This is a genomic window from Streptomyces sp. NPDC052064 (genome assembly GCF_055585925.1).
This window is the reverse complement of sequence record NZ_JBVJJE010000006.1, coordinates 113,314-170,984: the sequence shown is the minus strand read 5'-3', so window position 1 is coordinate 170,984 and position 57,671 is coordinate 113,314. Positions and strand designations below refer to the sequence as shown.

Here is a 57,671-nt window from a genome sequence, read left to right as displayed (position 1 = left end):
GTCGGCCGGCTGCGCCTTCGCCTACCACGGTGACTTCGACTGGCCCGGCATCGCCCTGGCCAACCGGGTCATGCAGCGGTACGCGGCAGAGCCGTGGCGCATGCGCGCGGCCGACTACGAGTACCTCGCGACCCGCGCACAGGTGAACGGCACACCGTCGATCGCCCTCACCGGACCGTCGGTCGAGGCGGTGTGGGACACGGAACTGGCGCCCACCATGGACGCCCTGGGCATCGCCCTGCACGAGGAGTCGGCGCTCGATCTGCTGCTGGAGGACCTCGGGTGAAGGGTTCGGCCGCACGGCGGCTTGGCGCGGCGGTGCTCACCTACGACCTGCGCCCAACCGGCGACACCCGGCGCGAGGCGGCCGTGCAGGGTGAGCCCACCATCACGTGGAACCCCCCTGATCTTGCGAACTGCGCGGCCTGCATCTGGACGTACCACCTCGCACCCGGGTCCACGTCTGCGAGAACCCCGTGTGACCGAGGCTGCCTTCGATTTCGGCGAGCAACAGGGCGCCCCTGAGCTGTGCCTGGGGTTGCGTGTCGACGGTCGGCCTACCTCTTCTGTACACGGTGACGACGGCCCACTGCAGGTACGCCTCCGACGGCGATTTCGACTGGTCTGGCATCGCACCGGCCACAAGCCGATGGTGTAGCGGTACCACGCCAAATGCGCCCCCCAACAAAGCTGTCAGTCCTGCCAGGTACCCTCGACTCATCGTCAACGCGGCCCGACGGGCTTCCGCTCCGCCCCAGCGGAGTTCCAAAGGACATGCCCCCACCCGCACGAGTCTCTTCGTGCTGCCCGGGGGAAGTCCTTGCTGTTCCGCGCGTCCGCGAAAACGGTCGCCGTCATGGCGCTCGACGGTTCGCTGTTCCTGCACCTCACCGACAATTTCGTCCACATGCACGGCTACCGGCCCGGCCCCTCGGAGGTGCGCTCCTGGGAGCGCAGCATCCCCGTCCTCGCCACCGCGCTCAACGACGCGGGCCTGGGCGACGTGGAGGTCATGCTGGAGTACGCGCTACCGCTCAACAGCAAACGCGCCGACGTCGTTCTCGCCGGAGTCCACCCGGCCACGGGGGAGCCGTCGTACGTCGTGGTGGAACTCAAGCAGTGGAGCCAGGCCCTTCCCCACGAGGACGACACCACCCTCTGCCATGTCGACGCCTACGCCCACCCGGTCCTCAACCCGATCGAGCAGGTGCGCCGCTACTGCGAGTACCTCGTCAACTTCAACGGGGCGCTGGCCGAACACGGCCACCGGGTCAGCGGGGTGGCGTTCCTGCACAACGCCACCGAGTTCGGTGTGACCGGGCTGAGGGAGATCGAGCGCGACGGGCACGGTCTGCTCTTCACCGGAGAGCGCCGAGGCGCCTTCCTCGATCACCTCCGTACCAGGCTGAGCGACAAGCACCCGGGGTCAGGGGCGGCGGACGAACTGTGCGCAGGCGTCACCGTACCGTCGAAGCAGTTGATGTCCGTGGCCGCCGAAGAAGTGCGGGAGCGCACGCAGTTCGTGCTCCTCGACGAGCAGCAGGTCGCGTACCGGATGGTGCTCAACGCGGTGCAGAAGGCGAAGAACGCCGACCGCAAGGAAGTCGTCATCGTCACGGGAGGCCCCGGCACCGGAAAGAGCGTGATCGCCCTCCAACTGCTCGGGGAGCTGTACCGACGCGGCGTACCCGCGCTGCACGCCACCGGCTCCCAGTCCTTCACCAAGACGATGCGCAAGATCGCCGGGGCCCGCAAGCGTGAAGTCCAGGACCTGTTCAAGTACTTCAACAGTTTCATGACCGCCGAGAAGAACATTCTGGGCGCCCTGATCTGCGACGAGGCCCACCGCATCCGGGAGACCTCTGCCAACCGCTACACCCGCGCCGAGCACCGGACCGGCAGGGCCCAGATAGATGAACTACTCGATGTGGCCTACGTGCCCGTCTTCTTCCTCGACGAGCACCAGGTCGTACGCCCCGGCGAGATGGGCACCGTCGCCGACATCAAGGAGGCGGCGGCGAAGCGCGACATCCCGTGCCACGTCGTACCCCTGGACAGCCAGTTCCGCTGCGGCGGCAGCGACGCCTACCTGCGCTGGGTGGTCCGACTCCTCGGACTGGAGCCCGGCGGACCGGTCACCTGGGAGCCCGACGGCCGCATGCAGCTCCTGGTTGCCGAGAGCCCTCAGGAGATGGAGGCGTTCCTGGAGGCCCGGCGAGCCCAGGGCTACGGCGCCCGCATGTCCGCCGGCTACTGCTGGCGCTGGTCCCCGGAGCCCAGGCCCGGCGAGCCGCTGCCGCCCGACGTCGTCATCGGCGACTGGGCCCGCCCCTGGAACCTGCGCGGCGACCGCTCCGTCTCCGGCGCGCCTCCGGCCGCCCTGTGGGCCACCGACCCGGCCGGCTTCGGCCAGGTCGGCTGCGTCTACACAGCCCAAGGCTTCGAGTACGACTGGTCCGGCGTCATCATCGGCCCCGACCTGCTCTGGCGCGGTGACCGCTGGATCACCGACCGCACGGCGTCCAAGGACCCGGTCTTCAAGAGGTCCACCCCGGACGACGACGTCGACCGTCTGATTCGCAATACCTACAAAGTGCTGCTGACGCGCGGCATGGTCGGCACGGTCGTATATGCGACGGACCCGGAGACGCGGGAGAAGCTGCGGGAACTGGCGGGTGGGGTGGCGGCACGGGCCGCCGTGCCGGCCTGACGGACGGGCGGCGCTCGTGCGCCACGGAGTCGTCGCAAGCCCAGCTGGACGGACCCTGCTGGGCTTGGCACGGGAAGTGGCCGACCGGCGCATCCGGCAGCGTTGGCCAAGTCGGCACTCGCGAGGAGTCAGGTCGCGAATGCCGAGCGGCGCCCTCGTACCTGAGCCGCTATTTCCTCGTCAGCATGTTCAGTTCACACAGAGTTCGGTGGTACTGCAGGTATGCCTCGTCGATCTGATGGTCGGCGTGTCGGCGAAGGCTCCCCACGGAGTCGCCCCCATGTGTCCGCTTCACGATGCCGTCCACGTCAATGTAGATCTCGAGACCATCGAAGAGCACGTGGTGGTTGGGACAGAGGCAGAGCAGGTTCGGCAGTTCGTCCGGACCGTCATGCGGGGCCCCCAGTCCACGGATGTGGGCAGCCTCACTGTAGGGCCTGCGCTTGTACTGCAGGCGGGTCTCACAGACCTGGCAAGCATGGCCGTGCAATTCCTTGACCTGGGTGGCGATTGCGGCATTACGCACCAGCCGGGAGGAGGTGGACTCCCGGCGCGCCGTCGGGCCAGTGGCCCCCTCCGCGTCGGCTGCTTCTCGGCCGCCATCGCTCTCGTCTCCGTCGAGCAGACCATCGGCGGTCGTATACCCGGCGAGACCGACACGACTGAGCAACTCGCGCTGGTCGACGCCATCAAGGTAGGTGCTGCACAGCTTGACCACGGCTTTCAGGCGAGTAAGAGGGGTCCGTAGCAGTTCAGCGCTCGCGTGAGTGAGGCCTGCGACGGGTTGGGTCGCGGCGAGAACTCCTTCCTGCGGAATGGGGTCGGCATCGGGTCCTGTCCCGTGCACCTCCCACAGGCCACTGCCCTGCAAGTGCCAGAAGGGACACTCCGGGGTGACCTCGGAACCGGGCAGTTCGAATTCACTGAGGAGAGGGCTGATCTCCGCACGGAAGGTGGACCACGGCGCCAGGCGCGGCTTTCCCGCAGCGACGCGGGAGATCGCCCACAGAAGAGCCAACGGTTGATGGCGGCTGTGACCGTCGTTCCTCGAGCCACGATGAGTGTCGAGAGAGCCGATCCGATCCAGCAAGTCTGTTGCGGTCGGCTGAGGATAGGGGGCTGCAAGTGGTGTCGAAGGTTGCGGACCGGCCAGATGGCTTTTCTCCGGCAGGAGGTGGCCGACGTGGCGGTAGTCCTCGGCCGGCCGCAGGGTGAGGCTTCGCAGAGGTGCTCGAACGTTAAGGCGACGCAGTATGGGCGCGGCGAGAACAGGGGTGGAGAACTCCTCGACTTCTCCCAGGGCCATGATGTGTTCCCAGGTGGCGTTCGCCTCGTCGGTTCCCCAGACTTCCCGCGCCACGGGCGGGCTGTTGAACAGATGGAGGATGCGGGCGCGAGCGAAGAAGTGGTTCTCCGCATAGAAGAGCACGTCGTCGCCGACTCGACGGTCCCGTAGAGCGCGCACTTTCTCGTTGTTGACTTGTGTGGTGGGGGTGGACCCCCACAGTCGAGCGATCCCGTCCGGGTACAGAGCCGTCAGCGCATCCGCCTGTTCGCCGAGCGCGTCCCTGATGTCGGCGATCCGTATGCCCTGCCGTACTGACTTTGCGAAGTTCTGGGGGCCGCGATCCCGGGAACTGCCGCGGGGCTGGAGAACTATCTGCGGCACCACTTGCTGTGGTCCGTCCGTGGCGGCGTTCCCGTCCGTCACCGTGAAACCAAGCACACGCAGACGATGTGCCACTGTGCGCGCACCGCCACTGAATCCATCGGCCGACAGCAGGTCGCCGGTTGAGTAGAGGTGCGCTACCCCGGCGATGGCCTTCGAGTCATAGCAGTGTCCGTCCAGGACCAGCTCATATGTCGTCGCTCGCCCGAAGCCGTACCGGCGGCGAAACGTTTCGCGCCCCAGGTGCTGACACTCGTCGACCGCAGCCAGTACTCCTGCGCGCGTTATATCCCCAAGTCCCATACGCGGGAGCGTAGTAGGAAGGTATGACAATCTTTAAAGCGCTGGCGGCCCTGCGTCCCCGGAGTCGCCGACCAGTGATGCTCCGCTGAGTCCCCATGCTTCTCGCCGGTGCAGTTCTTTCAGGGGTTCGAGGGCGACGGCTGTGCGGGGGCCGCCGCACACGCTTCCGAGGCTGTGCGCGTGCCGGATTCCGAGAAGAGGGAAGGGTCGCAGTTCGAGGTCTCGCCGTGCGCGTGGGTGGTTTCCTAGGCTATGTCTCGTACTGGGTGATCCGAGATGGCCAGGTCCGCTGATGCGGAACATGCGAGTCCCGCCTCTCGGGCCGAATGTCCTGTACTCCCGTCCTTCACGTACTCTTCCCATGTACCAGGCAACCACTAGGATCTGCGACAGGCTCGCTCTCGGGGAACGGCGGGCCTGAGAGGAACGGAACGAGTGGGGTCAGGCATGCGGCAAGGCCGGTGGGTCACGGTCACCGAGTCCGAGTTCGATCACGAACACCGCGGCCTGGAGGCGATTCGGGAGAAGCTGCCGGACTCCGACCCCTGGCGTGCCTGGTCGAACTTCACGTTCACCGCGAACACCGGGCATGTCCGAGAGGTCGACCTGCTGGTCGTCGCGCCCGGCGGAATGTACATGATCGAGCTGAAGGACTGGCACGGCTCGGTCACGTCCGAGAACGGCACCTGGGTGCAGACCACCCCCGGCGGCCGTCGGCGCACCCACGGCAACCCCCTGCACCTGGTCAACAAGAAGGCCAAGGAGCTGGCGAGCCTGCTCGGCCAGGGCCACGGCGCCCGCCGGGTGTGGGTCGGCGAAGCCGTCTGCTTCACGGACGACGCCCTGCGCGTACGCCTGCCCGCCCACGACCAGAACGGCGTGCACACCGTCGCCGAGCTGGTCGACATGCTCAAGCAGCCCCCGCGCGACGAGCGGCGCCGCATCACCGCGATCGACTCCCGCGAGATCAAGACCGCGCTGGACCGCATCGGCATCCGCCGCAGCGAGGCCCAGTACAAGGTCGGCCCCTACGAGCTGGAGCGCACCCCCTTCGACTCCGGCCAGACCTGGGCCGACTACAAGGCGGCCCACACCGAGCTGCCCGAGCGCGCCCGTGTCCGCGTCTACCTCAGTGAGCGCGGCTCCGAGGCCTCCCTGCGCCAGTCCGTGGAGAACGCCGCCCGCCGCGAGGCGGCCGTCCTGCAGCGCTTCCGGCACCCCGGCGTCGTCTCCTACCGGCAGTACTTCCCGACCGGCCACCCCTCCGGCCCCGCCCTCGTCTTCGACTACGACGACCGCACCATGAAGCTGGACGAGTACCTGGTCCAGTACGGGGAGAAGCTCGACATCCTCGGACGGATGGCCCTGGTACGGCAGCTCGCCGAGACCATGCGCTCCGCGCACGCCCGCCGCATCCACCACCGTGCCCTGGCCGCCCGCTCCATCCACGTCCTGCCCCGCCCCGACGGCGGCCCCGGCAAGGCCGTCGGCGAGGAGGCCGCCTGGCTCAGCCCGCGGCTGAAGATCTCCGACTGGCAGATCGCCACCCAGCGCACCGGGGACTCCTCCCAGGGACAGGGCGCGACCCGGCTCGCGCCGACCGCGCTGTCCGCGATGCACCTCGCCGACGACGAGGACCCCTACCTCGCGCCCGAGCTGACCGCCCTGCGCCCCGACCCCGTCTCCCTCGACGTCTATGGCCTCGGCGTCCTCACCTACCTCCTGGCCACCGGCAAGGCTCCGGCGGCCAGCCAGGCCGAACTGCGCGCCCGGCTGGAGGCGGGCGAGGGCCTGCGTCCCAGCTCGCTGGTGGACGGCCTGTCCGAGGACGTCGACGAGCTGGTGCAGGCGGCCACCGCGTACAACCCGGACCAGCGCCTGCACAGCGTCGACGACTTCCTGGAGATGCTGGAGGTCGTCGAGGACTCCCTCACCGCCCCGGCCGCCGAGACCGCCGCCGAGGCGGTCGGCGCCCCGGAGAAGGACCCGCTGGACGCTGTCCCCGGCGACGTGCTCGCCGGCCGCTGGGAGGTCCGCCGCCGCCTTGGCACCGGCTCCACCAGCCGCGCCTTCCTCGTCCGCGACCTGGAGGCGGAGGCGCGCAGGACGCGTCCGCTGGCCGTGCTGAAGGTCGCCCTGTCCGACAACCGCGGCGACATCCTCATCCGCGAGGCCGACGTGATGGGCCGCCTGCGGCCCCACTCGGGCATCATCCGCCTCGTCGAACCGGAGCCGCTGAGCATCGCGGGCCGTACCGTCCTCGCGCTGGAGTACGTCGGTGACGAGCGCGACGACAGCGTGGACGCGGCGGGTGAGCGGAAGGCCCCGCGCCGCCGCGAGGAGACCGTCGCCCGCCAGCTCCGCGACGACGGCCGGCTCCCGGTCGACCAGCTGGAGGCGTACGGCGACTACCTCTTCGGCGCCGTCGACTTCCTGGAGGGCGAGGGCGTCTGGCACCGCGACATCAAGCCGGACAACATCGCCATCCGCATCCGCCCCAACCGCACCCGCGAACTGGTCCTGATCGACTTCTCGCTCGCCGGCTACCCCGCCAAGAGCACCGACGCGGGCACCGAGGGCTACCTCGACCCGTTCGTCGACGTCATCACCCGCGGCTCCTACGACTCCCACGCCGAGCGGTACGCCGTGGCCGTCACCCTGCACCAGATGGCCAGCCGCGAGCTGCCCAAGTGGGGCGACGGCAGCGTGCTGCCCCGGATGACGGACGCGAAGGAGTGGCCGTACCCGACGATCGCCGCCGAGGCGTTCGACCCGGCGGTACGGGACGGGCTCGTCGCCTTCTTCCGGAAGGCACTGCACCGCGACGCGAGCAAGCGGTTCCCCGAGCTGAAGCCCATGCGGGACGCCTGGCGCAAGATCTTCCTCGACGCCTCGCAGACCGTCCCCTCCAGCCACCGCACGCGCCACACGGCGACGTCCTCCGAGGCCGGAGCCGACGGCGAGGCCGTGCAGCGCGGCGTCATCGCGGACGCCGAGCCGGAGACCGCCGAGCAGCAGCGCGACCGCCTCGCCGCAGAGGTCGCCCTCGACACCCCGCTGAGCGTCTCCGGCCTCACGGGCGCCGCCCAGTCCTTCCTCTACGGCCTCGGCATCACCACGGTCGGCGGTCTCCTGGACTACAGCCGCCGCAAGCTCGTCAACGCCCCCGGCCTGGGCGCCAAGACCCGCAACGAGGTGCAGAAGCGCCAGCGGGAGTGGGGCGAGAAGCTGCGCGAGACGCCCGCCTCGCCGCTCACACCGGAGGGCCGGGCGGAGGCCAAGGAGGAGCTGGACCAGCTCACCGCAGCCGAGTCCGCCCTCGCGGACACCCTGGCGACGAGCGACGCGGCCGTCGGTCTGTCGGCGCGCGCCCTGCGCTCGATCAGCCTCGACGCCCTGGCCACGATCTTCGTCCCGGTCGTCAACAACAACGGCTCCAACCGCAACAAGGCCGAGATGGTCCGGCTGCTGCTGCGCCTGCCCGACGAGCACGGACTGCTGCCGGAGATCGGCGTCTGGCCCAAGCAGAAGGACGTCGCCGCGGCACTGAACCTGAGCGCGGGCCGCATTCCGCAGATGCTCAAGGAGGAGCGCAAGCGCTGGAAGGCAGACCGGGCGGTCCAGGCCCTGCGCTCCGAGATCCTCGAACTGCTCGCGGGCATGGGCCGGGTCGCGTCCGCTGTCGAGATCGCGGACGCCCTCGCCGTCCGGCGCGGCAGCCAGCTCGCGGGGCGCGAGCAGCGCCGGGCGCTGGCGCTGGCCGCGGTACGGGCCGTCGTCGAGGTCGAGCAACTCGTGCCGGACGAGGCCGAGTTCCAGCACCAGCCCAACCGCAAGGCGACGGAGGAGTCGCTGGGCGCCGGCCTGCTGGCCCTTGACGTCCGAGAGGACGACGCCCCGGACACCCCGACCGCCCCGGGCCTCTTGGACTACGCGAGTCGTCTCGGCCGTACGGCGGACCGGCTGGCCCGGCTGGACACCCTGCCGACGGCCGCCACCGTTCTGTCGGAGCTGGGCGCGCTGGAGATGCCGCCCGGCACCGTCGACTGGGACGAGCGCCGCATGGTCGAACTGGCCGCCGCGGCCTCGGTGAACGCGGCGGCGACCCCGCGCCTGGAGATCTACCCGCGTGACCTGTCGCTGGTACGGGCACTGCGGCTCACCCAGGCCGGTCTGGTGCGCTGGATCCCGGGCGTCCCGGAGGGCCGCCAACCGGGCCTGACCGGCGAGGACGTGCACGAGCGGCTGCGGGCCCGCTTCCCTGAGCTGACGGTGCCTGACGGTCGCGGCGGGCTGACCCACGACCTGCCGACCGCCGGCCCGCTGACCAAGGCCCTGCGCGAGGCCGGGTTCGAGCTGTCGCTCGGCACGCGGGAGGACACGAAGACGCTGCGCTACCTGCCGACGCGGGTGGACGACGCGTCCAGCTACCTCACGACGGGGGCCTGGCGACAGTCCACGCGCACGGGCGCGGTGACGCGTTACGCCGACGACCCGCTGCTCGCGAGCGCGGTGCGCGCGGAGGAGCGCCTGGTCGCGTCCGCGCGACGGGACGGTTACCGGGTACTGACCGTGAGCCAGCGACTCGTGCGGGACGCCATACGGGAACTGGGCGCCGAACGCCTGGGAGCTGAGGCCGTCTCGGTGACCGAGCTGTTCATCGAGGCCCTGCACGCCCAGGTCACGCCGGGCACCAAACCGACGTGGGAGACGCTGCTCAAGGCGGACGTCGCCAAGCCGGGCTCGACGGGCGCGCTGCGGTTCGCCGACTACGCGCAGACCGCGTGGGGTGCGGTCGCGCCGCGCATCGAGGAACGGCTCGGCGCAGGGAGCGGACCGGTGCTGCTGACGGAGGCCGGGGTGTTCGCCCGGTACGACGCGATGGGCGTCCTGCACCGGCTCGCTTCGGTGGCCCGGCGGGGCGGCCGTGGACTGTGGTTGCTCGTTCCCCAGAGTGACCCGGCGCGCGAGCCCCGGCTCGGGCAGGTGGCTGTGCCTTATCAGGCCGGCCTGGGGGAGTGGATTCAGCTTCCGGACACGTGGGTGGACAACGTCCATCGCGGGTCCGGCAAGGTAGTGGTGCGTAGTGTCGAGGGAGACGCGAAGTGATCGACCGCAAGGCTCTGTTGAACGACCTGAAGCAGCAGGTCAAGGCGGTCGAGACAGACCTCGGCAAGCAGGTGAAGGCGCTGGGTGATGTCGGGGCGCGGTTGCGCGCCGAGTACGACCAGGCGCGCAAGCTGGGGCGTACGGCGGCGACGTGGACCTCGTGGCTGGACGAGCGCGTCACGCAGGTCGCTGTGGCGTGGGTGCTGGGCACGGTGTTCGTCCGCTTCTGCGAGGACAATCGGCTGATCCCGGAGCCGTACCTGACGGGCGCGGACGGGGATCGGCGGGAGCTGGCGGAGGCGCGGTACGACGCGTATGTGGAGGTGGAGGAGGACCCGACCTACCGCGGGTGGCTGGAGAGGGCGTTTGAGGAACTGGGCGCGGGCCAGGCGGGTCGGCTGTTGTTCGACAGGCGGCACAACCCGCTGTACCAGATTCCGCTGTCGCATGATGGTGCGCGGGAGTTGGTGGAGTTTTGGCGGCAGCGTGACGAGGCGGGTGTGCTTGTCCACGACTTCACGGACCCGCTGAACGAGGACGGGACCGAGGGTTGGGACACGCGGTTCTTGGGTGACCTGTACCAGGACTTGAGCGACGCCGCTCGGGAAACGTACGCGCTCCTCCAGACGCCGGAGTTCGTGGAGGAGTTCATTCTCGACCGAACCATGACCCCCGCGGTGCGGGAGTTCGGCTACGAGGGCTTGAACATGATCGACCCTACGTGTGGGTCAGGGCACTTTGTGCTGGGGGCGTTCCGGCGGTTGGTTCGCCTGTGGGCGGAAGGCCAACCGGGGCGGGATGCGCATGAGCGGGTGCGGGAAGCGCTGAAGTCTGTGCATGGGGTGGACGTGAACCCGTTTGCTGTGGCCATCGCTCGGTTTCGGCTGCTGGTTGCGGCCATGGCGGCTGGTGGGGTGCGGACGCTGGCGGAGGCGGCCAAGTATGAGTGGCCGGTCAACCTGGCGGTCGGGGACTCGCTCATCAAGGCGCGGCGCTCCCAACAAGGCAACCTGTTCGGCGGAGTGGACGAGGATCTCGCGGACGAGCTGGCCGACTTCAAATATGCCACGGAGGATTTGAACGAGTACCCGGACATCTTGCGGCCGGGTCGGTATCACGTGGTGGTAGGAAACCCACCCTATATCACGGTGAAGGATAAGAAACTCAACGTTCTTTACCGGGAGCTGTACCCGGCGTGTGCCGGCAAATATGCGCTGTCGGTGCCGTTCGCTCAGCGGTTCTTTGAGCTGTCCAAGCGCGGTGACGCCGAGGGATTCGGCTACGGCAAGGTTGGCCAGATCACCGCGAACTCATTTATGAAGAGAGAGTTCGGAGCCAAGCTCATCGAAGGGTACTTTGGGCACGCTGTAGAACTGACTGAGGTCATCGATACCTCAGGGGCCTACATTCCGGGGCACGGAACGCCAACGGTCATTCTTGTCGGCAGGCAGCGAGGGGGGGAAGCGCGCTCGCCGGTCATCCGGACTGTCCGCAGCGTGCAGGGTGAGCCATCCGCGCCAAAAAACGCCGAAGAGGGTCATGTCTGGCAGGCGATCGTCGAGCAGATCGATAAGCCTGGCTCGGCAAGCCAGTGGGTATCTGTGGACGACTTGGATCGTGAGAGGTACTTTGCTAAGCAACCCTGGGTGCTCGCTGATGGCGGTCAGGAGATGCTGGACCAGATCAACACGGCCCGGCAAGCGGTCCTGAAGCGCGATCTGCACCGGATTGGGTTCTACGGGATCATGGGGTCGGACGACGCCATGAGCGCGGTTCCGCGCACCTTCAAGAGGGTTGCCGCCGAGTCCGAGTACGTCCGGCGGCTCGTCGTAGGTGACGAAGTGCGTGACTTCCAATTTGCGGACGGGGATGACGCCTTCCACCCATATGACAGTCGACGCGAGCTGGTTCGCCCGAATGCCTTCCCCAACCTGGCCAAGTGGCTGTGGCCCTATCGGACCGAACTGGGAAACCGTGCAACTTTTTCGGGCGGGACGTACTTCAGGGACGGCCGGCCTTGGTGGGAGTGGCATCAGCTTCCAAAAGATCAAGGGGCGCACCAGTGGGCCATCTCGTTCGCGTTCGTAGCGACGCACAACCACTTCGTGCTGGATCGAGACGGGAAGATTGCCAAGCAGTCGGCTCCAGTGATCAAGCTGCGAGAGGGTGCGAGCGAGGATGAGCATCTGCGGTTGCTTGGGTTGCTCAATAGCTCCACAGCTGGCTTCTGGCTCAGGCAGGTTAGCCATGACAAGGGGCGCCCTGGCGCGGACATCGCAGGGGCCGATGAACCTTGGGAGCACCGGTTTGAGTTCACCGGAACCAAGCTAGAAGACTTTCCGCTTCCCTCTGATGTCCCCACGACGCTTGCTTCTGCCATGGACCATCTCGCTCAGGAGTTGGTTGCTACTAGCCCATCTGCCATTGCGTCGAACGCTGTCCCTGCATCGGCGGCACTGCGAGAGGGCCGAGAAAAGTGGGAGTCTATCCGTGGCCGGATGATTGCCACTCAGGAGGAACTGGACTGGCAGGTGTACGCACTGTATGGCCTCCTCGATCGGGAGATCGCTGCTTCTGCTGCTGACATCCCCATGATCGCCTCGGCTGAACGTGCCTTCGCCATCGTGCTGGCCCGCAAGCGGGAACGCGGTGAGGTCAAGACCTCGTGGTTCCAGCACCACAACCACAAGTTCACACCTGTTACTGAGATCCCCGCCCACTGGCCCGCTCCCTACCGCGAGGTCGTCCAGAAGCGCATCGATGCCATAGAGTCGAACCGGGCCATTGGCATGGTCGAGCGCCCCGAGTACAAGCGTCGTTGGGCCACCGAAGGTTGGGACGCACTCCAGGAGAAGGCCCTCCGCTCCTGGCTGCTCGACCGCATGGAGAACCGCGACCACTGGTTCGACGAGAACGGTCAGCCGACCATCCTCACCCTCTCTCGCCTCACCGACGCCCTCTCGCGCGACGAGGACTTCGCCTCCGTGGCCAAGCTCTACGCGCCCCGCAAGGACCTCCCCAAGGTCGTCGCAGAGCTGATCACCGACGAGCACGTACCCTTCCTCTCCGCTCTGCGCTACAAGCCCGCCGGGCTGAAGAAGCGCGCCGACTGGGAGGAGGTTTGGGACCTCCAGCGCAAGGAGGACGCCGCGCCCGACGAGCCGGCCAAGCGGAAGATCCGGGACTCCATCCCTGTTCCGCCGAAGTACACCTCGGCCGACTTCCTGCGCGCCTCCTACTGGAAGGCGCGCGGCAAGCTGGACGTGCCCAAGGAGCGGTTCATCTCCTACGGGCAGACCAACGCCGCCACCCCCGAGCTGTACGGCTGGGCCGGCTGGGACCACCGTGAGCAGGCGCAGGCACTGGCCACGTACTTCACCAACACCGCGCTGACCTCCGAGGAGATCACGCCGTTCCTCGCCGGCCTGCTGGAACTGCAGCCGTGGCTGTACCAGTGGCACAACGAGTTCGACCTGCTCTACAGCGGCTCCCCGGCGGACTTCTTCGCCGCTTACCGCCAGCAGTTGCAGGGCGAGCACGGCCTCACCGACGACGACCTGCGCGCCTGGCGCCCCCCGGCCACAACCCGAGGTCGCCGCGCCGCCACGAAGAAGTAGCCCAGGAGGCGGCGGCCACCGAGCCTCGGCCGTCGCCTCCCTCCAACCCGTCCGTCCGCAGCCCCGTCCCGTGCCGCACCCGTAAGGAGAGCGAGACACACCATGGCCCAGCAGCCACTCCTCCGCGATGTCATCGACATCAAGGAGTCCATCTCCACCTCGGACTTCGTGCTGTCCCTCGCCGAGGCCACGACCCCCGAGGGCGCCGAGCACGCGCTCAAGGACTACGTCGTCACGGAGCGGCTGCTGGAGAACTTCGACGAGGCCCTCGACCTCATCAAGGCCGCTCTGGACGGGGACCGCTCGAAGGCCGCCTACCTGCACGGTTCCTTCGGTTCCGGCAAGTCGCACTTCATGGCCGTGCTGTACGCCCTGCTCAGCGGCAACCCGGCCGCCCGCGCCCGCACAGAGTTCGACTCCGTACTCACCAAGCACGAGTGGCTCGGCACGGACGGCAAGAAGTTCCTGCTCGTGCCGTACCACATGCTCGGCGCCAAGGCCCTCGAACAGCGCGTGCTTGGTGGCTATGTGCGTCACGTCAAGCGGCTGCACCCCGATGCGCCCACTCCGCAGGTGTACCGGACGGACGGACTGTTCGACGACATCCGGGCCGACCGCGCCAGCTACGGCGATGCGGCCGTCATCCAGCGCCTCAGCTCCGGAGAGTCCGACGACGGCGATGAGGACGAGTGGGGCGAAAGTTTCACCTGGACGCCGGACCTCCTCGACACGGCGCTGACCGCTGAGGAGGTGCACGAGGCCGGTGAGGTCCTCAATCTGGTCAACCCCTCCACTCCCTCCGAGCTGCGAGCACGTCTCGTTCAGGACGCGATCACGCGCCTCTCGCCCAGCTTCGCCAAGAACGCCGCCGAGGACGAGCACGGGTTCATCTCCCTCGACGCCGGTCTCTCCGTCATCGCCGAGCACGCCAAGTCGCTCGGCTACGACGGCCTGATCCTCTTCATGGACGAGCTGATCCTCTGGCTCGCCACTCTCATCCACGACGAAAAGTTCGTTGCCCGCGAAGCCAGCAAGATCACGAACTTCGTGGAGGGCGGCGACGCCCGCCGCGCGATCCCCGTCGTGTCGTTCATCGCCCGTCAGCGCGACCTGCGCGAGCTGGTCGGCGAGGAGGTCTCCGGCGCGGCCGAGTCCTCCATCCAGGACACCCTTAACCTGGCCTCCGGGCGGTTCGACAAGATCACGCTTGAGGACCGTAACCTCCCGCAGATCGCCCACGCCCGTCTCCTCAAGCCGAAGAACGACGAGGCGGATCGGCTCATCGACGCGGCCTTCGAGCAGACCAAGCGGGTCGGCACCCAGGTGTGGGACACCCTGCTCGGCTCGGACAAGGGCACGACCGGCGCGGACGCGGAGTCGTTCCGGCTGACGTATCCGTTCTCGCCGGCGTTCATGGACACCCTCGTCCACATCTCGTCCGCGCTGCAGCGCTCCCGTACCGGTCTGAAGCTGATGGGCCAGCTCCTCGCCGACCACCGCGACGAGATCCGGCTCGGCCAGCTCATCCCGGTCGGCGACCTGTACCCGGTGATCGCGGAGGGCGGCGACAAGCCGTTCACCGACAGCCTCAAGGTGGTCTTCGAGGCCGCCGACAAGCTGTACAAGACGAAGCTGCGGCCGTACCTGCTCAGCTCGTACGACATCACCGAGGACGACGTCGAGCAGTACTTGAACCGGCCCGGCACCCTCGGCGACCCGCAACTGACCAACCGCTGCCGCCTGTTCGTGGGCGACAACCGCCTCGTGTGCACGCTGCTGCTGTCCGCACTCGCACCCAGCGTGCCCGCCCTGTCCGAGCTGACGATCCGCCGGCTCGGCGCGCTGAACCACGGGTCGGTCATGGCGCCGATCCCGGGCAGCGAGGTCGGCATCATCAAGAACAAGGTCGCCGAATGGGCGGCCCGATTCCCCGAGATCAAGGAGACCGGCACCGACACCAACCCCGGTGTCCGGCTGGAACTGTCCGGCGTCGACGTCGACTCCGTCATCGCCAACGCGCAGGTCAACGACAACCCCGGCAACCGCGTCGCCCTCGCCCGGCGGCTGCTGTCGGAGGAACTCGGCGTCGAACACGGCCCGTTCGTCGACGAGCTGAGCTTCGTCTGGCGCGGCACCGCCCGCACCGCGGAGGTCGTCTTCGGCAACGTCGCCGACGAGGACGAGCTGCCCGACCACGACCTGATGCCGCAGCAGGACGGCTGCTGGCGGATCGCCATAGACCTTCCCTTCGACGAGGGGGAATGGGGGCCCGTCGAGGACGTCAACCGCATGCAGCGGCTGCGTGAACGCCAGCAGGGCGAGCGGTCCCGCAGCATCGCCTGGCTGCCCGCGCACCTGTCCGCGCAGCGCCTCGCCGACTTCCGGCGGCTCGTCGTCATCGACAAGGCCCTCGCCGACGAGCACCGCTTCGACACCCAGTACGCCGGCCACCTCAACGCCGACAACCGCAGCCGTGCCAAGGGCCTGCTGGAGACCCAGCGGGACGCCCTGCTCAAGCAGGTCAAGGGCGCGTTCAAGCAGGCGTACGGGCTCGCGCAGAAGCAGGCCGCCGACGTGGTGGTCGACTTCGACGACCACCTGGTGGCCCTGCCCGACGTCGACGACCTCACCCTGTCCTTCGGGCAGTCCCTGCACGACGGCATCCGGCACGTGGCGGGCAAGCTGCTCGCCCACCAGTACCCGGCCCACCCCAACCTCGACCCCGACGCGGCCGGCACCGCCGTCAAGCCCGTCGACGCGCGCAAGGTGTTCACCCACGTACGGGCCGCCGCCGAGGCGCGCGACGGACGTGTCGAGGTTCCGGCGGGCGACCGCAAGCTGATGCAGCGCGTCGCCGGACCGCTGCGCCTCGGACAGCAGAAGGAGGCGTACTTCGAGCTGTCCCGCTACTGGGCCGAGCACTTCCGGCAGCTCGCCAGCGCCCAGGGCGTCACCGGCGACCTCACGCTGATCACGCTCACCGACTGGACCGACCAGCCCGAGCCGCGCGGCCTGCCCGACTTCCTCGCCCGGCTCGTCGTCGCCTCGTTCGCCGAGATGGACGACCGGGTGTGGGTGCGCGGTGGCACCGTCCTCGACCCCGCGCCGGAACTCTCCGCGATCAAGGATCACGACGCCCTGCGCAGCCAGCCGCTGCCCAACGAGGACGACTGGACCACCGCACGGCAGCGCTACGAGACGATCTTCGGTCAGAAGGCGCCCACCCTGCGCCGGGGGCGCATGGTCAACCAGTTCGCCCGCCAGATCGTCGAGTCCGCCCGCGCCCTCAAGGAGGACGCCGCCGAACTCGTCCGACGACTGGAAGAGCACGCCACCTTCCTCGGCCTCGACGAGACCGACGACACCGGACGCCTCGCCCTCGCCCGACGCTCCCTCCAGTTCCTGGAGACGCTCACCGGCGGCGCGGCGCAGAGCGGAGCCGGGGCCAAGAAGACCGTGGAGGCACTCGCCGCCTTCGACCTGGGCGAGGTCAGCGCCGACCGGTACGGCACCTCCGTCAAGCAGGCCGGCAGCGTCGCCCGCGCCGTGACCGAGGCGTCCTGGCACACCCTCGAACTCGGCATCGGCCTTGGTGCAGAAGGCGCGGCCCTGCTCGACTCGCTGCGCAACGTGGCCCGTGGCGACCAGCGCACCGCAGACCTGCGCGAGGCGCTGAAGCGCACCGAGCGGGAGATCCTGTCCCTGATCAAGCGCAACCAGGCGGCGGCCACCCCGCCGCCCGCCCCCGTCACACCCCCGGTGGCCACGGACCCGGCAAAGGCCGACGACCTGTCCCTGAACACGGTGACGAGCGACCCGCGTATCGACTTCACCCAGCAGCCCACCGCCACCCAAGGCACCGGCACGGCAGGGCAGTCCGCAGGCCGCCGCACCACCACCGCCCGTCAGGCGGTCAAGGCGCTGGAGTCGGAACTGACCGAGCTGGCGAAGAGTAACCCGGAAGCCACCATCGAGATCACCTGGCGGGTGGTCGACTGATGACCACCACCGCTCCCGCCTCCGACTCCGCCGCCGTACCGGGCGCGGTCCGGCTGAACACCGCGACCGTCACCCAGTACCTCTCCTCCCAGCCGCAGCTCGCCGCCTCCCTCCGGCCAGGAGGGGAGGACCGACGCAGGGCCGTCCTGCTGCGTTCCGCGCCACAGTGGGACGGACCCGCCGAGCCCGCCTGGGCCGAGGGCCGCACCGCGCGCGTCACAGCCGCGCTGTCCCCGCTCGCCGTCCACGAACTGGTCCTCGACCACCTCGCGGGCCGCGCCCCCGGCCCCGCCGTCCTCGTCGTCCTCACCGACCGCGAACAGCACGAACTCGACCCCGCGATCATCGCCCGCGTCCACAAGAAGGCCATCGACACCGTCGACGGCTGGGACGTGGTGCGGGAGGCCTTCGGCGCCCGGCAGATCGATCCGCGTCTGAAGGACGCCAACTGGGCCGCCGAGGCCCTGCTCGACGCCACGCCGCCTGGCGGCTGGCCGCCCGTCTCCGGCGGCTGGCTCTCCCGGCAGTACGCCCTCACCGCCCTCGCCCAGCGCCGCCTGCGCCTCGGCCGCTACGACACCGACAGCGCGGTCGCCCCGGCTCATCGGCCCGGTGACGAACGGCTCGACGCGCAGACCCTGCTGGACTGGTCCACGCGCGCGGGCGGCCCCGAACGGCTCCTCGGGCTGCGCGGCCCCGAACGGACCGGGCTCGCCGCCTTCCTCGCCGAGGACGACCAGGCTGGACTCGCCGGGCGTGCCCTGCTCGCCCTCGTCGACGCCGAACGCGGTGGCGACGCGGTCGCCTTCGGCCTGGTGTGCGCGGCTCTGTGGGAGCACGCCGAGCCCGCTCCCGAGACGTATCAGGCCCGCGGCAGGGCCGAGCGTTACTTCGGAGACCGGCCTCCGGCCACCGGCGATCAGCTCGACACGCTGGTGTCCGTCTTCGGCAGGGCCGCGGAGAAGTACGTCGTCGCCCTGCTCGCCACCGGCCACCGGACCGCCGGTACGACGGATCCGGACCGGGCGCGCGAGGCCCGCCGACTGACCGGCATCGTCCTCGACCGGGCCGGGGTCCTGGCCCGGCAGTTCGGCGCGGAGAAGGCCGTCGAGTCCAGCCCGGTGATGACCAGTGGACTGGAGGCCCGGTTCACCGCCGTGGGACGTGCCCTCGCCGCCGACACGGACGCGGTGGCGGACGCCGTACGGCACCTGGCGGAGCACGAACTCGCCGGTGACCCGGAGGAGTCCGCCCGTATCGAACGGGCCCGGATGGGCCAGCGACTCGCCCGCTGGCTGGCCACCGAACCGCCCGCCGAATCACCCACCGTGGGCGACGCCATAAAGCGGCACGTCTCCGAGACCGGCTGGGTCGATTTGGCCCTCGAACACATCGAGGCCGGCGGCGACCCCGACCCCGTGCTGAAGGCCGCGTACGACGCTCTTGGCACCCGGGTCCGTGAACGGCGCCGCGCGATCGACGCCTTCTTCGCCCGCACACTCGCCGTCTGGACCGAGTCCGGCACCCAGCCAGGCTTGATGCTGACCGTGGAGACCTTCCTCGACCAAGTGGTGAAGCCCGTCGTCCACCACGGCGAGGGACGGCGCGTGCTGCTCCTCGTCCTGGACGGCATGAGCGCCGCCATCGGCAACGAACTCGGTGAGGAACTGCGCGGCACCTGGGCCGAGTTCGACCCTCTGCCGCAGGGCGCACCGCAGCGTCGCGCCATGGCCGCCGCACTGCCCACCCTCACTGCCGTGTCCCGTACCTCCCTGTTCGCCGGTCGGCTGATGAAGGGCACCCAGGCCGACGAGAAGCGGTTGTTCCCCGCACACAGGCTGTGGGGCGGTGCTCCGGCCGCCGTCTTCCACAAGGACGACCTGCGCGCCGAACAGGCCGGGGACACCTTCGGCCCCGCCCTCACCGAAGCGCTCACCGACGGCAAGACGCACGTCGCGGTAGTCCTCAACACCATCGACGACCGGCTCGCCAAGGAGCAGAAGCTCGGCGACGGCGCCTGGCACGTCGATCATGTCGCTGGGCTACGTGACCTGTTGCGGGTGGCTGCCGCCCAGGGCATGGCGGTCATCCTCACCAGCGACCACGGGCACGTCGTCGACCGGCATGGTGTGAGGGTGGACGTGGCGGAGACGCCCTCCGCTCGGCACCGCCTCCCCGGCGGTGGTCCGCTCGCCGAGCAGGAGATCACGCTGTCCGGTCCCCGGGTCGTCTGGCCCGAGCCCGGCGCGACCATCGTCGCCCTGTGGGACGCCGACTCCCGCTACACCTCACTCAAGGCCGGCTACCACGGAGGCGCCGCACTCGCCGAGTTCACCATCCCGGTGCTCGCGTTCCTGCCCTTCGGAGCGGAGCCGCCGCAGGGATGGCGGGAGTTGGGGGAGCAGCGGCCGGAGTGGTGGTCCACCGGCACGCGGACCGCTGATCCTGTCGTGGCCCGTCCGGTGGCCCAGGCCGCAGTCCCGGCGAAGAAGACGGCGGCCAAGCCGAAGAAGGAACAGGCCGAGCTCGCGAAGACCCACGACGCCCTCTTCGACGTGGCCGTCACGGCGGGTGGCGACGACACACTCGTCACCCCCACCCTGGTCTCCCCGGACGAGACCTTGGTCAACGGCCTCCTCACTTCGGAGACCTACCAGGCCCAGCTGGGACTCCTGGCCCGCAAGCCGCCGCAGGAACAGATCAGGAAGGCGCTCGCGACCCTCGTCGACGCGGGCACCCTCCCGGTCACGGCCCTCGCCCAGCGTGTCGGCCTGCCGCCCACACGGGGCGACGGCTTCGCGGCCGTCCTGCGGCAGCTTCTCAACTACGACGGGGTCCAGGTCCTGGAAACCCTTCCCGACGGCCGCACGCTTCGGCTGCACACGGCCCTGCTGAGGGACCAGTTCGAGCTGCGGTAGAGGTGAGGGTAGAGGTGAGGTGCTTCGCTCGCCTACGCCAGCCCGGCGTAGGCGGCGAACGCGCTCCACTGCTCTACGGAGAAGGTGAGGCAGGCCGCCAGGGGCCTCTTTGAGTCCCGGACGTGAACGGCGGCGGGTGTGGTGGCGACCTCTACGCAGTCGCCGCCACTCGTTCCGCTGTAGCTGCTCTTGAACCAAGCGAGTTCACCGGACTGGTCGGCGTGCGGATCAGTGCTCATAGCTCCCCTACCATGCGCTCGACAAGGCGTGAGGACTCCTCAGTGCTGAGGGCCTGCGTCCGCAGCATTCCATATCGCAGCCAGAACTCGCTCACCTCGTGGCGATCCGACCTGACGCTGACAATGTCTTGGGTCTCGACATAGACGTACTGCTTGCGGTCGCCGGACTCCAGAAGGACCATCCCGCCGTTCAACCCACTGTGCGCGCCCCGAGCCGTGGGCATGATCTGCAGTTCGACGTTGCGCATGGCCGAGCACTGCAACAGGTGCTCCAACTGTCCGCGCATCACGTCGACGCTGCGCACCGTGCGCCTTACCGCAGCCTCTTCCACGACGAACACGAAAACGATGGGAGGGTTCTTGCGCGTCAGCAGCGCCTGTCGGGCCAACCGGGCTGCTACTCGCTGCTCGATGGTCTCTTCGTCCAGCGGCGGGAAATGCGCTTCAAGCAGCGCCTCCGCGTACTGCTGGGTCTGAAGCAGGCCGGGAATCAGCAGAGGATCGTAGGAGAAGCGGCTGACGGCTTCGGACTCCAGCAGCGCGAAGTCCTGGAAGAACAGGGGGAGCTTTGCTCGGTCCACGTCCTCTTGGAGAACTCGGAGAGCGCCACCCGCTTCCAACACCCGTTCCGAAGCTTCGGTGAAGGAGACCTTCGCAGGCCGCCGCCCCTGCTCCACCGAAGCCACCTGCTCCACCGAGTACCCGATCGCGTCCGCGAGCCCCTGCTGCGTCAGCCCCGCCCGTTCGCGGAACAGGCGCAGCAGCTTGCCGTAGGCGCTCCACACGGCCGGCCGTTCCTTCTCCGGCCTGCGTCGGCCCGTGGTCTGGCACGTGCGCTCCGCTGCCCTGCCCATGTCGCCCCCTGATCTGCCACAGTCCTGGTGCGACCTGCTCAACGACGCCGCGGTTCAGCCGATGCGCGGTGCGGACCCGTACAGCGGCCGTACAAACCCGTACTGGAGCCGTACCCGCGATCGGCTACCACCCTCCGACCTGTCAAGGACGGTGGCTGGGACGAGACGGTCACCGCATGAGACTGGCCGACACCACTCCCGAACGCTCCGCCTCCACCGAGCAGTTCACCGTTCGCCTCAGCAGCACCAGACGTGGTGCCCGACTCGCCCGCCGCCTCACCGCCGAGCGGCTCGCCGCCTGGGGGATCCCGTACGACTCGGAGGCCTCGCATGCCGCCGTGGCCGTCACGGCGGAACTGGCGGCGAACGCGATCACGCACGGCCGGCTGCCAGGCCGGGACTTCCAGCTGTCGCTGGCACGGCTCCCGGGCAGAGTCCGTATCGAGGTCGTGGACACCCGACCGGAACGCCTCCCGAAGACGGCAGCCTTGCCCACCGGTCCCGACGCGCTGGAGGCGGAGACGGGCCGGGGCCTGCTCCTCGTCGCCGCGCACGCCCACGGGTGGGGTTGCCAGACGCGAGACGCCCACACGAAGACCGTGTGGGCGGAGATCACGCACCCGTCGTGAGCCGGATGGTCCGGCGGGGACCGCGCGATCAGGAGACGAACGCCCGCAGCAGTGCGGCGAAGGCGGTCAGCTCCTCGATCATCTGCTTGGGGAGCGGCTTCTCGTCGAAGTGGGCGATCCGGTTACGGATGTCCTTCACCCGCCTCAGGCGGCCGATGAACTGCTCGCGGGGCATGTTCGGCCACTTCAGGGCCTCCCAGTTGAGATCGGCGCGCTCGGCCAGCGACTGCTTCGTCTGGTCGCCGTCCAGGAGCCTCAGGTAGTCGCCGAACATCAGGTCCGACACCTGGCCGGTGCGGTGTTCGGGCTTCTTGTTCGTCTGGACGGCCTTGACGGACTCCTCGTCCAGGGCCGCGCCCAGGCAGCGGCGCAGCAGGGACTCGATCTCCCCGACGATGAAGAAGGGCCGCGCCGACCCTTCGAAGCGCTCCGTGACGTCCGCGGCGGTGACGATGCCCGACAGGCAGCCGTCGTCGCCGCGCACGAGCAGGTAACCGTGCTCCTTGACCACGGGGAGGGCGGCGAAGAGCTCCTGGCGCGCGTCAGCGACCGGCAGGGAGTCCTTCTCCATGGCGTTCTCCAGTGTGGCGGGCTTGCCCGCCTCGTACATCCTGGCCACGGAGCCCCAGGTGATCACGCCGTGGATCTGCGCCATGCCGGTGGTCACCGGCACCTGGGAGAAACTTTCGGTACGCATCAGGAAGGTGGCGTGTGCCAGGGAGTTGCCCAGGGTGACGCCGCGCACGCCCCGCTTGGCCGACGGAATGTCACCGAGCAGCAGCCGCTGGGGAAGTGAGGGGAGGGCCTCGTCCGCATCCTCCCCGGCGTCGCTCTCGACGGACCCGGCCTGCGCGGGGACGGAGGCGATGGGGACCACGTCGACACTGCTGCGCAGCCCGCAGACCGCGAAATCCGGCAGTGTTGTCAGTCCCGAGTCCGCCAGCGCCTGCGAGATCAGGTGCACCGTGCGGTGGTCGCGGACCCGTACCTGGAACAGGTCGAGGATCTCCTGCACGGGCACGGTGCTGCCCTTGAGCGCTGCGAGACCCTTCTCGCTGGGCCTGGTGGTCATCGGGCGTCGCCCTCCGACAGGTCACGGAGCATGGTGCGCTTGCCCATGGCGGACTGCACCAGGTCCTGCAACTGCCGGGAGCGATCGGTGTAGAAACGCTTGTAGTCGCTCTCGCGCAGTGCCTCCGGATCGATCAGGTGGGTGGCGATCACGTCGTCGAACCACTCGGGGCGCATGTCGGAGGCGGCGATCAGGGTGGAGAGGTAGGACGACGGAGCCCCCATCATGTCCATCGTGGCACGGTAGGACAGCGGGGTCTTGTTCACGATGGAGTTCGTCGGCAGACCTTGGCTGTTGCCCCGGCGGAACCAGGCCTTGGGGAAGATCTGCCGGACGTCCACGCCGTACTCGTCGAGCCGCCCGGGGCTGAGCGGGGCGTCCGTGTAGTGCCAGTCGACCGCACCCTGCTTGATCAGCAATGCGTAGATCCCCTTGTAGGCGGCGCTGTTGCGGGTGGTGAGGCCGTCGAGCCGCTCGGCGAAGAAGAAGGCGTCCGTGACCGTGTCGGGTGCGCGGTCCTCCTGCCGGATCCAGTCGACGAGCTGCTCGACGTCCCGGGTGAAGCGCGTCTCGGTCGAGCCGCCGTACATCTCACCCAGTACCCCGCACCAGTACCACTGCTCGATCTTCTCCTCCGGCCCCAGGCCCTCCATTTCGTCGCCGCCGAGAATGGCGCGGACGGCCGCGAGCGGGACGAGCTGTGTCTTGTACGGAAGGTCGTTGGGCCGGACGATGCACTGCCGCTCCAGGAAATCGCCCACCCAGGCGAAGGCCTCGGCCAGTTCGGGCGCCAGGCGGACGAAGTCGGCCAGCGGAAGGTCCAGCAGGTCGCGCCGCTTGCAGGACACCGCGGCCCCGACACCCGCCTCCTTGCGCTCCCAGGTGCGTACCAGGGCGATGGCCTGCAGGAAGTCGATGCTGCTCAGGCCGTTCTCCAGGCCGCTGTCCAGCCGGCCGAAGACCGGGTACTTCGACGCCAGCGCCTGCTTGATCTCCCGCCACACCTCGGGAAGCTGGTAGTAGTCCCCGGTCCGTTCCACGTACTCGGGGTCACCGGCGTAGGTGGCGGTGAGCAGTTCGAAGACGTTCAGAGGCACGCCGCCGGTGTTGACGCGCTCGAACACCGCGCAGACGGCGTCCATGGAGGTCGAGGCGGCCAGCCGGATCATCGGGACCTGGAAGGCGCGGACCTGCTGGAGGACGAGGTCGTCGAACTGGCCCCACAGGTCCCAGTTCCGCTCCTCGTCCGCCTTGATGTAGTTCCTCTTCCACTGGTTGACGCGCTGGGCGTCGAAGACGAGGTGCAGAGGGAAGAGACCCGCCGCGCACTCGGCCTCCTCGGTCCTCAGATCCAGGACCACCGTGCGGTTGAAGTCGGTGCGGAAAACCTTGTCCGCCGGGACGGACAGGATCGCATCGTCGCGGTCGGCGGACGGTCCGACGGCCTTCTCGATGTCGACGTAGTACCACAGCTCGATGGGCTTGCCGCGGGAGTCCGACGTCTCCACCGGGGCGTCCAGCCACAGTGCCTGGAAGAGGGAGGTGAGGCGCTGCTGTCCGTCCAGCAGCAGGAGGTCCGCCTTCGGATCGCCCTCGGGGCGGGCCCCGGTGAGCGTGCGGGAACGGAAGCGGGTGGCACCACCGGTCTGCAGCGTCATCACCACGCCGAGCGGGTAGTCCAGCGTCACTGTCGCGATGATCGCCCTGATCCGGTCGTCGTCCCACTTCCAGTTCCGCTGGAAGTCGGGCAGTTGTAACGCCCCGGAGGCGACATCCGCGAGTACGTCCCTGAGCTTCAGATTGTCCAGTGCCGCCATGTGTCTCTCTTCTCACCTGTCACGCGTACAGAGAGTGATTCCAGCAGCGCTCTGCGGTGACCGTCAACCTGTACGCCGAAGAGCGAGATCACCGCGAGCACCGTCCAGTTGAGGTTGCAGGCCCACGGCTTCGAAGAGAGCGACAGCAGGCTCACCGCGGCCTGTGGCGGGATGCCGCAGACAGGGGCGGCCCGCTTTCCACCAGGCCGCCCCTGAAGTCGCTACATGTTGTTGCGCTTCACGTGGTTGAGCACGTTCATCCCCGCGCTGAGGACGGCGATGAACACACCACCGCTGCTCGTGAGAGTCGCCAACGGGCTCACATCGAACGCCATCGTCGTGACGGCAGTGCCGAGAGAGACCACACCGGAGACGAGAGCGACGATGGTGATGTCACGGGCCGGGTGGTGGCACGCCTGATGGGTCGAGTTGGTCGACACCGTTCCTCCATTGACTTGTTGGCTCGCTAGCGGGAAGAGGGCACGACTCACCGAGGTGAGTGGTCCTTCCCAGCGATGCGCGTACGAGCTCTAAGGGGCCCGCAACCAGCAGGTTGCTGGTAAGTGCGCGCATGAAGAGCGAGTCAATGAGTCCCCCGGGAGTGCGGTGTCGGTCTGCGGAGCCATTGTGCCGCCCGCGACGTTACTGCGCGGATCGTTTCGGGGGCATGGCCGAATATCGTCGGTGTGGTGTCCGACTGCGACCTTCGCCTGAGCGGTGACTCAGTCGCGGGTGCTCGTAGGGGCTGCTCCCGGCACCGGACGGCAGCGCTCAGAGCACGGCTTCGGCGTAGCCCGGCCTGACCTTGTTGGTCATGTGAGCGAGGACGGCGAGGAGTCGGCTGTGATCGGGGCGGCCCCGTGCAGGCAGGCGGCGATGAGGACTCGGCTGGGCGCCGAGGACGACTGCGCAGGCGCAGATCAGCAGCAAGCCGACCAGGGGGTACCACCGCCCGCGACGCGATCGCGGGTCGGGTACGCGCTGGAGGTGAACACGCAGACGGCGTCATCGTGCTGGATGGGGGCCGGTTTCACCAGGACGGCAGGGATCCGGGGGACGGAGCGGCAGGCACGGGACCACAATGTGACCAGCTGACGAAGACACCCTGGTGATCACTGGCTTCGCGCTTGCGCCTTGACGCAACAACTCCCCCTGAACCCATGCAATCTTCGCGGTCCCGGGAGTTGCCACCGCCCTGCCGTCGGTCAGGGCGCTGACACCAAGTGAGTGCGAGCGCGCCTGCGCCTACGCGGGCAGCGCGGGGAACACGACCACCGAGCCGTCCTTGTCGCGGGCGATCTCGATCGCCACGTCCGTCGTGGGGCCGTTGGCCATGACGCCGTCGCCCAGCCTGTGGATCCGGTTCGCCGCGCGCATCAGGCGGTCGACTTCACCGGTTGTGAAGACGGGCCGCAGACCTTGCGGGCGTGCCAACTCCAGCGCCGACAGGCGCCCCAGGACACCGACGATGCCCGACTCCAGTGTGTCGAGGCGCTGCTGGTCGGCCTTGAGTGCGCGGGTGAAGTTCTCGAACAGGTTGCCGGAGTCGGTCTGGGCGTGCTCGACGGCCTGCAGGACGATGACCCGCCGCTTCAGCGCAACGGCCAGAGCGGCGAGTTCGAGGTGGGCGCGGAACGTGCCGCCGTCCTCGTCGACGCCCGGGAACGACTTGGTCAGCGTGCCGATCTCGACGGCCTTGTCGTCGGGCAGCTCGTCGAGTGCGCTCTGCCACCGGGCGAGGCGACGGTCGGCGGCGGCCAGCGCCTTGCTGATGGCATGCACCGCCGAGTCCAGTCCCAGCGAGGCACCGAGCTTGCCCTGGTCGAGCAGAACGGCGGTGGCCTTGTCGATGGCATCGCGGCAGCCGTCGAGTTCGCTGCGTTCGTCGTTGAGCTTCTCGTCGTGCAGTTGCTCCAGCAGTTCCGTGATGCGTTCGATGGCCTGCTGGCGCTTGGAGTCGGCGTTCGCGCTCACCCCCACCGCCACGGCCATGAGCACGAGAGGCGCGGCCACGGTGAGCGCGGCGCTACCGGCGACCGCTACGCCGGCTGTCGCACCGGCTCCACCGACCGCGCCCGCCGCCGCCGCTTTACCGACCGGCTCGAACGTCGCGCCGGCGGCGATGCGGCCCGTCGCCGAGTTCACGAGTGCACCGTGGATGCGACCGGCCGACCCCTTCGCCACCATCGGGCGAACGATGCCCTGACCGAGCTGGGCAGCGACCTTCGCCGGGACAACCATGCGATACAGGCCTTCGCCGGCAGCGGTCGCCGTGGCCGGCGCGGAGGAACCTCGCGCTGACTGCGTGATGAGCTGCGACAGGTGCTGTGCCAGGGGACTCGCGGCGTCGAGCGGGATGCCCTGGCCTCGGTCGAGCTTGGCGGGCAGCGGATGCACCTCGAGTGTGGCGATCGGCTCGTCGGCCAGGGCCGCCAGCACACCGCGCAGTTCAGCCAAGCGCTCAGCCGTCATCGGCTCGTCTCCGGCCAGTGCGGGCACCCGGACGTCACCGGTTGCCAGCGTCCACACCGGAACGATTGCCTTGCGGTCGTCAGTCATCGTCTCCCCTTGTTTTCCGACAACAGCCTACGGCTGACATCCGACAAGAACGGCATGAACCTCATGTATTCAGCTACGGGCCCTGTCTCCTGGTGAACTGACGATCTGGCAACGGAAGAGCGCCTCTCAGCTCACCGGATCATCGGCGGGCGTCGACGAGAATCAGGACGCTGATCGGCCAGCCTTCCCGCGCCGTCGTACAAGGCAGAGGGCCCTGATCACTTCTTGGACTTCTGGAGTTTGGCGGCAGGGATGCGCTTCTTGCCCATATCGATGATCAAGCCGGCGGCCTTGAACGTGAGGTTGAGGGCGACGGTCTCAGGAACCTGCTGGTCGGGGCTGAGATGTCCGGTGATGTAGTCGCCCATCCGGACATCCGGGTCCAGGCGCTTGAGGACCATGTAGGCGATCGACTCGGCCTCGACCTCATTGCGTGCATGGGCCTTCACGGCACCCTCGTCCGAGAGAGGCCGCACGTACCGGTCGGGCCAGGTTTCCCCGGGGCCTGCGCCGAGGTGTCCGCAGAACAGGTGGCCGAGCTCGTGGGTGAGCGTGGTGTACCGGTCCAGCAGAGATAGATTCCGGTTGACCTCGATCTCGAACAAGGTCGGGTATCTCTCCGGTGGGTCCCCAGGCCTGCTACCGGGACGCTCGACGGAGCTGCCCGACCTGCTGCGGTATATGCGTCCGCAGGACGAGGCCCCGTGGTCGACCAGGGTGAGCCGGATCCCCAGAGGGGCGAGGTTCGTCTCCGTGTGGTGCCAGACCTGGGCGACCTCCTTCTCGCTTGCTCGAGAGGACACCGATACCGGTGCGGTGATCCCCTTGGGCAGAGGCAGAGCCCCGGGCAGGGCTTCTGTGTCCCCGACGTCGTACACGAGCATGTAGGGCCCACGGGGCTGGAAGATCAGCAGCGGCTGGGCACCGGGCTTGAGCACCCGCCGGTACTTCGACATCCACTCCGAGGAGGACAGGACATAGCGTGCCCCCGGCTTCTGGATGTGGACCACCATCGCGTTGAACGGCGCGTACCGCTTGAAACGGCCGACGAACTCAACCATCTGCAGATAGTCCGAGGACGAGCGATAGCGCTGGGCGCCGCGGACGAGATCGTCGATCGAGTCCTTGGCCAGGTCTGCCTGGGAGAGCTCGACCTCCTCGTCCCAGGGCAGTTCGAGCCCATGCTGCACATTCACCGGTTCCTCGTGATCGAGGGGAATCTCGCGCAGCCGCTTCCAGTCCGCGAGTTGCCCATCGGCCCAGCCGGGCTCGACCATCGCCGCGAACGACAGCAGCCCGGTCACATGGGCGTCCAGCTCGGCCAGATCCTTGAACTTCTGGTGACGGCGATGCTGCTCGATTCCGAACGACGCGGCCCCTCGTACATGCTTGGTGATGCGGCGCTTGTACTCGCGCGTCAGGCGAGGAGCGGGACCGTCGACGAGGATGCCCAGCACGCTGCGGCGCGCACCGGGACGGGCCACATAGGTCTTCTTCGGGTTGAGCCTCATGCCGAGCGGTTCCAGGGCCTTCTTCACTCCGGCCACGAGACGGTCGACCTCGTCGTGGTGAAAGAGCGCACGGCTCGAGAAGTACAGGTCGTCGCTGTAGCGGGTGTAGCGCAACCCCAAAGACTCGGCCTGGTGGCTGATTACCTCGTCGACGTCGCGCATGATGATGTTCGACAGGTACCCGCTTGTAGGAGCGCCCTGCGGAAGGAAGCCCTCGCGGGTGTGCTTGTAGACCAAACCGGGCCGGAGAATGGAGAAGTCCTGCCCGGTGGCTTCCAGACGCACGCTGCGACGCCCGGTGCCACGGTTCGTCCAGGTGTGGTTCGGCTCCGGCGGTGACACGGTGACCAGCCGGGCCGTGGTGTACGTGCCCAGGGTGCGACCGTTACGACGCAGGACGATTTCCCGGCGGCCCTCGTCGTTCTCCGCAAGATCGAGCCGGTATCCCCGTTCCGCCGGGTGAGTCCAGGCGTCTTTCAGAGCGGCGTAGACGTGCCGTTCCCGGATACTCCCGAAGAAGTCTGCGATGTCCAGGCGGATCACGGTGTGGGCTCGCAGATGGGCGGCAGCGCAGTCCACGACCGAGCGGCCACGTCGATAGGCGAACGCTGCCGGGTGTGGCTGAAAGCCGGCTGGAAGAGTTTCCAGGCGGGCCAGGATTTCCTGCTGTATCTCGGACAATCGCGTGACCGGGGCGTGCAAGGTCCGCAGTCCGCCGCGACGCTTGGGTATTCGGTGCTCGGTGTACGGGTAGATCGAGCCGCTGACCACCGCCTCAAGGAACTGGTCCGGGGTGAGATCCGCGAAGTCGTCCGTCGTCGTCACCGAACCGGCTCATCCCTCCCCGTGAGACGCAGTCGGCGAGCCTCACCTTGAGTGTGGTTTTTCCAAGCCCGACAGGGCGGGCGGTCCGCTGTATCCCTCCGCCACCCTGTGCAAGCACAGGGACCGATCCCCAGCACCCGGTGTGATCAGCACCGAGGTGCCCCAGACCGGAGGGCCCATCGCAAGGGATGGGTTCCTGAGACCCGCCGACTGCGTTGAGCCGGATCGTAGCCTTCCTGCAAGTCGTACTCACAGGCAGGTCGCCTGATGACACACCGAACTACGCTGCTACTCAGACTGCTTGGCACCACGACACGGCTGCGGCGTAGACCTACATGTGATCGTCCCGAACGGTGAGGGTGGCGGCGTGTAGGGTGACGCGCTCGGCTTTACATGGTTATGAACCGGACATCATGATCCCTCTCCGAGGCCCTGATGCACAGAGAGATGGAACACTGGTCCCCGTGAGCACCACCGGATCGAGGCGCCCCGCCCAGGTCAGCGCCGCCCGCCGCCGCACCGTCATCGACGCCTTGCGCCGTGGCGCCGTACCCGAGAGCGGGCTGGACCTGCTCGCCACCGGGCTGGACCGTTTCGAGACGGCTCTGGACGCGGAACTGGACGCCGTCGCGTCCGGTGGGTCCGTGTTCAAGGCGGTGCGCGGTGAGTACGGGTCCGGCAAGACGTTCTTCACCCGGTGGCTGGGGGAGCGGGCCAAGCGGCGCAACTTCGCCGTGGCCGAGATCCAGATCTCCGAGAACGAGACTCCGCTGCACAAGCTGGAGACCGTCTACCGGCGGCTCACCGAACGGCTCACCACGCCCAGCTTCCCGCCCAGCGCGCTGCGACCGGTCGTGGACGCCTGGTTCTACGCGCTGGAGGAGGACGCCCTCGCTGCAGGCGCGACCGAGGAGGAACTGCCAGAAGAGGTCGAGAAGCTCCTCGTCGCCCGTCTCATCGAGGTGTCCCGGCATGCGCCGTCCTTCGCCACCGCACTGCGCGGCTACCGGACGGCACTCGCCGAGGGAGACGAGGCCACCGCCGCCGCGGTGCTCGCCTGGCTGGGCGGCCAGCCGCACGTGGCCGCCGCCGCACGCCGGTCCGCTGGGGTACGCGGCGACCTCGACCACTTCGGCGCGCTCGGCTTCCTACAGGGCCTGCTCACCGTGCTCCGCGACTCCGGGCACACCGGCCTCTTCGTCGTCCTCGACGAGGTGGAAACCCTGCAGCGGGTCCGGTCGGACGCCCGCGACAAGGCGTTGAACGCGCTGCGGCAGCTCATCGACGAGGTCCACTCAGGGCGCTTCCCGGGCCTTTACCTGGTGATCACCGGCACGCCGGCCTTCTACGACGGCCAGCAGGGCGTTCAGCGCCTCGCCCCGCTCGCCCAGCGGCTCGCCACCGACTTCACCACCGACCCGCGCTTCGACAACCCCCGCGCCGTGCAGATCCGGCTGCCCGGCTTCAGCCAGGAGTCCCTGGTCGGCCTCGGCATCACCATCCGCGACCTGTACGCGGACGCCGCTGAGGCGCCCGAGCGCGTAAAGAGGGTCGTCGACGACGCCTACGTCGCCGATCTCGCGCGGGCCGTCGGCGGGGCGTTGGGCGGAAAGGTCGGTGTGGCACCCCGGCTTTTCCTGAAGAAGCTCGTCGGTGATGTCCTGGACCGCGTGGACCAGTTCGACGACTTCGATCCCCGGCAGCACTACCGGCTGACGGTGGCGAGCAGCGAACTCACCGACGTCGAGAGAAACCTGGCCGCCTCGGTCACCGGCGGTCCCGCCTCGGCCGACGACTTCGACCTGGAGCTGTGATGGCGCAGGACGGCAACCAAGTCGGCGACACCGCGAACGGCGACAGCCCGGCCGACGTACTGGACCGGCTCGATCCCGTCGTCCTGCACCACATCGTCAACACCCTCGGCTGGCCCGACCTGCGTCCCCTCCAACGGGCGGCGATCACGACGCTCATGGGCGGCGAGGACGCCGTACTGCTCGCCCCCACGGCGGGCGGCAAGACCGAGGCGGCCTGCTTCCCCCTGCTGTCGGCCATGACCGAACAGAAGTGGACCGGCACCTCGGTGCTGTACCTGTGCCCGCTCAAGGCGCTTCTCAACAACCTCGTCGGCCGCGTCGACACGTACGCGCAGTGGCTGGGGCGGCGTGCCGCGCTCTGGCACGGCGACACCAAGGAATCCCAGCGGCAGCGCATCCGCACTGAGGCGCCGGACGTCCTGCTCACCACGCCCGAGTCGCTCGAGGCGATGCTGATCGGCGTCAAGACCGATCACGCCCGGCTACTGGGCGGCGTACGGGCCGTCGTCGTCGACGAGGTGCACGCCTTCGCGGGCGACGACCGGGGGTGGCACCTGCTGGCCGTACTCGAACGACTGGAGCGTGTCACCGGCCGTCCCATCCAGCGGATCGGACTCTCAGCGACCGTCGGCAACCCCGATCAGTTGCTGCACTGGTTGCAGGGCGCGGGCGCCGGAAACCGCATCGGACAGGTCGTCGCCCCTGGAGTGCAACTGCCGCCCGCTCCCGGCACAGCCGGACACGACGGCACGGCTCCGACCGACCAACTCCCCAAGCGCGCAGGAGAGGTGGAGCTCGACTACGTGGGCTCCCTGGACAACGCCGCCAAACTCATCGAGGCCCTGCACCGGGGAGAGAAACGGCTCGTCTTCTGCGACTCGCGGGCCCAGGTCGAACAACTGGGCGCTGCGCTCCGGGCCCGCGAGGTGACCGTCTTCCTGTCCCACGCCTCCCTCTCCGTCGACGAACGCACCCGCTCCGAACAGGCCTTTGCCGAAGCGCGCGACTGCGTCATCGTCTCCACTTCCACCCTCGAACTCGGCATCGACGTCGGTGACCTGGACCGTGTCATCCAGATCGACTCACCGGCCTCCGTCGCCTCCTTCCTGCAGCGCATCGGCCGCACCGGCCGACGCCCCGGCACCGTACGCAACTGCCTGTTCCTCACCACCCGCAAGGACACACTCCTGCAGGCGGCCGGCCTGCTGCTGCTGTGGTCGCGCGGCTGGGTCGAACCGGTCCTCCCGCCGCCCGAGCCGCGCCACCTCGTCGCCCAGCAGCTCCTCGCCGTCACCCTTCAACAGCACAAGCTCGGCGACCAGTTGTGGGACCGGCAGTGGAACGGACTCGCCCCCTTCGACCGCTCCGCCGCCCCCATCCTGCGCCACCTCACCGAGGAGGGCTTCCTCGACGACGACGGCGGCTTGCTGTTCGTCGGCCCCGAGGCCGAACGCCGTTTCGGCAGGCGGCACTTCATCGAACTCACCGCGTCCTTCACCGCACCACCCCAGTTCACGGTGCTGTCCGGACGCATGGAGATCGGCCGCACCGACCCGAGCGTGCTCACCGAGGAACGCCCAGGGCCCCGACGCCTGCTGCTCGGCGGACGCAGTTGGCAGGTCACCTACATCGACTGGCTGCGCAAACGCGTCTTCGTCGAACCCGCAGACGGCGGCGGCATCGCCAAGTGGATGAACGGCGGCATCGCCGGGCTGTCCTACGCCCTCACCCGCGCCATGCGCGAGGTGCTGCTCGGTGCGGATCCGCCCGTTTCGCTCACCCGGCGCGCCGAGGCATGCCTGGCCGAACAGCGCGAGAGCGACGCCCCCGACACCGTGCACCCGGGCGGCACACTGATCACGCGCGTCGGCAGCGACGTGCGCTGGTGGACCTGGGCCGGCTACCGCGCCAACGCCACCCTCGGGGCAACTCTGCGGTCGGTCACGGACCCTCTGCAACGCCCCACCGACTGCTGGCTGCGCCTGCGCGAAGACCTCACCCCGGCCGACTGGCGCGCGGCTCGCGAGAGTGTCGGCGAGAGCTTGGTGCTACCCGATGTGGACCACCGGGCCGTACGCGGACTGAAGTTCTCTGCCGCTCTCCCGGAACGTCTCGCAGTCGCCACGGTCGCGGCCCGTCTGGCCGACTTCGAGAGTGCTCGCGCGGTGTTGTCCGAGCCTGTGCGTCTGGTCGGCTGAAGCTGCCTCTTGCCGGGCATCGCGATGCAGCAGACTCATCCTCACGGCCTTCGTGCTGGACGTGTGTTCCTTGGTCGGAGCACATGTTCAAACGAAGGCCGCTTCTGCGTACGGCAGTTACCGGACCGAGTGATCAAGTTCTACGCACCATTCGACGCCGAAGGTTAAAGATCAAGTTAGTGCTGCAGCAGTATTTTGGTGTCTGTCCTGGGACGATGCCGGGCGGCTGGAGTTGTAGCGGGACGGTAGCTGATCAGTGGCGGTCTGGCAGCGGCGGGGCAGCCTCCTCACGTGATCACCGAGCATGCTGCCGAGCAGTGGGACCTCGAACTGGACGACCTCTTCGTGCTTCTCCTGCCCGGGGGGCAGGGCGCTCGCCTGACCTCCCGGGCTTCTGCCGCCGCTACTTCGTCTTGCGGTTCGCGGAGAAGGCAGGCTCTACCCCCAGCACTTCGATCATCTCTTCCATTTCGCGGACCTTCCGGCGCAGTTGCACCAGTTCCTCGCGCTCGGCCACGGTCAGCGCGCCCGCCGGCTCTTGGCCTCGCTCCGCCGCCAGCTCCTCCGCGATCGCCGCCGCGAACGCGTCCACGTCGCCCTCGGTGGTGTCGAAGGAGGTCATCCAGCGGACCTCGCCGGCCTGCTCGTCCCAGGTGTAGAAGCGGAAACGCTTCTGGAGACGCTCGGTGACGGCCGGCGGCAGGACGGCGAAGATCTGATTGGCCTGCACCGGGCGGGGGATCTCCAGGCCCGGCAGTTGGCGCACCGCCTCGTACAGCCGCTGGGTCATCGCGTTGGAGCGGGCCGCCGAGCGCAGCCAGAGGTCGCCGCCCAGCAGCGCCTCGAACTGCACCGACATGAAACGCATCTTGGAGCCCAGCTGCATGCTCGTCTTGCGCGGGTGGGCCATGCCGCGCACCGCGTCCTCGTTGAGCACGATCACCGCCTCGCCGAAGAGCAGCGTTCTTGGTGCCGCCGAGCGAGAGGACGTCCACGCCGGCGTCGGTGGTCATCTCGCGCAGGGACACGCCGAGGGTGGCGGCGGCGTTGGCGAGCCGGGCGCCGTCCAGGTAGACGAGCATGCCGAGGCCGTGCGCGTGGTCGCAGATCGCACGGATCTCGTCCGGCGTGTAGCAGGTGCCGAGCTCGGTGGACTGGGCGATCGAGACGACCCTGGGCCGGGCCCGGTGCTCGTCCTCGAAGCCCCATGCCTGACGGTCGACCAGCTCAGGGGTGAGCTTGCCGTCCCATGCGGGCACCGTCAGGAGTTTGATCCCGGCGACCTTCTCGGGTGCCCCGCCCTCGTCGACGTTGATGTGGGGACTCGCCCCGGCGGGCCGGCAGGGCGAGTACCAGGCGGTGTTCTCCCGACACCAGCAGCGCGGGCGCGTCGGTGCTGGTGACGATCCAAGCGGCAGACCGACCGTCAGCAGCGGGTGGTACAGCTCCAGAGCGCCGCACACCAGCGCGACCGCCACATAGCGCACGTCCCGCAGCGCGGCGCTGCGCAGCACCCCGCCCGGCGCCTCGGCGGCGGCGGCCCGGGGCCCGGCGCCCGCGGGCAGCCGCATCCCGAGCAGCACGGCGATGGAGAACAACTGGAGGGCGGCGTTGGCGAGGACCGTGGCGTACAGGGCGGTCGAGGTGCCGGCCGCGATGGCGGCTCCGGCCAGCGCGGCGCCGCCGAGGAAGCCCAGGTTGAACAGGTCCCGGTGGGCCGGGGTCCTGGCGAGGAAGGCCGCCGCGCGAGGCTCTCCGGTGCCGCCGAGGCGCTGCCAGACGAGTTCGGCGAGGTCCGGCATCACCGGGAACGCGAGCAGGGACAGGCCCTTGAGCCACCAGTAGGCGCCGTCTTCGGCCGCGTGGGCGACCGCGTCGTCGGCGCACCAGCGGTCGAGGGCCGCGACCGCGCGCAGGGTCGAGACACGGGCGCCGTCGAGCGCCGCGGACTGCTCGGCGAGCAGGGATTCCAGGAGGTCGGCGACGGCCGGGGCGGGCGCCTGCGGCGGCCCCTCGGGCAGCCGGCTCCAGGCGGCGTCGATCCGCTTGCCGAGGCCGTCGGCGAGCGTGGCGTTCGCGGTCTGAAGGAAGTCCGCCGTCTCGAAGCTCGCCGCTCCGGACTCCAGATCGGCCCCGGCGAGGTAGTACCGGACGGTGTCCACGCCGATGGCGGGCGACGCGGCGATGTCAGCCGCCCAGATGGCGTGCCGGGCGCTGGTGGAGAACTTCCGCCCGGCCAGCCGGTAGAAGTTGTTGATCAGGCACCGGTCGTACGGCTTCATGTCGCCGTGCAGCAGGCTGGTGCCGACGATCGAGACCAGGGTGGGGATCACGTTGTCGATCCCCAGGGTGGTGATGGTGGTGACCCCGGAGTCCGGATCGAAGGCGTTCACGCCGGTGCCGGAGAGCCGGCCGTGGACGGCGCCGGCGAGGCGGGCGAACATGAAGATCCCGGCGTACGGGAAGAGGGCGCGCGGCACGTCCGGCTCGGGTCCGGGCAGCGGAACCCCTCACGTCTGCGGGGCGCTCAGCCGTACGGTCAGGCCGCCGCGCTCAACGAAGCGCGCCACGGTCGCCCGGTAGCGGTCGGCGACGCCCAGATCCACGAGCGTGGCGTCCAGGACGTCGCGGTCCGGCAGCCGCAGGAAGAGGCTGGAGATCTCCCGCCAGGTCAGCGGCCCCTCGTCGAGCAGGGGGCGCGGCTCGACGACCGACTCGGGCAGGAAGTGCGCACTGCACTCCTCGCAGAAGTAACTGGCGATGCCCGCACCGCACTCGGGGCAGCGGCCCCGGAGCCAGCCGCCCACCACCCAGCGGTCCGACGCCCCGCAATAGGGCACGCGCTCGGTGCGCGTCACCACCGCGCCCCGGGCCGTCAGCCGCTCGATCGAAGCGGCGACCTCCTGCTCGAACTGCTCTCGCCAGGGCTGCTCATCGGGGACGATGAACGCGTCGACGCCGATGCGCAGGGCCGCCAAGTCGTCCTGGATGCGCTGTCCGTAGCGGGCGGCTACCTCGCCGGGCGTGGAGTCCTCGGCGTGCGCCTTGAGCGCCACGTACGACTCGTACACATCGCTGCCGGTGATCACCAACGGAAGGTCGCCCCGGACCCGCAGATGCCGCGCGATCATGTCCGACCACAGGAAGGGGCCGCCGACGTGGCCCAGGTGCAGGGGGCCGTTGGGAGTGGCCTCGGGCGGCACCAGGAGGTAGTGCCGGGGGGTGGGCCCCCGGTCAGCAGGCTCATGTCCGCGGTCTCCCGTCGAGCAGGTTCAGTGCGTCCTCGGCCATGGCCGGGGCGAGTCGATAGCCGGAGCCGGAGCCGCCGATGGCCATGACCACGTCGTCTCCGCCGACCGTGTCCACGACCGGCAGACGGCCGGGGGTGAAGCAGTCGCTGAAGACCCGGCCGCCGGGCAGGTGCGGCAGGAATCCCGGAACGTGCCGGGCGAGCAGGGCCCGGGCGAGTTCCCGGTCGCGGGCGTCGATGGCGAGCGGTTCGTCGGGGCCGCGGTCCCAGTCGGGCGAGGTGATGCTGAAGATCCAGTGGCCGCCGGGGCAGTGGGGCAGCAGGAAGGCGTCGGCGTCCTCCAGGGCGAGTGCCGGGGCGCCCGGCGGGGGCGGCGTCATGATGTGGAACGCCACCACCTTCTTGACCCGGGCCCCGCACGCGCGGGCCGCCGACGCCACCGGGCCGTCGAGGACCCAGGGGCCTGGCGCGAGGACCGCCCTGGCGGCGGTGATCCGGCTGCCGTCGGCGGCGACCAGTTCGACGCGCCCGCCCGTACGGCGTACTTCGGTGACCCGGAAGCCCTCCAGGAGGGTGTTGTCCAGGCGGCCGAGGACCTCGTCGAGAAGCCGGTCGGTGAGCCATGGGGGCTGACCCACCGTCATGGGAGCGGTAGCCAGGAGGACTTGGGGGTCCGCTCGCTGGCCGCAGGTATCGCCCACTACTGTCGTCGGCCCCGTGCGCGGCTGAGGCGGCCACCGGGCAAGCCGGGTGGCCGCCCTGCGTCACAGGGGGCGCAGCACCTCCAGACCGATCGCGGGCGCGGCCTTGTCGAGGTCGGCCAGGCACCCTTCGCGGGTGTCGCCGACGACGGTGACCAGGGCGTAGCGGCCGGCGACATGGCCGTGCGGCGGCAGCCGCAGCTCCTGGCCGGGGAGGGCGGCCGCCAGGGCGGAGTCCACCCCGGGGGGCAGCGCCGCGCGGTCGATCGACACGTGGCGGGCGATGCAGTCCGCCTCCGGATAGTGGAAGCGGACGGCCGCCACGCGGTGCCGGTCGGGGCTGATGTCGGGCTCGTCGCCGCAGGCCACGCGGGCGGCGACGAGCGCGGCGTCGACACCGAGGGCGAGCCGGCCGATGTCCGGGATTCGGTCGCCGCCGATCCGGGCGTTGATCTCCACGACCTTGGGGCCGGCGGCGGTCAGCCGCAGTTCGGTGTGGGTCCACCCGGTGGTGAAGCCGACGGCCCGGTGTGCACCGGCCACCACGTCCCGTACGCGCGGGTCGTCCATCAGCGGGTCGCGGCCGTCGACGAGGTGGCCGACCTCCTCGAAGTACGGCGGGTAGCCGCAGTCCTTGCGGGCCACGAAGGCCAGCGACATCCGGCCCTCGTACCAGGCCGCGTCGACACTGATCTCGGGGCCGTCGAGGTACTCCTCCACCAGGACGTCCCCGGGGGCCACCTCCACGGCGCCGGGCGCGGTCGCCGCGCGGGCCAGCCGGAACCGGCCGGCCAGCAGGTGGGCGGACTCCACCTTCACCACGCCCGTACTGGCGTTCAGCGCCCGGGGTTTGAGCACCAGCGGGTAGCCCACCCGCGCGGCGGCGGCGCGGGCCTGCGGGAGCGAGGTGACGGGCACCGACTCGGCCTGCGGCACCCCCGCGGCACGGAGCGCCTCGCGGGTGGCCCGCTTGTCGCGGCACCGCAGCACGGCCTCGGGCGGGCTGCCCGGCAGGCCGAGCAGCCGGGCCAGTTCGGCGGTCTGCACGACCCGGGTGTCGTCCCAGGTGATGACCCCGGCGCAGCCCAGGCCCCGGGCGGCGGCCGCCAGCGCGGCCGGGTCGGCGGTGTCGAGGACGGTGTGCCCGGTGAGGTACGGCGCCTCCCAGGTGGGCGCGCGGTCGGCGAGCAGGTGGACGTCGTACTCTCCGGCCACCGAGCGCAGCAGGTACTCCCGATAGATCTGCGAGCCGGCGCCGACGAGGGCGAGTGTTCTCCTCATGCGCGTGCCTCCGCCTCGGCGAGGTGGGCGGCCAGGGTGCGTACCGTGCGGTGCAGGTAGAGCTGCGGCAGGGGGAAGACGGGCATCCGGGCCTCGCGGAGCGCGGCCAGCAGCCGTACGGCGAGCAACGAGTTGCCGCCGAGGGTGAAGAAGTCGTCGTCCGGTCCGACGCGGAACCCGAAGACCTTCTCCCACACGCCGCGCAGCCGGGTCTCCAGGTCGCCGGCCTCCTCGTCCGCAGCGGCCGGTGTGCTCCGCACGCCGGCGAGGGGCTCCGGCAGCCGGGACGTGTCGATCTTGCCGTTGGGGGTGAGTGGGAGGGCGGGCAGCGCGGTGACCGTCGACGGGACCATGTGCTCGGGCAGGAACCGTGCCGCGTGGCGCCGCACCTCCTCGGTTCCGGCCGAGGGCGCGGCGCCGTCGGGGCCCGGGCCCCCGTCCCCGCCGCGGAGCACCACATAGGCGTCCAGCCGCGCGCCGGCCGCGTCGCCCGGCTTCTGCCGCAGCACCACGGCGGCCGCCGCGACACCGGGCGCGTCCAGCAGCCGGGCGCGGATCTCGTCCAGCTCGATGCGGAAGCCGCGCAGCTTCACCTGGTTGTCGAGGCGCCCCAGGTGCTCCAGTCTGCCGTCTGGCAGGAGTCGGCCCCGGTCGCCGCTGCGGTACATGGGGCCGGGGGCGTACGGGTCGGGGACGAAGCGCTGCGCGGTGAGTTTGGGCCGGTTCAGGTACTGGCCGGCCACTCCGGCCCCGCCGACGTGGATCTCGCCGGCGACGCCCGGGGGCAGCTCGCGGCCCTCGGGGTCGAGGACGTAGAGGTGCCAGCCGGGCAGCGGGTGCCCGACGGACCTCGAACCGGTCAGCGCCTCGCGGCGGGTGACGGTCTGGGCGGTGACGTGCACGGTGGTCTCGGTGATGCCGAACATGTTGACCAGCCGGCACCGCGACGCCGGGTGCCGGTCCAGCCAGGACAGCAGCGGGCGGGTGTCCAGCGGTTCGCCGCCGAAGACGACCAGGCGCACCGAGTCGGTCACCGGTTCGGCCCGGTCGGCCTCCATCAGCTGGGCGAACGCGCTCGGGGTCTGGCTGAGGACGGTCACCCGTTCCTCGCCCAGCAGCCGGGCGAACCGCTCCGGGTCCCGGGACGCCCAGTAGGGCACGACGACGAGCCGGCCGCCGGTCGTCAGGCAGCCCCAGATCTCCCAGACGGAGAAGTCGAAGGCACTGGAGTGGAAGAGGGTCCACACGTCCCGGCCGCCGAGCCCGAAGTCCGCGCGGGTGGCGTCCATGAGGGCCGCCACGTTGCGGTGCGGGACGACGACGCCCTTGGGGCGGCCGGTGGAGCCGGAGGTGTAGATCACGTAGGCGGCGGCGTCGGCGGAGAGCGGTCCGGGCGCCGGCGCCTGCTCGTCCGGGTCCGCAGCGGCGAGGGCGCCGGGGTGGACCGTCCGCACGCCCTCCGCGGCGGGAAACGCGTCGGACTCGGTGACGACCAGGGACAGTTCCGCGTCCTCGGTCATGTACGCCAGCCGGTCGGCCGGGTAGGCGGGGTCCATCGGGACGTACGCCGCGCCCGTCTTGAGCACCCCGAGCAGGATCACCACGAGGTCGGCCGTGCGGTCCAGGCAGACGCCCACCCGGTCCGCCGGTGCGACGCCGAGCGTCCGCAGCGCGCCGGCGATCCGCTCAGCCCGCTCGTCGAGCTGACGGTAGGTCAGTTCCTCACCCTCGAAGGTGAGGGCCGTCGCGTCCGGGGTCCGTTCGGCCCAGGACCGCACGGTCCGCTCGATGCGTTCGCCGGCCGCCTCGGGCGCGGCGGGTGCGTGTCCCAGGCCGCCCAGGACGGCCAGGCGCTGCCGCTGTTCGTCGTCGAAGAGCGGGACGTCGGCCAGCGGCGTGTCCGGCCGTGCGGTGACCAGCGCCCGGTGGGCGGTGACCAGCATGCCGGTGAGCCACTCGACGGCGGAGTCGCCGAAGGCGGAGCGCCGGTGGTGGCACACACCGGACAGGACGGTGGAGCCGTCGTCCGCCACGTGCACCGACAGCGGGTGGAGCGGGGCGAGGAACGGCCGGTCCTCGATGACCTCGGCCTTGAGGCCCTCGCCGGTGAGCACCTCGGCGGGCTCGGTGACGTACAGGCCGGCTGCGGGGGCGCGGGACGGCACCGGTTCGGCGTGGCGTACCCGCTCCAGGTACTCCCCGACCGTGGCGGTGGGGTCGGCGGTGAACGTGATGCTGCGCCCGGGGCCGGTGCCCAGTTCGACGTCGGGGCCGCCGGCACAGCGCGCCAGGACCAGCCCGAGCGCCGCCGCGGCGGTGACGGCCGCCGGGGCGTCGCCGTGGACCGGCAGGGTGAAGGAGCGGCTGCCCGCGCCGGCCGCGCCGGGTTCGCCGAGGCCCCAGTCGGGGGCCGGCGCCCGGCCGAGCCGGGCCACCTGCTCGCCGAGCCGCCCGGCGGCGTCGTGCGGCGCGGTGACCGGGGCGGTGGGCCGGGCGGCCGGGTCCAGCAGGGCGCGGGCCAGTTCGTACGGTTCCGCCGGCACCGCCCGGTGGGCGACGACGACGAGGTCGGCGCCCCCGTCGGCGTACCGCAGCAGGACCGCCCGCAGGCCGGGTCCCGTGGCCGGGTCGGTGGGGCGGGTCAGCTCGCGTTCCCGAGCGTGGGCCGCGGCGGGGGACTCCGCCCCGTCGGGCACGTCCTCGACCCACAGGCGGGCGCCGGCGGTGCCGGTGAGCAGCGCCAGGTCGCGGCCCAGCCGTTCGGGGTCGGCGCCGGTGTGGACGCGCAGGGCGACGGCGCGGCACAGCCGCCCGGCGGCGGAGGGATCGTGGAGGTGGTCGTCGGTCATCGGCTGGTGAACCCTCCGTCCACGGTGACCGTCGAGCCGGTCACCTGTCGGGACTCGTCGGACGCGAGCCAGAGCGCGGCTCCCGCCACGTCGTCCGGCTCGATGAGCCGGTTCATCGGCTGGGCGGCCACGAAGGTCTGCTCGTGCTCCTCGACGGGGACGTCGAGGGACCGGGCGATCTCGCTGAGCATCCGGCTCTCGGCCGCCTCGTCGTCGCGCACCGAGCCGGGGCACAGGGCGTTCACCCGGACCCCGAACGGCGCGAGGTCCAGGGCGGCGGCCTTGGTGAGGCCGACCAGCGCGTGCTTGGCGGTGACGTACCCGGCGAAGTGGCGGTAGCCGACGAGGCCGGCGGTCGAGGCGACGTTGACGATGCTGCCCGAGCGCTGCCGGGTCATGGCGCTGCCGACGGCCCGGATCATCCGCCAGGCGCCGGAGACGTCGACGTCGAGCATCAGGTCCCACTCGTCGGGCGTGATGTCGTGCACGGTCTTGCCCGAGGGGGCGGCGATCCCGGCGTTGTTGAGCAGGACGTCGATCCTGCCGAACCTGTCGAGGGCCGCGTCCACCACGGCGCGCACGTCCTCGGTGTCGCGGACGTCGGCGGGCACGGTGACGACGGACCCGGCGCCCTGCTCGCGGCAGAGGAGCGCGGTGTGGGCCAGCTGGTCGGCCGTGCCCAGCGGGTAGGGCACCCCGGGCAGGTCGCGGCCGATGTCGGTGAGGAGCAGGTCGGCGCCGGCCCGGGCATACGCCACCGCGCACGCCCGGCCGATCCCGCGTGCGGCGCCGGTGACCAGGGCGGTCCTCCCGGCGAGCCGGCCGGGCGGGCGCCCGGCCGGTGCGGTCGGCACGTCGTGTGCCGTCGGGGCGGGTGCGGTCACCGTCGCACCGCCAGTCCGGCCAGCTCGGCGTCGAGCAGGCGCATCAGGCCGTCGGGCGACTCCACCACGTACATGTGCCCGCCGGGCAGTTCGGCGTGGTGGTACGCGGCCGTGGTGGCCGCCCCCCACTCCTCCGCCTCGTCGCGGGAGACGAGTTCGTCGTGGTCGCCCCGCACGGAGACGACCGGGACGGGGAGGGGCTTGCCGGAGGGCGCCCGGTAGTTCTCGTGCATCTCCACGTCGGCGCGGAGCGGCGGCAGGAGCATCTCGCGCAGGTCGGGGTGCTCCAGTGCCGGGTGGGTGTACCCGGCGAACTCCCGCACCTGCGCCAGGAACGCCTCGTCGGTAAGGCCGGTGGCCCTGGTCCGGCGCTGTGTCCAGGGGCCGGGCGAGCCGCTGACGATGAGCTTGACCACCTCGGGCCGGCCCAGGGCGCACAGCCGGTGGGCCATCTCGTAGGCGAGGACGGCGCCGAGGCTGTGGCCGAACAGGGCGACGGCGGGGCTGCCGGCGATCCGGTCGAGCACGGACGGCAGCAGGTCGTCGACGGCGGCGACGACGTCGGTGTGCAGCGGCTCGCCGAAGCGCTCCTCACGGCCCGGGAGCTGGACGGGGGTGATGAGGACGGTGTCGCTGCCGTACTCCTGGCAGCGGCGGTACACCGAGGCGCCGGCGCCGGCGAACGGGAAGCACAGGACGGGTATCTGCGGCATGTCAGCCCTCCATCTCGGTCGTGGTGGCCCACGCCCGCTCGATCAGTTCGCCGGTGCCGGCGGGGTTTCCTCGTACGAAGTAGTGGCCGCCGCACGCCAGCCGCTGGAAGCGCACGTCCTCGGCGAGCAGCTCCCAGGAGCGGTGGGCCTCGGCGGCGTGGGTGAGGCCCTGGTCGTCGTCGGCGACGACGACCGTGAACGGCGCTTCGATGCGCCGCCCGGACGGCTGCTCGGTGCGCCCGATGAAGTAGCGGTAGCCGCCGCACACGTCGTGGCGGAACGAGTCGCCGAGGAAGGAGATGTAGCGGTGGTCGAGGCCGTCCAGTTCGCTGTAGCCGGTCTCCTCGACCATGTACGTGATGATCTCCTCGTCGTTCCAGCCGTCGATCATGGCGATGGACTCGCGCATGTCGGAGGCGGGCGGCAGCAGCTTGGACCCGATGAAGACGTGCCGGAGGTCGAAGCCGCGCTCCTCCAGGACGCGGGCCAGTTCGACGGTCACGGCGGCGCCGCCGCAGTGGCCCCAGAGGATCAGCGGCAGGTCGGCGCGCTGCTCGATCTCGTCGACGATCCGCACCACGGTTTCGGCGACGTCGGTGAACTCGCCCCGCCGCTCGGGGCTGTGGCCCGGCTGTTCGACGCCGTACACGACGAGGTCGGGGGTGAGCTTCTCGATCGCCTCGGCGAGCGGTTTGAAGTTCACCGGGTGGCCGCAGGGGTACGGGACGCAGATCACCGCTCCGAGGGCGTCCTCGCCCGGGGCGCTGGTCAGCCGCTGGAGCAGCTCGCCGTCCTCCTGGCCGGCGCCCTCCTCGCGCGCGGAGCGCTCGTCCACCAGGGCGGCCAGTTCACCGAGGCGTGAGATGCGGGTGAGGTCGGAGAGGGTGACCAGTCCGTCGAGTTCCAGCACGACGCGGAGCGCCGACAGGGAGTTGCCGCCGAGGGCGAAGAAGTCGCCGTCGCGGGCGATGGCGGAGGGCGGGGTGCCGAGGACGTTCGCCCAGGCCTCCCGGATGCGGGTGACCGTGGCCTCGGACGCGCTGCCGGCGGTGGTGGTGGCCGGGTCCGTCGCCCGGGTGGCGGACCCGGGCGTGCGGCCCAGCAGGGCCAGGTCCTCGTCCGCGAGCAGGGCGTGGGCGTCGTGCGGCGCGTCGGGCTCCGCGGCCATCAGCTCCAGCACCCGCACGAAGTAGCCGCCGATGCGGTCGATCTGCGCCTCGTCGTACAGGTGGGTGTGGAAGTGCAGGCAGAGCTGGAGCTCGTCGTCGAAGAAGTGCCGGGAGAACTCGGTGCGGAACGGGAACTCCGTCTCGGAGTCGACCCGCATGTCCAGCATGGAGAACTCCGGCAGCTTCTTCAGGTTCTGGAGCAGGTAGAAGTGGGTGAAGTTGAACGTTGTGCTGAACAGGACGCGCTGGGTGGCGAGGTCCTGCTTCATCCGGGCCATGGGGTAGCGCCGGTGCGGCAGCAGGTCGACCTCGGCGCGGTACACGCGGCGGATCAGGTCGGCCCAGGTCCCGCCGGCCAGGTCGACCTGGAAGGGCACGGTGTTGAGGTGCAGGCCGAGGGTGGTCTCCGCGCCCGGCAGCTCGGGCCGGCCGCTGTGCTCGTAACCGGTCATCACGGTGTCCTGGCCGGACACCAGGGCGAGGACCTTCATGTGGGCGGCGAGCAGCACGTCCTTGAAGGGCACCGACAGGGCGTCGGCGGTGGCCTCGATGCGCTGGGTGAGCCCGCTCGGCAGGGGCACGTCCCGCAGGACGACGCGGAAGTCGTCGGTGGGCTCGGCACCGGGCCGGGGCGGCACGTCGACGGGGTGCGGGTCCTGCAGCATCTTCAGCCAGAAGTCCCGGGACTGCGGGGAGCGCAGTGCCTCGGTCTCCAGGCCGACGAAGTTGCGCAGGTGGTTGTCGACGGGCGGGCGGGAGGTGTGGCGGCCTTCGCGCAGCTGGTGGTACAGCTCGAACAGCTGGGTGTGCAGCAGTGAGATGGACCAGCCGTCGAGTGCCGAGTTGTGCTGGCTGACGGTGTAGCGGAACAGGTCGTCGCCGAGCACCTGGACGTGCAGGGTGACCAGCCCGCCCTCCTCCCACACGAAGCGGCGGGCCTTCTCCGCGGCCAGCCACTCCTGGTGCCAGGCCTCCTGCCCGGCGGCGTCGAGGTGGCGCAGGTCGGCGACGGTCAGCGGCGGGTCGACCTCCCGGTGCACGATCTGGAGGAACTCGCTGTAGCCGGTGAGGTGGTAGGTGGTGCGCAGGATCGGGTGGCGCGCCGTGAGGAGGCGTACGGCCTCGGTGAAGGCCTCGGTGTCGAAGGTGCCGGTGATCGAGTAGCTCAGCACGTCGTGGTACTGGCCGAGGCCGCCGGTGATCTCGGTCTGGAAGATCAGACCGGCCTGGAGCATGGAGAGCGGGTAGGCGTCCTCGGCGTCCTCCGGGAGCAGGGCTCGGTCGGCGTCGCCGATCAGCTCGAAGGGCCGGAACGCGCCGCGGGCCGCGACGTCCGCCTCGGCCGTCGCGGACTCGTCCGCGTCCTCGATGCAGCGGGCGAGCCGGGCGATGGTCTGGTGTTTGAAGAGCTGCTGGAAGGTGAACTCCAGGCCCACCTCGCGGGCCTTGGCGAGGACCGGCACGAAGTGGATCGAGTTCCCGCCGAGGGCGAAGAAGTTGTCGTTGACGCCGATCCGGTCGCGTCCGAGCACCTCGCGCCAGATCTCGGCGAGGGTCTTCTCGTGCTCGGTGCGCGGGGCGACGTGGCCGGCGGGCTTCGGGCGCAGCGCGTTGGGGCTGCGCAGGGCCGCGCGGTCCAGCTTGCCGTTGGGGGTGAGCGGCAGTTCGTCGAGGGCGAGGATGCGGCCGGGCACCATGTAGGCGGGCAGCGCCTCGCGCAGGTGGTCCTTGAGCGCGCTCTCGGCCGGTGCTTCCCCGGCCGGGACGACGAAGCCCCGCAGGGAGGCGGTCAGTCCGTCGTCCACGGCGACCACCGCGGCGTCCCGGACGTCCGGGTGGGCCCGCAGCCGTTCCTCGATCTCGCCCGGTTCGACGCGGAAGCCGCGGACCTTGACCTGGAGGTCGACGCGCCCGAGGTAGTCGAGGGTGCCGTCGGGCAGCCACCGGGCGCGGTCGCCGGTGCGGTAGAGGCGCTCCTCGCCGACCGCGGCGCCGCCGGTGAACCTCTCGGCGGTCAGCTCCGGTCTGTCGAGGTAGCCGCGGGCCAGGCCGACGCCGGCCACGTGGAGTTCACCGGGCACGCCCACGGGGCAGGGGTGGCCCTGGTCGTCGAGGACGTGCATCCGGATGTTGTCGATCGGCCGGCCGATGGGCAGCCGGGCGCGGCGGGCCGCCCCGTCGAGGCCGGTGACGGGCTGGTGGGTGACGTCGACGGTCGCCTCGGTGGGACCGTAGAGGTTGATCAGGCGGGCCTCGGGGAGCAGTTCGGCGAAGTGCGCGGCCTGGGCGGGGGTGAGGGCCTCGCCGCTGGCGAAGACCTGCCGTACCGTCCGGGCCCGGGTGGCGTCGCCGAACCGGTCGAGGTGGCCGAGGAACATGCTGAGCATCGACGGCACGAAGTGCAGGGTCGTCACGGAGTGCCGGTCGAGCGCGGCGAGCAGCTCGGCGGGGTCCTTCTCGGCGCCGGGCGCGGGCAGGGCGAGGGCGGCGCCGGCAAGGGGCCACCAGAACAGCTCCCAGACGGAGACGTCGAAGGAGACGGAGGTCTTCTGCAGGATGACGTCGCCGGCCGCGAGGGGGTAGGCGTTCTGCATCCAGGCGAGCCGGTTGACGGCGCTGCGGTGCTCCACCTGCACGCCCTTGGGGCGGCCGGTCGAGCCGGAGGTGTAGATGACGTACGCGACATCGCCAGTGCCGCCCGTGGGGCCGGCCGGGCCGTCGGCGTACGCGGCGGCGTCCTCGAGGTCGAGCGCCGGGGTGTCGCCGAGCAGTGCGGCGAACCGGGCCTGGGTGAGCGCGAGGCGCGCCCCGCTGTCGGCGAGGAGGAAGTCGATGCGGGCCTGCGGGTAGGAGGGGTCGACGGGCAGGTAGGCGCCGCCCGCCTTCAGCACGGCGAGCAGGCCCGTCATCATCTCGGGCGAGCGCTCCGCGACCAGGGCGACGACGGTGCCGGCGCCGACGCCGCGTCCGCGCAGGGTGTGCGCGAGCCGGTCGGAGCGGGCGTCGAGTTCGCCGTACGTCACGGTGCCGGCGTCGGTGAGGAGCGCGGGGGCGTCGGGGGTGCGGGCGGCCTGCGCGGTGAACAGGCCGTGCAGGGTGGCGTCGCGGTCGAAGGGCCGCTCGGTGGCGTTGCTCGCCGCGATGATCGCCGCGTCCTCGTCCGTCCACAGCGGCAGGTCGGTGACCTGCCGGTCGGGTTCCGAGGTGGCGAGGTCCAGCAGCAGGGCGTAGTGGCCGGCGATGCGGTGGACGGAGTCCTCGCCGAGGCGGTCGGTGTCGTACGTGACGGTGACGACGAGTCCGTCGTCCTCGCGGGAGACGGTGAAGCGGGTGGCGGCGGGGGTGGCGTACCCGGCGTCGTGGAAGCCGGTCAGCTCGATGGCGGTGTCGAAGGCGTCGGCGCGGCCCAGTTCGGCGGCGAGGGCGGCGACGTCGCAGTCCTGGTGGCGCTCGGCCTCCTTGACGGCGGCGGCGACCCGGGCGAGGAGTTCGCGCAGGGTGCCGGTGGGGGCGGTGCGCAGCAGGAGCGGTCCGCCGGCGTGGCCGGGGGCGGCGCCGCGGGCGGGCTGGGCGACGACGACGTCCTCCTGGCCGGTGCAGCGGCCGACGAGGGCGATCAGGGCGGCGGTCAGGACGATGTGCAGTTGCTCCGGCCGGTCGCGGCTGACGCGGTCGAGGCGGGCGGTCAGTTCGGGTCCGAGGCGTACCGCGTGGGTGGCGGTGGGCACCCGCTCCCGGTCCGCCGGCGGGCGGAAGTCGGACAGGAAGCCGGAGGTCTCCGTGAGCGCGGCCAGCTGGGATCGCCAGTGGGCGGCCTGTGCGGAGGGTGCTGCCTCGGGGTGGTGCGACGGCATAGGTGTCTCCTGGATCGAGCTGCGAGTGAGTGCGTGACGGGCTGTGCGTGTGCGTGGTGCCGTGTGCAGTCAGAGATCGAAGTCGAGGTCGAAGCCGGAGGGGGCGGGCAGGAGTGCGCCCAGGGAAGTGGTCGGGTCGGTGGTCACCGTGTCGAGCACCGAGGTGAAGGTGTCGCGCCAGGTCTCGACCGTGTCGCGGCGCAGCAGACCGGCCGCGTACTGCCAGGCGACGTCCAGGCCGCCGGGGGTCTCGTGGATCTGCATGTTGAGGTCGAACACGGCCTGTCCGGTCTGTTCCAGGCGCAGCGGTACGCGGGTGCCCTGGAAGTCGACGGAGAGGTAGCGGGCGCTGTGCAGCGCGAGGAGCGCGTCGAACAGCGGGGTGCGGCTGTAGTCGCGTCCGGGGGCCGTCCGGGCCACGACCTCCTCGAACGGGAAGTCCTGGTGCGCGGCGGCCTCCTGGGCGGCCTCGCCGGTACGCCGCAGGAAGGCGTCGTACGGCAGGGCGGGGTCGGCGTCGAGGCGCAGGATGACGGTGTTGGCGAACATGCCCACGGTGCGGTGCAGTCCGGGGACGGTGCGGCCGGACACCGGGGTGCCGATCGTGATGTCGGCCGTGCCCTTGAGCCCGGCCAGCAGCAGGGCGTACGCCGACGCCAGCACGGCGAACGGTGTGACGTCGTGCGCGCGTGCCACGGCGCGGATCCGGTCGGTCCGTTCGCGGCCGAGGCCGAAGGCGAGGACGTCGCCGTCGAGTTCGCGCAGCGGCGGGCGGGGCCGGTCGGTGGGGAGGTCCGCCGGGTCGACCGGTTTGGCGAACACCTCCTCCCAGTGGAGGGCCTGCGCCTCGCGGGCCGCGGTGGCGTCGCGTCCCCGGAGCCACACCGCGTAGTCCCGGTACCTGCGGGCGGGCGGGGTGGGTTCGCCGCCCGCGTACAGCAGCGCCAGGTCCTCCATGAGCGGGGTCAGGGAGAAGCCGTCCACGATGATGTGGTGCAGGTCCATCCGCAGCCGGACACCCTCGCCGGCCCGGTGCACCTCGGCGCGCCACAGCGGTGCCCGCGCCAGGTCGAAGGGGCGGACGAACGCGCCGGGCGGGGTGGCGTCGCGCGGGTCGTCGACGACCTGTACCGAGGGTTCGGCGTGGTCCTCGACGCACTGGCGGACCTCGCCGCCCTCGATGGTGAAGCGGGTGCGCAGCGCCTCGTGGTACTCCGGGAGCCGCCGCAGGGCGTCCGCGAGGCGCGCCGGGTCGGTGCCGGCGGGCAGGTCGAGGGTGACGGGCACGTTGTAGTGCACCGCCCGCTCGTCCTTGATCTGCTCCAGGTAGACCTGTCGCTGCTGCGGGGTCACCGGGTAGGTGTCGGCGTCGGGCGCGGCCGGGATGCGTGCCGCGGCGGTGGCGGTGGAGTCCCGCAGCAGGGCGGCGAGACGGGCGGGCGTACCGCTGCGCAGGACCGCGCCCGCCGGGCAGTGGCGGCCCAGCCGTTCCTGCGCGCCGGCGGCGATCAGGGTGGCGGTGAGCGAGTCGGCGCCCAGGTCGCGCAGGTCGTGGCCGGTGCCGATGCCGGTCAGGCCGAGTGCCGCCTCGGCCAGTTCGACGAGCGTGCGCTCGATGTTGTCGGCGGGCGCGGTGTACGGGGTCGCGGCGAGCAGGGGTGAGCCGTCGGGGTCGGGAAGCCGGCCCCGGTCCACCTTGCCGGTGTGGGTGAGCGGCAGCCGCTCCAGGGGCACCAGGTGGGTCGGGACCATGTGGCCGGGCAGGGTGCGGGCGAGGTGGTCGCGCAGTTCCTCCGGCCCGGGCGGCCGGGGGCCGGCGTAGTAGCCGCACAGCCGCAGGTCGCCGCGGCCCGGCATGGGCCGTGCCGTCACGACGGCCTCGGCGACCCGGGGGTGGCCGAGCATGGCCTTCTCGACCTCGACGGGTTCGATGCGGAACCCGCGGATCTTGACCTGGTGGTCGCGGCGCCCGAGGAAGTCGATGACTCCGTCGGGCCGCAGACGCGCCAGGTCGCCGCTCCGGTACATCCGGCCGCCGGGGACGAAGGGGTCCTCGGTGAACCGCTCGGCGGTGAGGTCCGGCCGGCCCAGGTAGCCGAGCGTGACGCCCGCCCCGCCCAGGCACAGTTCCCCCGGTACGCCGACGGGGCACAGGCGTCCCGCCTCGTCGAGGACGTACGCGGTGGAGTTGGCGATCGGCCGGCCGATGGGAATGCGGCGGCCGTCCAGGTCGTCGCGGGTGACGCGGTGGGTGAGGGAGAACGTGGTGTTCTCCGTCGGCCCGTACCCATTCACCACGGTCAGTTCCGGGCACGCGTCGAGGGCTTTCGCCACGTGCGGGGAGGAAAGCGCGTCACCGCCGACGACGAGTTCCCTCAGGGGGCGGAACGCTTTCGCGTCCTGCTCCACCAGCTGGTTGAAGAGCGGGGAGGTCAGCCACATGGTGGTGATCCGCCGCGTGCTCAGTTCCCGGCCCAATTCCCGGGCGTTGAGAATGACGTCCCGGTCGGCCATGTGGAGACTTCCGCCATTCAGCAGCGGTCCCCATATCTCGAAGGTGCTCGCGTCGAAGGCGACCGAACCGGTGGGCAGCATTCTGGTGTCCGGCCCGAACGGTACGTATTCCGTTCCTTTGACCAGCCGGACCACGTTGCGGTGCGTGACCTGGACGCCTTTCGGCGTGCCCGTGGTGCCGGAGGTGTAGCAGATGTACGCCAGGTCTCCGGCGGACGCGGGGTCGGCCGGTGGCCCTGCCCCGGTGTCCTGGAGCCCGGTGGTGGCGGCCGGGAGGGGCGCGGCGGCGTGCTCGTGGTCCCGGACGTCCACGGTCAGGACCGTGCCGTCGAAGGGCGGGGCCGCCGGGAGGCCGGGGCCGGTGACCAGCACCCGCACCGAGGAGTCGGCCAGCAGCCAGCCGGTGCGCTCGGCCGGGTGGTCGGGCTCCAGCGCGACGTAGGCCGCTCCGGCGCGGAGGATGCCCAGCGCCGCGACGACCAGTTCCGGGCCGTGCGCCGCGCGGAGTCCCACCCGGTCGCCGGTGCGCACCCCGCAGGTGCGCAGCGCGGCCGCCAGGTCCGCCGACCGCCGGTCGAGCTCGTGGTAGTCCATCCGACCGTTGGCCCAGGTGACGGCGGTGGCCTCCGGGGTGCGCCGGGCCTGCTCGGCGAAGAGCCCGTGGACCGTGGCCGTGTCCGGCCAGTCGACGGCCGTGTCGTTGAGGGTGCCGAGGATCAGCGCCTGCTCGCTCTCCGCGAGGAGGTCCGCCTCGCCGACGGTGGCGTCGGGCCGGCGGGCGAGGAACTCCCGTACGCGCAGCAGGTGCTCGGCGAAACGTTTCATCGTGGCCGGTTCGAACAGGGAGGAGCGGTACGCCAGGCGGGCCTTGTCCCCGTCACGGATCAGGAGCAGCTCGCACGCCTCGCCGGGCGCCGTCGCGGCTCCCGTCCCCGTCGCCGCCGTCGGGGCGCCGGGGGCCGTGTGGTCCGCGTACCGCACGGGTGTGCCGGCCGAGGGCCCGGCGGGCTGCGGCGCGGCGCACCCGGCCAGCAGTGCGTCGACCGGTCCGGCCGAGTCCACGGTCAGCGCCAGGGCTCCGCGGTCGGTGTCGACGAGGAGCCGGCGGCGGCCGGTGTACCGGTGCAGCAGCACGGCGTACGCGGCGAGGAGGAGGGCGCCCTCCTCCTCGCCGGCATTGTGGCGCGGCAGGGGCGGCAGGGGCGGCAGGTCGACGGTGAGGGTGCGGAAGGGCGCCGTGCCGCTGTCGAGGGCGCGCGGGTGGTCGGTGACGAGCAGGACGGGTTCGCCGGCGTCAGGAGCCGGAAGGGACGGTGTCGTTCTTGGTCTGCTGGTCATCGGCCGCGGTCACCCCCAATCTGAACGGGGTACGACGGAAGAGGACGACCGTGAGGATGCCGGGCGCGGCTGCGAGCGCGGCGACGGCGATGATCAGCCCGTGGTAGTGGCTGTCGGTGAGCAGGAAGCCGCCCAGCGCGGAACCGGCGGGCAGGGCGCCCGCCATCACCGTGCGCATCAGCGTCATGGCGCGGCCCCGCATCTCGTTGGGTACCCGGGTCATTCGCACCACACCGCCGAGGACGGTCATGGGCGCCGACAGGATGCCGTTGAGCGCCAGCCCGAGCAGGATCCAGGGCAGCGCGGTCGGGATGAGGAAGAACAGGACGGCGCCGGAGAGCAGTTGGAAGACACCGATGCGGAGCATCTGCTTCTCGGAGGTCTGTACGGCGCCGGAGACCAGCGAGCCGATGAGTTCGCCCGCCGCCATCACGGCCAGCATGAGGCCGAGGACCCCGGGCCCGCTGTCGAACTCGAACTTCGCCAGCCACGGCAGCGCGACCACCAGGGCGCCGGCGGAGACATTGAAGGCGCCGAACGAGAGCGTCAGCACCAGCAGGAACCGGTCGCGGACGATGAGCCGGAAGACGGGCGCCCAGCCGGGCCGCTGCGGTGCGTCACCGGTGGTCTCCGCCGGCTCGGGGCGGCCCATCGGGGCCTTGATCCGGCTGATCAGGAAGGCGAAGAGCAGGTAGGTCGCGGCGTCCAGGAGAAGGACGTTGGGGGCGCCGAAGAGGGTGATCAGACCCGCGCCGATGGCCGGGCCAAGGACGTTGGCAGCGCCCATGGCGGTGGCTTCCAGGCCGGAGGCCGCCTGGAGCTTGTCGGCGGGCACCAGTTCGGGCAGCACGGCGGGTGTGCCGGCCAGCGGAATGATCTTGAGGAAGCCGTACACCAGCGCCACGACGTACAGGTGCCAGACATCAAGGGAGTCCGCGAAGGCGAGGAGCGGGATCAGCGCGACGACCACGCCCCGGAACACCGAGTCGTAGATGAAGAGCTTGCGCCGGGAGAACCGGTCGAGAAGCGGGCCCACGACGGCCCCTCCGGCGATCACCGGGAGCGTGAGGCAGACTCCCAGGATTCCCAGCCCGGCGGCGCCGGCCTCCTCCACCGTGATCCAGGCGAGCGCGGCGTAAGTGGCACCGTCGCCGAGCAGGTTGAGCACCAGAGCCGACCAGAGCAACCGGTAGTCACCGATGCGCAGGATGGCCAGATATGCTTTCACGTTCCACACCGTTCAGTAGGCCGAGATGGGCAAGCTAAGCGAGCGGGTGGCATGAAATGCGCCAACGCCGCCGCGGGTGTGCGAATGGGAGAGACGCCAGGGCGTGATGTGTCGGCATGCCCGCGGGCATGCGTCGACGGTCCCGGCGTTCTTACGTATGACCTGTCAGGCGTGCTCGTTTCCGGCTCTCGAGTCCGGAATCCCCCGTGCGAGTGTCCTCAAGAAGTGCCCCCACCCCCCGTACTGCGGCTGCCGGAGCAGCGCGCGATTTCCGCCGATCGTTCTAACAGTTCGTGTGAAACGCGTCAACGACGGTGGAGCCAGGAGGAATGGCCTGTTCTGCAGCTTGAGTTCGGACGGTGGGCGACGTCGCCGAAGAACGGGCCGGACGCGGCTTCGCTCACCCTCCCCCGTCGGCCGGCCTCCGCGGCGGGCGGCCCGGACGGGTTCCTGGACCGGTGTGACGGCCGGATGCACGCCGCTGATCACGGCGCATGGCGGCGGCGGGAGGGTCCACCCCTTCGCCGCGGGGCGCGTACGCCCGGCGTGTGGGGTCCGGGAGGCGATCCGGGAAGCCGGCCGGACGGCTCGCGGGAGGGGCGCGGTGGGCGGTGTGTCCGGCCGGCTGATCGGGTTCCTGACGGATACCCGCGCTTTTCAGTCATGATGACGACACAATTTGCTCGCCTTGCGGCCAGTGAACCGGCGGTTTTCCCGCAGTTCACCCCTCGTGGCGGCCGGCCGACGGCCCGCCGTCACCGCCCGCGCAGCGCCTCGACCCGTCCGGCCGCACGGTCGATCCGGTGGTACTGCTGGGGCGGGACGTACGGCAGCGCTCGACCGCCACCACTTCGCCGCACCCGGCCACAGAACCGCGCTGAGGACGGTTCGGGGGGAGAGAGACGGACTCGCGACGTGGCGGCGCACATGTCGATGGGGTTCCGGCTCTCCCTGCCTGCGGTGCTCGGTGAGTTGGTCAAGGCGCGCGGGAGCCTTCACCGCATGACCGACCGGGTCGCGCGCAGGGATTCGGCCGCCCACCCCACCACCCAGCTCGCCGCCTTCCTCCGGGACAACACCCACCATCCCTGGACACCACCGGTCGGCGGGCTCACGGCGGCACTCGGCCACGACGGGACGGCCTGTTCCCAGCGCGACTGCACCTCGCCGGCCCGGAGTCGGCGGCGGTGACAACGATCCGGCTGACATAGGCGTCGACGGTCGGATTGACCATGCGGACGCATAGGTAGTCAACATCCGGCCCTCGGCGGCAGCACCGTCGGCCGCGAGCACGGGATCCGGCTTGGAATGGTTCTGACGGCTCGCCGTCGGACGGATCGAGCGTCCACGTCCTTGGGAACCGCCCAGTACCGCCGCTGCGCGAAGAGCCCGGCGTTCGCTGCTGCACCGTGTGAGTCCGCCGCGGTTCGGTATCTGTCGTGGCGATGTGGGGGTCTGTCAAACGAGCGGTGTAACTGGGGTAGTTGGGGTTAGTGACGGGCCGCCGACAGGCGGCCGTCGAAGGTGATGTCGAAGGCGTTCAGCGCGGTCTTCCAGCGGGCCTGGCCCTTGCCGGTGGGGTCGAGTGACATGATGGCCATGTAGACACACTTCAGGGCGGCCTGCTCGTTCGGGAAGTGTCCGCGGGCCTTGACCGCCCGGCGGATGCGGGCGTTGACCGACTCGATCGCGTTCGTCGTGCAGACGATGCGGCGGATCTCGGTGTCGAACCGCAGGAACGGGGTGAACTCCTCCCACGCGTTCTCCCACAGCTTCACGATAGCCGGATACTTCCTGCCCCAGGCGTCGGCGAACTCGGCGAACCGGTCCAGGGCGGCCTCCTCGGTGGGAGCGGTGTAGACGGGCTTGAGGAGCTTGGCGATCTTGTCCCAGTCCTGGCGGGCGGCATAGCGGAACGAGTTCCGCAGCAGGTGCACCACACATGTCTGGACGATCGTCTTCGGCCAGACGGTCTCCACCGCTTCAGGCAGATCCTTGAGCCCGTCGCAAACCAGCATGAGTACGTCGCTGACGCCGCGGTTCTTGATCTCGGTGAGGATGTGCAGCCAGTGCTTGGCGCCCTCGCCGCCGTCGCCGACCCACAGCCCCAGGATCTCGCGACGGACCTCGGTGGTGACGGCCAGGGCCACGTAGATGGGCCGGTTGGCGACCGCGCCGTCGCGGATTTTCACGTGAATGGCGTCGATGAAGACCACCGGGTAGACGGCGTCGAGGGGGCGACTCTGCCATTCGGCCATGCCCTCGAGAACCTTGTCGGTGATGGTGGAGATGGTCTGACGGGAGACCTCGGCGCCATAGACCTCTGCCAGGTGAGCCTGGACCTCGCCGGTGGTCAGGCCCTTCGCGGCCAGCGAGATCACCATCTCGTCAACGCCGGTCAGGCGCTTCTGCCGCTTCTTGACGATCTTCGGTTCGAAAGAGCCGTCCCAATCGCGGGGCACGGTTATCTCCACCGGCCCGACATCGGTCAGGACAGTCTTGGAGCGTTTGCCGTTGCGGGAGTTGCCGCCGTCCTTGCCGGCCGGATCGTGCTTGTCATAGCCGAGATGGTCGGTGATCTCGCCCTCCAGGGCGGACTCCAGCAGCCGCCTGGTCAGCTGCTGCAGCAGCCCGCCCTCGCCCGTCAGCTGCAGGCCCTCAGCCTGGGCGCGGCCCACCAGCTCGTCGATCAACTGGTCGTCCACGGCCTTCACCGACGCAGCCTTCGTGGGCTCGGCGGTCTCGGACTCGGACACGTTCTCACTGGTCATCGATGCATCTTCCATGATCGGGAGTTACACCGAACGTCTTACAGTCCCGTGGGGCGAGGGGATCTTTCTGATGAGCAGTGGTCGGTGCTGGAGTCGTTGCTGCCTGCGGTGGGCATAAGTCGCAGGTGGCCTGGCTGTCGGCGGCTGGTAGACGGTGTGCGGTGGCGGGTTCGGACCGGAGTTCCATGGCGGGACCTGCCGTTCGAGTACGGACCGTGGCAGACGGTGTATGGACTGTTCCGGAGATGGCAGCGTCGGGGTGTATGGGCCCGGCTGTTGACGTTGTTGCAGGCGAGGGCTGATGCGGCCGGGCTGATCTTCTGGGAGGTCAATGACGACTCCACCATCTGCCGGGCACACCAGCATGCTGCCGGTGCCCGCCGGCGCGGTGCTGTGCAGAAGGAACCCCCAGGCGGAGTGAGCGCCGAACCTGAAGACCATGGACCGGGCAGGTCGCGAGGCGGGTTCACCACGAAGATTCATCTGGCGTGTGAGCAGGGACAGAAGCCGTTGTCGCTGCTGATCACCGCCGGGCAGCGCGGTGACAGTCTGCAGTTCGAGCCGGCCCTGAACGCGATCGGGGTGCCCAGGCCCGGTGTCCGCCGGCCGAGAGGCCGCCCGCTGCGGGTGCGAGGCGATAAGGCGTACTCTTCACTCGCGAATCGCGCCTACCTGCGCAGACGTGGCATCAGGTGCACGATTCCTGAGCCGGTCGATCAGGTCCGCAACCGCAAGCGCCGCGGACGTGGCGGTGGCTGTCCGCCCTTCTTCGACCGCGAGGACTACAAGGCCCGGCACGCGGTCGAATGCGGGATCAGCCGTCTCAAGCAGCACCGGGCCGTGGCGACCCGGTTCGACAAACTTGCGGTTCGGTTCGAGGCGACAGTTTAGGTCGCGGCGATTCATCAGTGGCTGTGACCCCTCAGCCTGCCGTCGCGCGGATGCCCCAGCAGAAAACGACGGCCCTGCGGTCATTACGGAGAAAGGGCGCATTTCCTGGCGTTGGCGCGGGGCGGTGTGTATGGGGTTGCACCTTCCGTAGCGGCATGTGGTCCGGTGGACTTACGTTCCGGTCCCTTGAGGAAAGGTCCCTGCTCATGTCCGTCATGCCACCTCGCCAGGTCAAGATCGGTGACGCGGCGGCCTTCGCCGGCACCACGCCGCGGGCGATTCGCCATTACCACGAGATCGGCCTGCTCCCCGAGCCTGAGCGGGGCGGCGATGACCGCCGCCGCTACAGGTACGAGGACATGATCCGCCTGCTGTGGATTCGCAA

The 57,671-nt window shown here is 70.3% G+C and carries 30 protein-coding genes and 4 pseudogenes (2 of these 34 only partly in view); 13 read left to right on the top strand and 21 right to left on the bottom strand.

Features of this window, described 5'->3' with window-relative positions; all coding sequences use genetic code 11:
- From ACZ6TU_RS17950 to ACZ6TU_RS17940, 3 genes and pseudogenes are all read left to right on the top strand, one after another.
- Positions 1 to 286 carry the final stretch of a TIGR02679 family protein gene (locus ACZ6TU_RS17950; RefSeq protein WP_469549425.1) on the top strand. It extends 1,013 nt beyond the left edge of the window, so 286 of the gene's 1,299 nt are visible here — the last part of the coding sequence; its start codon lies beyond the left edge, outside the window; its stop codon occupies positions 284 to 286.
- A gap of 202 nt (positions 287 to 488) precedes the next feature.
- Positions 489 to 626, top strand: a pseudogene (locus ACZ6TU_RS17945) (hypothetical protein); the annotation flags it as partial.
- 194 nt (positions 627 to 820) lie between these two features.
- Positions 821 to 2,710, top strand: a complete 1,890-nt coding sequence (locus ACZ6TU_RS17940) for a DNA/RNA helicase domain-containing protein (RefSeq protein WP_469549422.1) — start codon at positions 821 to 823, stop codon at positions 2,708 to 2,710.
- Between the two features lie 169 nt (positions 2,711 to 2,879).
- Here the strand turns inward: ACZ6TU_RS17940 and ACZ6TU_RS17935 are convergent, their stop codons facing one another.
- Positions 2,880 to 4,682: an HNH endonuclease gene (locus ACZ6TU_RS17935; protein WP_467670920.1), complete on the bottom strand. Its 1,803-nt coding sequence runs from the start codon at positions 4,680 to 4,682 to the stop codon at positions 2,880 to 2,882.
- A 447-nt stretch (positions 4,683 to 5,129) separates the two neighbouring features.
- Here ACZ6TU_RS17935 and pglW point away from each other — a divergent pair, with 447 nt between their 5' ends.
- From pglW to pglZ, 4 genes are all read left to right on the top strand, one after another.
- Positions 5,130 to 9,791, top strand: coding sequence for a BREX system serine/threonine kinase PglW (gene pglW, locus ACZ6TU_RS17930; protein WP_467670922.1), 4,662 nt, complete (start codon positions 5,130 to 5,132; stop codon positions 9,789 to 9,791).
- Positions 9,788 to 13,408: a BREX-2 system adenine-specific DNA-methyltransferase PglX gene (gene pglX / locus ACZ6TU_RS17925; protein WP_467670924.1), complete on the top strand. Its 3,621-nt coding sequence runs from the start codon at positions 9,788 to 9,790 to the stop codon at positions 13,406 to 13,408. The genes pglW and pglX overlap by 4 nt, the downstream gene beginning before the upstream one ends.
- 102 nt (positions 13,409 to 13,510) lie before the next feature.
- Positions 13,511 to 17,407 (top strand): BREX-2 system ATPase PglY, encoded by a 3,897-nt coding sequence (gene pglY, locus ACZ6TU_RS17920; RefSeq protein WP_467670926.1) that lies wholly within the window; start codon positions 13,511 to 13,513, stop codon positions 17,405 to 17,407.
- Positions 17,407 to 20,325 carry a BREX-2 system phosphatase PglZ gene (gene pglZ, locus ACZ6TU_RS17915; RefSeq protein ID WP_467670928.1) on the top strand — a complete coding sequence of 973 codons (2,919 nt, stop codon included), beginning with the start codon at positions 17,407 to 17,409 and terminating at the stop codon, positions 20,323 to 20,325. Before pglY ends, pglZ begins: the two co-directional genes overlap by 1 nt.
- A gap of 32 nt (positions 20,326 to 20,357) precedes the next feature.
- Here pglZ and ACZ6TU_RS17910 read toward each other — a convergent pair whose 3' ends face one another.
- Complete coding sequence (locus ACZ6TU_RS17910; RefSeq protein ID WP_467670930.1) at positions 20,358 to 20,564, bottom strand: DUF397 domain-containing protein; 207 nt, start codon at positions 20,562 to 20,564, stop codon at positions 20,358 to 20,360.
- Positions 20,561 to 21,418, bottom strand: coding sequence for a helix-turn-helix domain-containing protein (locus ACZ6TU_RS17905; protein ID WP_467670932.1), 858 nt, complete (start codon positions 21,416 to 21,418; stop codon positions 20,561 to 20,563). Before ACZ6TU_RS17905 ends, ACZ6TU_RS17910 begins: the two co-directional genes overlap by 4 nt.
- Positions 21,419 to 21,594: 176 nt before the next feature.
- On the opposite strand from ACZ6TU_RS17905, the gene ACZ6TU_RS17900 reads away from it, so the two are divergent.
- A complete protein-coding gene (locus ACZ6TU_RS17900; protein WP_467670934.1) occupies positions 21,595 to 22,047 on the top strand; it encodes an ATP-binding protein in 453 nt (150 codons plus the stop codon).
- Positions 22,048 to 22,075: 28 nt separating this feature from the next.
- Here the strand turns inward: ACZ6TU_RS17900 and ACZ6TU_RS17895 are convergent, their stop codons facing one another.
- From ACZ6TU_RS17895 to ACZ6TU_RS17870, 6 genes are all read right to left on the bottom strand, one after another.
- On the bottom strand, positions 22,076 to 23,119 hold the full coding sequence (locus ACZ6TU_RS17895; protein ID WP_469549416.1) for a CBS domain-containing protein: 1,044 nt from the start codon (positions 23,117 to 23,119) through the stop codon (positions 22,076 to 22,078).
- Positions 23,116 to 24,936: a GmrSD restriction endonuclease domain-containing protein gene (locus ACZ6TU_RS17890; protein WP_467670938.1), complete on the bottom strand. Its 1,821-nt coding sequence runs from the start codon at positions 24,934 to 24,936 to the stop codon at positions 23,116 to 23,118. The genes ACZ6TU_RS17895 and ACZ6TU_RS17890 overlap by 4 nt, the downstream gene beginning before the upstream one ends.
- A 221-nt stretch (positions 24,937 to 25,157) precedes the next feature.
- The gene (locus ACZ6TU_RS17885; RefSeq protein ID WP_467670940.1) at positions 25,158 to 25,376 is read right to left on the bottom strand and encodes a hypothetical protein; all 219 of its coding nucleotides are present in this window, start codon (positions 25,374 to 25,376) and stop codon (positions 25,158 to 25,160) included.
- 331 nt (positions 25,377 to 25,707) lie between these two features.
- Complete coding sequence (locus ACZ6TU_RS17880) at positions 25,708 to 25,935, bottom strand: transposase family protein (protein WP_467671494.1); 228 nt, start codon at positions 25,933 to 25,935, stop codon at positions 25,708 to 25,710.
- Between the two features lie 246 nt (positions 25,936 to 26,181).
- Positions 26,182 to 27,495: a hypothetical protein gene (locus ACZ6TU_RS17875; protein ID WP_467670942.1), complete on the bottom strand. Its 1,314-nt coding sequence runs from the start codon at positions 27,493 to 27,495 to the stop codon at positions 26,182 to 26,184.
- A gap of 218 nt (positions 27,496 to 27,713) precedes the next feature.
- The gene (locus ACZ6TU_RS17870) at positions 27,714 to 29,831 is read right to left on the bottom strand and encodes a reverse transcriptase family protein (protein WP_467670944.1); all 2,118 of its coding nucleotides are present in this window, start codon (positions 29,829 to 29,831) and stop codon (positions 27,714 to 27,716) included.
- Between the two features lie 464 nt (positions 29,832 to 30,295).
- Between ACZ6TU_RS17870 and brxD the strand changes: the two genes are divergently transcribed.
- Complete coding sequence (brxD, locus tag ACZ6TU_RS17865; RefSeq protein WP_467670946.1) at positions 30,296 to 31,645, top strand: BREX system ATP-binding protein BrxD; 1,350 nt, start codon at positions 30,296 to 30,298, stop codon at positions 31,643 to 31,645.
- Positions 31,645 to 33,843: a DEAD/DEAH box helicase gene (locus ACZ6TU_RS17860; RefSeq protein ID WP_467670947.1), complete on the top strand. Its 2,199-nt coding sequence runs from the start codon at positions 31,645 to 31,647 to the stop codon at positions 33,841 to 33,843. The genes brxD and ACZ6TU_RS17860 overlap by 1 nt, the downstream gene beginning before the upstream one ends.
- A gap of 403 nt (positions 33,844 to 34,246) precedes the next feature.
- On the opposite strand, the pseudogene ACZ6TU_RS17855 reads toward ACZ6TU_RS17860, so the two are convergent.
- The 11 genes and pseudogenes from ACZ6TU_RS17855 to ACZ6TU_RS17805 form a co-directional block, all read right to left on the bottom strand.
- Positions 34,247 to 35,168 (bottom strand): annotated as a pseudogene (locus tag ACZ6TU_RS17855) (threonine aldolase family protein); the annotation flags it as partial.
- A gap of 732 nt (positions 35,169 to 35,900) precedes the next feature.
- Positions 35,901 to 36,287, bottom strand: a pseudogene (locus ACZ6TU_RS17850) (class I tRNA ligase family protein); the annotation flags it as partial.
- Between the two features lie 66 nt (positions 36,288 to 36,353).
- Positions 36,354 to 37,046 carry a class I tRNA ligase family protein gene (locus ACZ6TU_RS17845; protein WP_469549411.1) on the bottom strand — a complete coding sequence of 231 codons (693 nt, stop codon included), beginning with the start codon at positions 37,044 to 37,046 and terminating at the stop codon, positions 36,354 to 36,356.
- A gap of 40 nt (positions 37,047 to 37,086) precedes the next feature.
- Positions 37,087 to 37,737: an FAD-dependent oxidoreductase gene (locus ACZ6TU_RS17840; RefSeq protein ID WP_467670951.1), complete on the bottom strand. Its 651-nt coding sequence runs from the start codon at positions 37,735 to 37,737 to the stop codon at positions 37,087 to 37,089.
- Between the two features lie 120 nt (positions 37,738 to 37,857).
- A complete protein-coding gene (locus tag ACZ6TU_RS17835) occupies positions 37,858 to 39,075 on the bottom strand; it encodes an ATP-grasp domain-containing protein (protein ID WP_469549409.1) in 1,218 nt (405 codons plus the stop codon).
- Complete coding sequence (locus ACZ6TU_RS17830) at positions 39,072 to 41,924, bottom strand: amino acid adenylation domain-containing protein (protein ID WP_467670955.1); 2,853 nt, start codon at positions 41,922 to 41,924, stop codon at positions 39,072 to 39,074. The genes ACZ6TU_RS17835 and ACZ6TU_RS17830 overlap by 4 nt, the downstream gene beginning before the upstream one ends.
- Positions 41,921 to 42,778 (bottom strand): glucose 1-dehydrogenase, encoded by an 858-nt coding sequence (locus tag ACZ6TU_RS17825; protein ID WP_469549877.1) that lies wholly within the window; start codon positions 42,776 to 42,778, stop codon positions 41,921 to 41,923. The genes ACZ6TU_RS17830 and ACZ6TU_RS17825 overlap by 4 nt, the downstream gene beginning before the upstream one ends.
- Positions 42,779 to 42,804: 26 nt before the next feature.
- Complete coding sequence (locus tag ACZ6TU_RS17820; protein WP_467670957.1) at positions 42,805 to 43,521, bottom strand: thioesterase II family protein; 717 nt, start codon at positions 43,519 to 43,521, stop codon at positions 42,805 to 42,807.
- A gap of 1 nt (position 43,522) precedes the next feature.
- A complete protein-coding gene (locus ACZ6TU_RS17815) occupies positions 43,523 to 48,544 on the bottom strand; it encodes an amino acid adenylation domain-containing protein (protein WP_469549404.1) in 5,022 nt (1,673 codons plus the stop codon).
- A 69-nt stretch (positions 48,545 to 48,613) separates the two neighbouring features.
- Positions 48,614 to 52,396, bottom strand: coding sequence for an amino acid adenylation domain-containing protein (locus tag ACZ6TU_RS17810; RefSeq protein ID WP_469549401.1), 3,783 nt, complete (start codon positions 52,394 to 52,396; stop codon positions 48,614 to 48,616).
- Complete coding sequence (locus tag ACZ6TU_RS17805) at positions 52,353 to 53,624, bottom strand: MFS transporter (RefSeq protein WP_467670963.1); 1,272 nt, start codon at positions 53,622 to 53,624, stop codon at positions 52,353 to 52,355. The genes ACZ6TU_RS17810 and ACZ6TU_RS17805 overlap by 44 nt, the downstream gene beginning before the upstream one ends.
- Before the next feature lie 903 nt (positions 53,625 to 54,527).
- Here ACZ6TU_RS17805 and ACZ6TU_RS17800 point away from each other — a divergent pair.
- A pseudogene (locus ACZ6TU_RS17800) lies at positions 54,528 to 54,758 on the top strand (maleylpyruvate isomerase family mycothiol-dependent enzyme); the annotation flags it as partial.
- A gap of 356 nt (positions 54,759 to 55,114) precedes the next feature.
- Here ACZ6TU_RS17800 and ACZ6TU_RS17795 read toward each other — a convergent pair.
- Positions 55,115 to 56,395 carry an IS256 family transposase gene (locus ACZ6TU_RS17795; RefSeq protein WP_469549397.1) on the bottom strand — a complete coding sequence of 427 codons (1,281 nt, stop codon included), beginning with the start codon at positions 56,393 to 56,395 and terminating at the stop codon, positions 55,115 to 55,117.
- Between the two features lie 48 nt (positions 56,396 to 56,443).
- Here ACZ6TU_RS17795 and ACZ6TU_RS17790 point away from each other — a divergent pair, with 48 nt between their 5' ends.
- Together ACZ6TU_RS17790 and ACZ6TU_RS17785 are read left to right on the top strand one after the other, a co-directional pair.
- Positions 56,444 to 57,286 (top strand): IS5 family transposase, encoded by an 843-nt coding sequence (locus ACZ6TU_RS17790; RefSeq protein WP_469549394.1) that lies wholly within the window; start codon positions 56,444 to 56,446, stop codon positions 57,284 to 57,286.
- Positions 57,287 to 57,486: 200 nt separating this feature from the next.
- Positions 57,487 to 57,671 carry the beginning of a MerR family transcriptional regulator gene (locus tag ACZ6TU_RS17785; RefSeq protein WP_469549874.1) on the top strand. The gene runs 727 nt beyond the window's last position, so 185 of the gene's 912 nt are visible here — the first part of the coding sequence; the start codon lies at positions 57,487 to 57,489; its stop codon lies off the right edge, out of view.

Bases quoted from the DNA above. Each gene is read 5' to 3' on its own strand.
- ACZ6TU_RS17935 (WP_467670920.1), bottom strand. From the start codon at position 4,682: ATGGGACTTGGGGATATAACGCGCGCAGGAGTACTGGCTGCGGTCGAC.
- pglW (WP_467670922.1), top strand. From the start codon at position 5,130: ATGCGGCAAGGCCGGTGGGTCACGGTCACCGAGTCCGAGTTCGATCAC.
- pglY (WP_467670926.1), top strand. From the start codon at position 13,511: ATGGCCCAGCAGCCACTCCTCCGCGATGTCATCGACATCAAGGAGTCC.
- pglZ (WP_467670928.1), top strand. From the start codon at position 17,407: ATGACCACCACCGCTCCCGCCTCCGACTCCGCCGCCGTACCGGGCGCG.
- ACZ6TU_RS17910 (WP_467670930.1), bottom strand. From the start codon at position 20,564: ATGAGCACTGATCCGCACGCCGACCAGTCCGGTGAACTCGCTTGGTTC.
- ACZ6TU_RS17905 (WP_467670932.1), bottom strand. From the start codon at position 21,418: ATGGGCAGGGCAGCGGAGCGCACGTGCCAGACCACGGGCCGACGCAGG.
- ACZ6TU_RS17900 (WP_467670934.1), top strand. From the start codon at position 21,595: ATGAGACTGGCCGACACCACTCCCGAACGCTCCGCCTCCACCGAGCAG.
- ACZ6TU_RS17895 (WP_469549416.1), bottom strand. From the start codon at position 23,119: ATGACCACCAGGCCCAGCGAGAAGGGTCTCGCAGCGCTCAAGGGCAGC.
- ACZ6TU_RS17890 (WP_467670938.1), bottom strand. From the start codon at position 24,936: ATGGCGGCACTGGACAATCTGAAGCTCAGGGACGTACTCGCGGATGTC.
- ACZ6TU_RS17875 (WP_467670942.1), bottom strand. From the start codon at position 27,495: ATGACTGACGACCGCAAGGCAATCGTTCCGGTGTGGACGCTGGCAACC.
- ACZ6TU_RS17860 (WP_467670947.1), top strand. From the start codon at position 31,645: ATGGCGCAGGACGGCAACCAAGTCGGCGACACCGCGAACGGCGACAGC.
- ACZ6TU_RS17840 (WP_467670951.1), bottom strand. From the start codon at position 37,737: ATGACGGTGGGTCAGCCCCCATGGCTCACCGACCGGCTTCTCGACGAG.
- ACZ6TU_RS17835 (WP_469549409.1), bottom strand. From the start codon at position 39,075: ATGAGGAGAACACTCGCCCTCGTCGGCGCCGGCTCGCAGATCTATCGG.
- ACZ6TU_RS17830 (WP_467670955.1), bottom strand. From the start codon at position 41,924: ATGACCGACGACCACCTCCACGATCCCTCCGCCGCCGGGCGGCTGTGC.
- ACZ6TU_RS17820 (WP_467670957.1), bottom strand. From the start codon at position 43,521: ATGCCGCAGATACCCGTCCTGTGCTTCCCGTTCGCCGGCGCCGGCGCC.
- ACZ6TU_RS17815 (WP_469549404.1), bottom strand. From the start codon at position 48,544: ATGCCGTCGCACCACCCCGAGGCAGCACCCTCCGCACAGGCCGCCCAC.
- ACZ6TU_RS17810 (WP_469549401.1), bottom strand. From the start codon at position 52,396: ATGACCAGCAGACCAAGAACGACACCGTCCCTTCCGGCTCCTGACGCC.
- ACZ6TU_RS17795 (WP_469549397.1), bottom strand. From the start codon at position 56,395: ATGACCAGTGAGAACGTGTCCGAGTCCGAGACCGCCGAGCCCACGAAG.